49 protein-coding genes, 1 tRNA gene, 3 pseudogenes and 1 riboswitch (2 of these 54 running past the window's edge) are annotated in these 56,765 nt (G+C 73.8%); of the genes and pseudogenes, 11 read left to right on the forward strand and 42 right to left on the reverse strand.

From position 1 onward, the window contains the following. Both QQY24_RS04615 and cobF read left to right on the forward strand, forming a co-directional pair. A protein-coding gene (locus QQY24_RS04615) for a DUF309 domain-containing protein (RefSeq protein WP_301971371.1) crosses the window boundary here: on the forward strand, positions 1 to 356 show its 3' portion. Its footprint begins 166 nt before the window's first position; only the last 356 of its 522 coding nucleotides appear in the window; its start codon lies beyond the left edge, outside the window; its stop codon occupies positions 354 to 356. Positions 357 to 460: 104 nt separating this feature from the next. Next, positions 461 to 1,234, forward strand: a complete 774-nt coding sequence (gene cobF / locus QQY24_RS04620; RefSeq protein ID WP_301971372.1) for a precorrin-6A synthase (deacetylating) — start codon at positions 461 to 463, stop codon at positions 1,232 to 1,234. A 77-nt stretch (positions 1,235 to 1,311) separates the two neighbouring features. Here cobF and QQY24_RS04625 read toward each other — a convergent pair whose 3' ends face one another. Then, positions 1,312 to 2,067 carry a cobalt-precorrin-6A reductase gene (locus tag QQY24_RS04625; RefSeq protein WP_301971373.1) on the reverse strand — a complete coding sequence of 252 codons (756 nt, stop codon included), beginning with the start codon at positions 2,065 to 2,067 and terminating at the stop codon, positions 1,312 to 1,314. 160 nt (positions 2,068 to 2,227) lie between these two features. Continuing rightward, positions 2,228 to 3,415 (reverse strand): thiolase family protein, encoded by a 1,188-nt coding sequence (locus tag QQY24_RS04630; protein WP_301971374.1) that lies wholly within the window; start codon positions 3,413 to 3,415, stop codon positions 2,228 to 2,230. A 372-nt stretch (positions 3,416 to 3,787) separates the two neighbouring features. Here QQY24_RS04630 and QQY24_RS04635 point away from each other — a divergent pair, with 372 nt between their 5' ends. Continuing rightward, positions 3,788 to 4,273 (forward strand): Dps family protein, encoded by a 486-nt coding sequence (locus QQY24_RS04635; protein ID WP_301971375.1) that lies wholly within the window; start codon positions 3,788 to 3,790, stop codon positions 4,271 to 4,273. Positions 4,274 to 4,555: 282 nt separating this feature from the next. Here the strand turns inward: QQY24_RS04635 and QQY24_RS04640 are convergent, their stop codons facing one another. Continuing rightward, complete coding sequence (locus QQY24_RS04640; protein ID WP_301971376.1) at positions 4,556 to 5,422, reverse strand: Cof-type HAD-IIB family hydrolase; 867 nt, start codon at positions 5,420 to 5,422, stop codon at positions 4,556 to 4,558. Positions 5,423 to 5,615: 193 nt separating this feature from the next. On the opposite strand from QQY24_RS04640, the gene QQY24_RS04645 reads away from it, so the two are divergent. Both QQY24_RS04645 and QQY24_RS04650 read left to right on the forward strand, forming a co-directional pair. Next, a complete protein-coding gene (locus QQY24_RS04645; protein WP_301971377.1) occupies positions 5,616 to 6,425 on the forward strand; it encodes an SAM-dependent methyltransferase in 810 nt (269 codons plus the stop codon). A gap of 237 nt (positions 6,426 to 6,662) precedes the next feature. After that, a complete protein-coding gene (locus QQY24_RS04650; protein ID WP_301976149.1) occupies positions 6,663 to 7,190 on the forward strand; it encodes an NUDIX hydrolase family protein in 528 nt (175 codons plus the stop codon). Between the two features lie 88 nt (positions 7,191 to 7,278). On the opposite strand, the gene QQY24_RS04655 is transcribed toward QQY24_RS04650, so the two are convergent. From QQY24_RS04655 to QQY24_RS04670, 4 genes are all read right to left on the reverse strand, one after another. Further along, positions 7,279 to 9,066, reverse strand: a complete 1,788-nt coding sequence (locus tag QQY24_RS04655; protein ID WP_301971378.1) for a serine hydrolase domain-containing protein — start codon at positions 9,064 to 9,066, stop codon at positions 7,279 to 7,281. A 167-nt stretch (positions 9,067 to 9,233) separates the two neighbouring features. Then, complete coding sequence (locus QQY24_RS04660; protein WP_301971379.1) at positions 9,234 to 10,376, reverse strand: glycoside hydrolase family 3 N-terminal domain-containing protein; 1,143 nt, start codon at positions 10,374 to 10,376, stop codon at positions 9,234 to 9,236. A gap of 468 nt (positions 10,377 to 10,844) precedes the next feature. Continuing rightward, the gene (locus QQY24_RS04665) at positions 10,845 to 11,729 is read right to left on the reverse strand and encodes a GH25 family lysozyme (protein ID WP_301971380.1); all 885 of its coding nucleotides are present in this window, start codon (positions 11,727 to 11,729) and stop codon (positions 10,845 to 10,847) included. A 913-nt stretch (positions 11,730 to 12,642) separates the two neighbouring features. Further along, a tRNA-Pro gene (locus tag QQY24_RS04670) sits at positions 12,643 to 12,716 on the reverse strand. A 124-nt stretch (positions 12,717 to 12,840) separates the two neighbouring features. Here QQY24_RS04670 and QQY24_RS04675 point away from each other — a divergent pair. Together QQY24_RS04675 and QQY24_RS04680 are read left to right on the forward strand one after the other, a co-directional pair. Continuing rightward, positions 12,841 to 13,548, forward strand: a complete 708-nt coding sequence (locus tag QQY24_RS04675; RefSeq protein WP_301971381.1) for a transketolase — start codon at positions 12,841 to 12,843, stop codon at positions 13,546 to 13,548. 18 nt (positions 13,549 to 13,566) lie between these two features. Then, entirely contained in the window at positions 13,567 to 14,484 is a 918-nt protein-coding gene (locus QQY24_RS04680; RefSeq protein ID WP_301971382.1) for a transketolase family protein, read from the forward strand. A 190-nt stretch (positions 14,485 to 14,674) separates the two neighbouring features. Here the strand turns inward: QQY24_RS04680 and QQY24_RS04685 are convergent, their stop codons facing one another. From QQY24_RS04685 to QQY24_RS04745, 13 genes and pseudogenes are all read right to left on the reverse strand, one after another. Further along, on the reverse strand, positions 14,675 to 15,031 hold the full coding sequence (locus tag QQY24_RS04685) for an MmcQ/YjbR family DNA-binding protein (RefSeq protein ID WP_301971383.1): 357 nt from the start codon (positions 15,029 to 15,031) through the stop codon (positions 14,675 to 14,677). A gap of 354 nt (positions 15,032 to 15,385) precedes the next feature. After that, positions 15,386 to 16,288, reverse strand: coding sequence for a LysR family transcriptional regulator (locus QQY24_RS04690; protein ID WP_301971384.1), 903 nt, complete (start codon positions 16,286 to 16,288; stop codon positions 15,386 to 15,388). A gap of 31 nt (positions 16,289 to 16,319) precedes the next feature. Continuing rightward, positions 16,320 to 17,513 carry a glycine C-acetyltransferase gene (locus tag QQY24_RS04695; RefSeq protein WP_301971385.1) on the reverse strand — a complete coding sequence of 398 codons (1,194 nt, stop codon included), beginning with the start codon at positions 17,511 to 17,513 and terminating at the stop codon, positions 16,320 to 16,322. Positions 17,514 to 17,548: 35 nt separating this feature from the next. After that, positions 17,549 to 18,577 carry an L-threonine 3-dehydrogenase gene (gene tdh / locus QQY24_RS04700; protein ID WP_301971386.1) on the reverse strand — a complete coding sequence of 343 codons (1,029 nt, stop codon included), beginning with the start codon at positions 18,575 to 18,577 and terminating at the stop codon, positions 17,549 to 17,551. Between the two features lie 177 nt (positions 18,578 to 18,754). Then, positions 18,755 to 19,366, reverse strand: coding sequence for a GAF domain-containing protein (locus QQY24_RS04705; protein ID WP_301971387.1), 612 nt, complete (start codon positions 19,364 to 19,366; stop codon positions 18,755 to 18,757). A gap of 88 nt (positions 19,367 to 19,454) precedes the next feature. Then, positions 19,455 to 20,054 carry an ATP/GTP-binding protein gene (locus QQY24_RS04710; protein ID WP_301971388.1) on the reverse strand — a complete coding sequence of 200 codons (600 nt, stop codon included), beginning with the start codon at positions 20,052 to 20,054 and terminating at the stop codon, positions 19,455 to 19,457. Next, on the reverse strand, positions 20,032 to 20,409 hold the full coding sequence (locus tag QQY24_RS04715) for a DUF742 domain-containing protein (protein ID WP_301971389.1): 378 nt from the start codon (positions 20,407 to 20,409) through the stop codon (positions 20,032 to 20,034). Before QQY24_RS04715 ends, QQY24_RS04710 begins: the two co-directional genes overlap by 23 nt. Continuing rightward, positions 20,406 to 20,840, reverse strand: a complete 435-nt coding sequence (locus QQY24_RS04720) for a roadblock/LC7 domain-containing protein (RefSeq protein ID WP_301971390.1) — start codon at positions 20,838 to 20,840, stop codon at positions 20,406 to 20,408. The genes QQY24_RS04715 and QQY24_RS04720 overlap by 4 nt, the downstream gene beginning before the upstream one ends. Positions 20,841 to 20,926: 86 nt before the next feature. Then, a complete protein-coding gene (locus QQY24_RS04725; protein WP_301971391.1) occupies positions 20,927 to 23,254 on the reverse strand; it encodes an ATP-binding protein in 2,328 nt (775 codons plus the stop codon). 396 nt (positions 23,255 to 23,650) lie between these two features. Continuing rightward, positions 23,651 to 26,083, reverse strand: coding sequence for a glycoside hydrolase family 3 N-terminal domain-containing protein (locus QQY24_RS04730; protein ID WP_301971392.1), 2,433 nt, complete (start codon positions 26,081 to 26,083; stop codon positions 23,651 to 23,653). Continuing rightward, positions 26,080 to 26,898 (reverse strand): carbohydrate ABC transporter permease, encoded by an 819-nt coding sequence (locus tag QQY24_RS04735; protein WP_301971393.1) that lies wholly within the window; start codon positions 26,896 to 26,898, stop codon positions 26,080 to 26,082. Before QQY24_RS04735 ends, QQY24_RS04730 begins: the two co-directional genes overlap by 4 nt. Next, positions 26,895 to 27,851, reverse strand: a complete 957-nt coding sequence (locus QQY24_RS04740; protein ID WP_301971394.1) for a carbohydrate ABC transporter permease — start codon at positions 27,849 to 27,851, stop codon at positions 26,895 to 26,897. The genes QQY24_RS04735 and QQY24_RS04740 overlap by 4 nt, the downstream gene beginning before the upstream one ends. A gap of 7 nt (positions 27,852 to 27,858) precedes the next feature. Continuing rightward, positions 27,859 to 29,162 (reverse strand): annotated as a pseudogene (locus QQY24_RS04745) (ABC transporter substrate-binding protein). A gap of 137 nt (positions 29,163 to 29,299) precedes the next feature. Here QQY24_RS04745 and QQY24_RS04750 point away from each other — a divergent pair. Next, positions 29,300 to 30,322, forward strand: coding sequence for a LacI family DNA-binding transcriptional regulator (locus tag QQY24_RS04750; protein ID WP_301971395.1), 1,023 nt, complete (start codon positions 29,300 to 29,302; stop codon positions 30,320 to 30,322). A gap of 221 nt (positions 30,323 to 30,543) precedes the next feature. On the opposite strand, the pseudogene QQY24_RS04755 reads toward QQY24_RS04750, so the two are convergent. The 4 genes and pseudogenes from QQY24_RS04755 to QQY24_RS04770 form a co-directional block, all read right to left on the reverse strand. Next, positions 30,544 to 30,764, reverse strand: a pseudogene (locus QQY24_RS04755) (long-chain fatty acid--CoA ligase); the annotation flags it as partial. 781 nt (positions 30,765 to 31,545) lie between these two features. Further along, positions 31,546 to 32,739, reverse strand: a complete 1,194-nt coding sequence (locus QQY24_RS04760; protein WP_301971396.1) for an MBL fold metallo-hydrolase — start codon at positions 32,737 to 32,739, stop codon at positions 31,546 to 31,548. 143 nt (positions 32,740 to 32,882) lie between these two features. Continuing rightward, on the reverse strand, positions 32,883 to 33,668 hold the full coding sequence (locus QQY24_RS04765; protein ID WP_301976150.1) for an SGNH/GDSL hydrolase family protein: 786 nt from the start codon (positions 33,666 to 33,668) through the stop codon (positions 32,883 to 32,885). Positions 33,669 to 33,985: 317 nt separating this feature from the next. Continuing rightward, positions 33,986 to 34,942, reverse strand: a complete 957-nt coding sequence (locus QQY24_RS04770) for a LysM peptidoglycan-binding domain-containing M23 family metallopeptidase (protein WP_301971397.1) — start codon at positions 34,940 to 34,942, stop codon at positions 33,986 to 33,988. Positions 34,943 to 34,946: 4 nt separating this feature from the next. Then, a riboswitch (cyclic di-AMP (ydaO/yuaA leader) is annotated at positions 34,947 to 35,107 on the reverse strand. A gap of 460 nt (positions 35,108 to 35,567) precedes the next feature. On the opposite strand from QQY24_RS04770, the gene QQY24_RS04775 reads away from it, so the two are divergent. Then, positions 35,568 to 36,365, forward strand: a complete 798-nt coding sequence (locus tag QQY24_RS04775; RefSeq protein ID WP_301971398.1) for a tyrosine-protein phosphatase — start codon at positions 35,568 to 35,570, stop codon at positions 36,363 to 36,365. 6 nt (positions 36,366 to 36,371) lie between these two features. On the opposite strand, the gene QQY24_RS04780 is transcribed toward QQY24_RS04775, so the two are convergent. The 18 genes and pseudogenes from QQY24_RS04780 to QQY24_RS04865 form a co-directional block, all read right to left on the reverse strand. Beyond that, positions 36,372 to 36,494 (reverse strand): DUF6126 family protein, encoded by a 123-nt coding sequence (locus tag QQY24_RS04780; RefSeq protein ID WP_301971399.1) that lies wholly within the window; start codon positions 36,492 to 36,494, stop codon positions 36,372 to 36,374. After that, complete coding sequence (locus QQY24_RS04785) at positions 36,491 to 37,114, reverse strand: helix-turn-helix domain-containing protein (RefSeq protein ID WP_301971400.1); 624 nt, start codon at positions 37,112 to 37,114, stop codon at positions 36,491 to 36,493. Before QQY24_RS04785 ends, QQY24_RS04780 begins: the two co-directional genes overlap by 4 nt. 90 nt (positions 37,115 to 37,204) lie before the next feature. After that, positions 37,205 to 38,590: an aspartate aminotransferase family protein gene (locus QQY24_RS04790; protein ID WP_301971401.1), complete on the reverse strand. Its 1,386-nt coding sequence runs from the start codon at positions 38,588 to 38,590 to the stop codon at positions 37,205 to 37,207. After that, positions 38,587 to 39,075 (reverse strand): annotated as a pseudogene (locus QQY24_RS04795) (transketolase C-terminal domain-containing protein); the annotation flags it as partial. The pseudogene QQY24_RS04795 and the gene QQY24_RS04790, both read right to left, overlap by 4 nt. A 284-nt stretch (positions 39,076 to 39,359) precedes the next feature. Beyond that, the gene (gene hpnH / locus QQY24_RS04800) at positions 39,360 to 40,382 is read right to left on the reverse strand and encodes an adenosyl-hopene transferase HpnH (RefSeq protein ID WP_301971402.1); all 1,023 of its coding nucleotides are present in this window, start codon (positions 40,380 to 40,382) and stop codon (positions 39,360 to 39,362) included. A gap of 5 nt (positions 40,383 to 40,387) precedes the next feature. Next, positions 40,388 to 41,029 carry a 1-hydroxy-2-methyl-2-butenyl 4-diphosphate reductase gene (locus tag QQY24_RS04805; protein ID WP_301971403.1) on the reverse strand — a complete coding sequence of 214 codons (642 nt, stop codon included), beginning with the start codon at positions 41,027 to 41,029 and terminating at the stop codon, positions 40,388 to 40,390. 4 nt (positions 41,030 to 41,033) lie between these two features. Next, the gene (gene shc, locus QQY24_RS04810) at positions 41,034 to 43,109 is read right to left on the reverse strand and encodes a squalene--hopene cyclase (protein ID WP_301971404.1); all 2,076 of its coding nucleotides are present in this window, start codon (positions 43,107 to 43,109) and stop codon (positions 41,034 to 41,036) included. A 116-nt stretch (positions 43,110 to 43,225) separates the two neighbouring features. Then, a complete protein-coding gene (locus tag QQY24_RS04815) occupies positions 43,226 to 44,359 on the reverse strand; it encodes a polyprenyl synthetase family protein (RefSeq protein WP_301971405.1) in 1,134 nt (377 codons plus the stop codon). Next, on the reverse strand, positions 44,359 to 45,792 hold the full coding sequence (gene hpnE, locus QQY24_RS04820; RefSeq protein ID WP_301971406.1) for a hydroxysqualene dehydroxylase HpnE: 1,434 nt from the start codon (positions 45,790 to 45,792) through the stop codon (positions 44,359 to 44,361). The genes QQY24_RS04815 and hpnE overlap by 1 nt, the downstream gene beginning before the upstream one ends. Before the next feature lie 175 nt (positions 45,793 to 45,967). Next, positions 45,968 to 46,930, reverse strand: coding sequence for a presqualene diphosphate synthase HpnD (hpnD, locus tag QQY24_RS04825; RefSeq protein ID WP_301971407.1), 963 nt, complete (start codon positions 46,928 to 46,930; stop codon positions 45,968 to 45,970). Then, the gene (gene hpnC / locus QQY24_RS04830; RefSeq protein ID WP_301971408.1) at positions 46,927 to 47,838 is read right to left on the reverse strand and encodes a squalene synthase HpnC; all 912 of its coding nucleotides are present in this window, start codon (positions 47,836 to 47,838) and stop codon (positions 46,927 to 46,929) included. The genes hpnD and hpnC overlap by 4 nt, the downstream gene beginning before the upstream one ends. Positions 47,839 to 48,198: 360 nt before the next feature. Continuing rightward, complete coding sequence (locus QQY24_RS04835; RefSeq protein ID WP_301971409.1) at positions 48,199 to 49,005, reverse strand: ABC transporter ATP-binding protein; 807 nt, start codon at positions 49,003 to 49,005, stop codon at positions 48,199 to 48,201. Beyond that, on the reverse strand, positions 48,998 to 49,927 hold the full coding sequence (locus QQY24_RS04840) for an ABC transporter permease (RefSeq protein WP_301971410.1): 930 nt from the start codon (positions 49,925 to 49,927) through the stop codon (positions 48,998 to 49,000). Before QQY24_RS04840 ends, QQY24_RS04835 begins: the two co-directional genes overlap by 8 nt. 57 nt (positions 49,928 to 49,984) lie before the next feature. Beyond that, positions 49,985 to 50,857 (reverse strand): glycosyltransferase family 2 protein, encoded by an 873-nt coding sequence (locus QQY24_RS04845; RefSeq protein WP_301971411.1) that lies wholly within the window; start codon positions 50,855 to 50,857, stop codon positions 49,985 to 49,987. Between the two features lie 5 nt (positions 50,858 to 50,862). Beyond that, positions 50,863 to 51,642, reverse strand: a complete 780-nt coding sequence (locus QQY24_RS04850; protein WP_301971412.1) for a CDP-alcohol phosphatidyltransferase family protein — start codon at positions 51,640 to 51,642, stop codon at positions 50,863 to 50,865. Continuing rightward, complete coding sequence (locus tag QQY24_RS04855; RefSeq protein ID WP_301971413.1) at positions 51,620 to 52,681, reverse strand: iron-containing alcohol dehydrogenase family protein; 1,062 nt, start codon at positions 52,679 to 52,681, stop codon at positions 51,620 to 51,622. Before QQY24_RS04855 ends, QQY24_RS04850 begins: the two co-directional genes overlap by 23 nt. Continuing rightward, positions 52,669 to 53,421, reverse strand: coding sequence for a phosphocholine cytidylyltransferase family protein (locus tag QQY24_RS04860; RefSeq protein WP_301971414.1), 753 nt, complete (start codon positions 53,419 to 53,421; stop codon positions 52,669 to 52,671). Before QQY24_RS04860 ends, QQY24_RS04855 begins: the two co-directional genes overlap by 13 nt. Next, a complete protein-coding gene (locus tag QQY24_RS04865; protein WP_301971415.1) occupies positions 53,418 to 55,223 on the reverse strand; it encodes a DUF5941 domain-containing protein in 1,806 nt (601 codons plus the stop codon). Before QQY24_RS04865 ends, QQY24_RS04860 begins: the two co-directional genes overlap by 4 nt. 278 nt (positions 55,224 to 55,501) lie before the next feature. Between QQY24_RS04865 and galE the strand changes: the two genes are divergently transcribed. Both galE and QQY24_RS04875 read left to right on the forward strand, forming a co-directional pair. Then, entirely contained in the window at positions 55,502 to 56,473 is a 972-nt protein-coding gene (gene galE / locus QQY24_RS04870; protein ID WP_301971416.1) for a UDP-glucose 4-epimerase GalE, read from the forward strand. 141 nt (positions 56,474 to 56,614) lie between these two features. After that, a protein-coding gene (locus QQY24_RS04875) for a cation diffusion facilitator family transporter (protein ID WP_301971417.1) crosses the window boundary here: on the forward strand, positions 56,615 to 56,765 show its beginning. It continues 791 nt past the right edge of the window; the window shows 151 of its 942 coding nt (coding positions 1-151); the start codon lies at positions 56,615 to 56,617; its stop codon lies beyond the right edge, outside the window.

Raw genomic sequence — 56,765 nt, forward strand, 5'->3', positions numbered from 1 at the left:
AGACCGTGGCCGAGGCGCAGGCCCTGCTGGCGGCGGGCAAGCCGTTCCACGCGCACGAGGTGTTCGAGGACGCCTGGAAGTCGGGTCCCGAGGGGGAACGCGCGCTGTGGCGGGGGCTCGCCCAGCTGGCGGTGGGCCTCACGCACGCGGCCCGCGGCAACGCCACCGGCGGGGCGCGGCTGCTGCGGCGCGGCGCGGACGCCGCCGAGCAGTGGGCGGCCGGGCGGGGCGAGGACCGGCCGTACGGCATGGACCTGACCGGGCTCGCCCGGTGGGCCCGCGAACTGGCCGGGCGGGTGGAGGCGGCGCCGGGGCCCGTCGACGCGGCGGCCGAGGCACCGCGGCTCACCTCCTGAGGCCGCCGCCGCGGGCGGCCCCGCGCCCCGTCCGCAGGGCCGCCGTCGCCGGCGGTGGTGCGGGCGGTGGCCGCGCCGCCGGTGGCATGCGGCAGACTCGGGGCGTGCGAAAGATTCATGTCATCGGTATCGGTGCGGGCGACCCCGACCAGCTGACCCTGCAGGCGGTCAAGGCGCTGCGGGACACGGACGTGTTCTTCCTGCTCGACAAGGGCGAGGTGAAGAGCGACCTGACGCGGCTCCGCCGGGACGTGCTCGACGCGCACCTGCCCGAGGGGGCGTACCGGCTGGTGGAGGCCCGCGACCCGGAGCGGGACCGGACGGCGGGCGGCGCCTCGTACTCGCCGGCCGTCGGGGACTGGCGCAGCGCCCGCGCCGGCATCTACGAGCGGCTGATCGCGAGTGAGCTCGACGAGGACGGCACCGGGGCGTTCCTGGTGTGGGGCGACCCGTCGCTGTACGACAGCACGCTGGGCGTCCTGCAGGAGGTGCTGGAGCGGGGCGCGGTGGCGTTCGAGTACGACGTGGTGCCCGGCATCAGCAGCGTCTCCTCGCTGGTCGCCCGGCACCGCACGGGCCTGAACCGGGTGGCCCGTCCGGTGCAGATCACCACCGGACGGCGGCTCGCCGAGGGCTTCCCGGACGGGGTGGACGACGTGGTGGTGATGCTGGACGCGCACCAGGCCTTCCGGCACTACGCCGACCAGGACATCGACATCTACTGGGGCGCCTACATAGGCACGCCGGACGAGATCCTGGTCGCCGGCCCGCTCGCCGAGGCCGGCCCGCGCATCGAGCGGCTGCGGGCCGAGGCCCGCGAGCGCAAAGGCTGGATCATGGACACGTACCTGCTGCGGCGGCGTCCCGGGCAGGCCTGACCGGCGCGCGTCCGGGGCCCGGACGGGCCGACGAGCCGACGAGCCGGAGCGTACGGGCCGCCGCCGCGCAGCCGCCGTCACCGCGCGCGCGGGGCGCCGAGTCCGAGCCGGTCCAGTACGGCCGGCACGTCCGGCACCGCCTGCACGCCGTCCGGCAGCGGCGGTCGCCGGACGACGACCACGGGCAGGCCGAGGTCCCGCGCGGCCGTCAGTTTCGCGGCCGTGGCCCCGCCTCCGCTGTCCTTGGTGACCAGGACGTCGATGCGGTGGGCGCGCAGCAGTTCGGTCTCGTCGGCGACGGTGAACGGCCCGCGGGCCAGGAGCACCTCGCTGCCGGGCGGCAGGGGCGGTTCGGGCGGCTCCACCGACCGTATGACGAAGTGCAGGCCGGCCGGGCGGGCGAAGGCCGCGAGGCCGAGGCGGCCGGTGGTGAGGAACACCCGGCGGCCGAGCCGGGGCAGGACGTCCGCCGCCGCCTCCAGGGAGGGGACCGGGTGCCAGGTGTCGCCGGGGCCCGGACGCCAGCCGGGGCGGCGCAGGACGACCGCGGGCACCCCGGTGGCCGCCGCCGCGCGTGCCGCGTTGGCCGTGATCGACGCGGCGAACGGGTGGGTGGCGTCGACCAGGGCGTCCACCTCGTGCGCGCGCAGCCAGTCCGCGAGCCCCGCGGCCCCGCCGAAGCCGCCGGTCCGCACCTCGCCCTCCAGCGCGCCCGGGCGCGTGACCCGGCCGGCCAGGGAGGTGGTGACGCGGACGCCCGGATGTGCGGTGAGGGCGGCGGCGAGGCGGCGGGCCTCGGTGGTGCCGCCGAGGACGAGGACGTGCGGGGACACGGGGTGAGCGTACGGCAGCGGGCTACCGCAGCAGCAGCTGCACCCCGCCCACGACCGTCGCGGCGATCACCAGGCGTTCGAAGGTGTCGGTACGGCCGTCCCGGGGCCCCCCGTCCGGCCCGCGGCCCCGTCCGGGATCACCGCAGGGGGCCGCCTTCGCTCAGTTCCTCTCCACCAGCACCGCGCTGCCCTGTCCCACGCCCACGCACATGGTCGCCAGCCCCCGGCCGGCGCCCGTGCGCCGCATGCGGTGCAGCAGGGTGGTGAGGATGCGGGCGCCGGAGCAGCCGAGGGGGTGGCCGAGGGCGATGGCGCCGCCGGTGGGGTTCACCAGCTCGGGGTCGATGCCCAGCTGGTCGACGCACGCGAGTGCCTGGGCGGCGAACGCCTCGTTGAACTCGGCCTCCTGGAGGTCGCCGACCTGCCAGCCGGCCCGGGCCAGCGCCTTGCGGGTGGCGGGGACCGGACCGATGCCCATCACGTCGGGGTGGACGCCCGCCGAGGCGCCGGCGACGTAACGGCCCAGGGACTCCAGGCCCAGCCCCTCCAGGGCGTCCTCACTGACCAGCAGGAGCCCCGCGGCGCCGTCGTTCATCGGCGAGGCGTTGCCCGCCGTGACGGTGCCCCCGGTGCGGAAGACCGGCTTGAGGCGGGACAGCTTCTCCAGGGAGGTGTCCTCGCGGACGCACTCGTCCTGCTCGACCACGATGCCGTCCGGGCGCTCGACGGGCAGGAGCTCGTCGGCGAAGTGGCCGTCCCTGCGGGCGGCGGCGGCCCGCTGGTGGCTGCGCAGGGCGAACGCGTCCTGGCGCTCGCGGGAGACGCCGTGCCGTTCGGCGACCTCCTCGGCGGTCTCGCCCATGGCCAGCAGGCCGTGCAGCTCCTTCATCGCCGGGTTGACCAGCCGCCAGCCCAGGCGGGTGTCGTACGTCTCCATGCGCTGCGGCAGGGCCTCGTCGGGGCGGGGCAGGACGAAGGGGGCGCGGCTCATGGACTCCGAGCCGCCCGCGAGCACGATGTCGGCCTCGCCCGCGGCGATGGTGCGGGCGGCGGCGGTGACCGCTTCGAGGCCGGAGGCGCACAGCCGGTTGACGGTGGCGCCGGGCACGCTCTCGGGCAGGCCGGCCAGCAGCGCGGCCATGCGGGCCACGTTGCGGTTGTCCTCGCCGGCCTGGTTGGCGGCGCCCCAGTAGACGTCGTCGATCCGGGCGGGGTCGAGTGCGGGCACGTCGGCGACCAGGCGGCGGATCACGGTGGCCGCCAGGTCGTCGGGCCGGACGGACGACAGGGCTCCGCGCAGCTTGCCGATGGGGGTGCGGCGGGCGGCCGCGAAGTGGACGGGACGCACGGCTGGGACTCCTGACCGACGACGCTGGGGATCCGCACGGACCGGGTGGACCGCGGCGATTAATTAGCACTGCTAGTTTTGAATATAGACCTCCGCCCGGCTCCCTGGGAAGGTCCCCCCGGCCCTCCGCCGCCACCGGGCGGCCCCGCCCAGGAGAGCGGCCCGCAGCGCCCGCGAGGCGGGCGGTACGGGCGTCCCCGGGAGGGCGGACGGCTTCCCGGATCGGTTGCCGCCCCGCTGGTCAAGCACGTTTGCGCCCCCTCACGCCGGGCATCCGCGCCCCATGACCCACGGGGCCGCGGTCGCCGCCCGTGCGGGCCCGGCCGACCGCGCGTGTCCCCGGCAGAACACGACGAAGGGAAGAACCACGCCATGACCGTGGTGAAGAGCACCCTGTCCGAGGAGGCGCTCCGCGTCACCGGGACCGCCCTGCAGGAGACCCTGGTGGACCTGCTCGGGCTGTCACTGGTCGGCAAGCAGGCGCACTGGAACGTCGTGGGTCCGCGCTTCCGGTCGGTCCACCTCCAGCTGGACGAGGTGGTCGCCACCGTCCGCGCCCACTCCGACACCGTCGCCGAACGCGCCGCCGCGCTGGGGGTCTCCCCCGACGGCCGGCCCGAGACCATCGCCGCGACGTTCGCGCTGCCCGGCGCCAAGGAGGGCTGGCTGCGCGACACCGAGGCGGTGGAGCTGCTGGTGTCGGCCCTGGAGACGGCCATCGGGCGGCTGCGCGAGCGCATCGCCCAGACCGAGGAGGCCGACCCGGTCACCCAGGACCTGCTGATCGCCGTCACCGCCGACCTGGAGAAGCAGCGCTGGATGTTCGAGGCGGAGAACTGGCCCCGCGACGAGAAGTGACCCGCCCGCGACCGGCCGCACGCCCCCGTACGGCGACACGAGGGGCGGCACCACGGCCGACGCGCCCGAACCCGCCGCGCCGCGGGAGGACTTCCGCGGCGCGGCGGGACGACGCGGGCCTCGGCGCACAGCGGCGGGCACGGGTGCGCGGCGCGTGGTGAACCGCCGCGGCCCGGCAACCGGGACTCCGGGCCGCCCCCGGAACCGGCTGCGCCCCGCCCGGACCGGCTACGACGGCTACGACGGCTACGACGGCTACGACGGCTACGACGGCTACGACGGCTACGACGCCAGGGATATGTCCATCACCCGGGCGATCGTCCGCAGCACCCCGTTGTCGTTGTTGGACGGGGCGAGGTGGCGCGCGCGCCGGACGACGTCCGGGTGGGCGTTGGCCATGGCGAAGGACCAGTCGGCCGCGTCCAGCATCTCCAGGTCGTTGAGGTAGTCGCCGAAGACCATGGTCTGCGCGGACGTGATGCCCAGTTCACGCTGCAGGGCGCGCAGGGCCGCGCCCTTGTTGGCGGTGCGGTTCATGACGTCGACCCAGTGCTCCCCGGAGACCACGACCCGGTGCGTGGCGGCGAAGTCCCGCAGCGCCGCGGCGGTGCGGCGCTCGGCGGACCCGAAGTCGAACAGCGCCACCTTGATCACGTCGTCGTCCACGGCGGTGACGTCCTCCACGACCCGGTGCTCGACGTAGTACCGGCGCACCTCCGCCAGGAACGCCGCGTCCGTCCGCTCCACGTACGCCGACCGCTTGCCGCAGACCACGGCGCCCACGTCGACGCCGTCCGCGGCCAGCCGGCGCACCCTGCGGGCGACGTCCGCGGCGACGGAGGGGTCGAGCGGGTCGGAACTCAGCTCCACCCCGTCACGCACCACGTAGGTGCCGTTCTCCGCGATGAACACCATGCCCTCGGCGACGTCGGCGAACTGCCGGGCCAGCGTGGCGTACTGGCGGCCGCTCGCCGGGCTGAACAGCACTCCGCGGCGGCGCAGTTCGCCCAGCAGGGGCCACAGGCCGCCGGGGATCCGCTTGGCATCGTCCAGCAGTGTGCCGTCCATGTCGGTGACGACGAGCCGGATGCCGGCCGGGCCGGACCGCGGGGCGGGGACGTCGAGGAGGGGCGCGGGCGTGGCGGACATGGCCTGCTTCCGGTCGGGGGCGGGTTGCGGGTCCCAGTGTTCCTCATGTGTTCGGAGGCGCCGGCGCGGCGGGGCGGGGGCGTCCGGCCGGGTCCGCAGGGTGCCGGCGCGGTCACGCTGCGGTGTTCCCGGGACAACACGATCGACGGGCGGCACAATGACGGCGGACACCGCACGTGAGAAGGGCGACGACGTGAGCGAAAGCCGACCCCCGACGACCGGTCCGGCCGGGCCGAACACCTCGGTGGCGCACAACGCGCGGGTCTGGAACTACTGGATCGGCGGCAAGGACCACTACGAGGTCGACCAGCGGGTCGGCGAGCACGTCGCGGGCCTGTTCCCGGTGATCCGGCAGGTCGCCCGGGCGGACCGGGAGTTCCTGAGGCGTGCGGTCCGCTTCCTGACCGCCGAGCGCGGGATGCGCCAGTTCCTCGACGTCGGCACCGGGCTGCCGACGGTGGACAACACGCACGAGATCGCCCAGCGGATCGCGCCCGAGTCCCGGATCGTGTACGTCGACAACGACCCGATCGTGCTGGTGCACGCCCGTTCCCTGCTCACCAGTTCCCCCGAGGGGGTCACGGACTACATCGACGCCGATGTGCGCGACCCGGAGTCGATCGTCCAGCGCGCCGCACGGACCCTCGACCTGGACCGGCCGGTGGCGGTGATGATGCTGGGCATCCTGAACTTCGTCCTGGACACCGACGAGGCCCGGGACGTCGTGCGGCGGCTCATGGCGGCGGTGCCCTCCGGCAGCCACCTGGTGCTCACCCACCCGACGTTCGACGCCGAGGTGGGGGGCGAGGGCAACGTCGCCGCGATGGAGTTCTGGAACGCCAACGCCACTCCGCCGATCACCGCCCGCGGCCACGCCGAGATCGCCGCCTTCCTCGACGGCCTGGACCTGGTCGAGCCGGGCCTGGTGCCGTGCTCGCAGTGGCGTGCGGAGGACTCCCCCGCGGCGGTGCCGCAGTTCGGCGCGGTGGCCGTGAAGCCCTGACCCCGGCCGCGCGGCGCCGGGCCCGCCGAGGAGGACGTGCGACCACCGCGTCCGGCGGAGCGCGGCCCGCCCCCGCACTCCCGGGTGCGCGCCGCCGGCTCGGGCCCACCCGACGCCCCGCGCACCGCGCCCCCGCGGCGGCCTCGGCTCCCGCCGCCCTTACGCACCACCCGCCCCCGATCCGGCCCGCTCCCAACGGGCGCCCCACCCGGAAAGTATGATCTAGCAATGTCTGACATGACCGACACCACGCCCGGCTGGCTGACCACGGACGAGCTGGAAATGGCCAGGGCCCGTATGCCGATCCTGTACGTCGAGGCCGTGCCGGTGCGCGTGGACGACAGCGGCGAAGTCACCAGCATCGGACTGCTGCTGCGCATCGGCCCGGACGGAACGGTCAGCCGGACCCTGGTGTCCGGCCGTGTCCTGCACCACGAGCGGGTCCGGGACGCGCTGCTGCGGCACCTGGAGAAGGACCTCGGCCCGGTCGCCCTCCCCCGCGTCCCCGCCTCGCTGCAGCCGTTCACGGTCGCCGAGTACTTCCCGACGGTGGGCGTCACCCCGTACCACGACCCGCGCCAGCACGCCGTGTCCCTGGCCTACGTCGTCCCGGTCACCGGTGACTGCCGCCCCCGCCAGGACGCGCTGGACCTGGTGTGGTTCAGCCCCCGGGAGGCCGCCTCCGCGGCCGTGCAGAGTGAGATGCCGGGCGGCCACGGGGCCCTGCTGAAGCAGGCGCTGGCGCACGTGGGGCTCGTGTCCTGAGACCGCGGCGGGATCCCCGGAGTCCCCGGACACCACGGGGGCTCCGGGCCGACGGGCCGACGGGCCGACGGGCCGACGGGCCGACGGCTCAGGGACGGCCGTGCGCGGGCAGTCGCCGCCAGCCGTCGGACGTGAGGGCGGCGTGCGGGCGGTCGCCGTCCAGCAGGATCCGCGAGCCGTCGGTGACCTCGATCCCGGCGAGGTTCACGCCGCGCCCCTCGTAGACGTGGTCGGTGGTGTACCGCCAGCGCAGCCGCACGCCGCCGCCCGCCTGCGGCACCTCGGCGTGCACCTTCCACCAGGCCCGCACCGCCTGGCCGGAGAGGGCGGGGACCTCGCCGGAGGGCGCGCCCGTGCCGGTCGCCCGCAGGGGCACCGCACTCCAGGTGCCGCCGTCGCCGGTGCTCGCCTCCAGGACGAGGCGGTCGGTGGGCTCGGTGTTGACGAACGTGGTGAAGTCCACGCCCACCGGGCCGGAGGCGGTCAGCCCTCCGGTGGTCAGGGTGCTGGTGGTGTCCCCCGCCTGGCCCGAGTACCAGGAGCGGCCGTGACCGGGCGCCTCGACCGGCAGCGCCTTGGCGAGGGCCTGCGCGATCTCCCGCCGGGCCGCGTTGGTGGACGGGGTGCTGCGGGTCGGGTGGACGCGGTTGGTCAGCAGGATCACGAACGACCGGGAGGCCGGGTCGATCACCAGCGACGTTCCGGTGAAGCCGGTGTGGCCGAGCGTCCCCGGCCCGGACAGGCCGCCCATGTACCAGATCTGGTCCAGCTCGAAGCCCAGGCCGTGCGAGTCGTCCGGGAAGGCCTGGTTGAAGTTCCGCTCCATCAGCTCCACGCCGCGTTCGCCGAGGATGCGGTGTCCGCGGTACACGCCGCCGTTCAGGATGGCCTGCGCCAGCACCGCGAGGTCGTCGACGGTGGAGAAGACCCCGGCGTGGCCCGCGACCCCGCCCAGCGACCAGGCGTTCTCGTCGTGCACGGAGCCGCGCACCATGCCGCGCGCCGGGTCCGCCTCGTACTCGGTGGCGGCGATCCTGGGCAGCTCGGACGCCGGCGGGTTGTAGCCGGTGTCGGTCATGTGCAGCGGCCCGGTGATCCGCTCGCGCACCAGGGCGTCCAGCGGTTCGCCGGTCACCTTCTCCAGGACCAGCTGCATGCCGAGCATGTTCAGGTCGGAGTAGAGGTAGGTGGTGCCGGGCCGGTTGACCGGCTTCGCGTCGAGGATCGCCTGCCGGCGCGACGGGACGTCGGGATAGCCCTTCCACAGCGACGGCACGGGGTCGGCGCCGAAGCCCGAGGTGTGGGTGAGCAGTTGCCCGACGGTGATTCCGTCCTTGCCGTTGCGCTCGAACCCGGGCAGGTAGTGGGCCACCGGCGTGTCGAGGTCGAGCCGGCCCGCCTCCAGTTGCTGCACGGCCAGGAGCGAGGTGAACAGCTTCGACAGCGACGCCAGGTCGTAGATGGTGTCGGTGCGGGCCGGCACCCACTGGTCCGCGGGGAGTTCGGTGGTGGCGTCCGCGTACTTCACCGCGTAGCCCGAGGCGCTGCGGTGCACCACGGTGCCGTCGTGCACCATCAGGCTGGTGGCACCGGGGAACAGGTGGTTCGCCCCGCTCGCCGGGTCCTCCCAGGTGGTGAGGGCGCGCTGGAACGCCTCGATGGGCGCGGGGTCGAGGCCCGCCCGGCCGGGCGAACCGGGGTGCAGCACGGTGTCCGCCGGGGCGAACCCGGTGTGGGGCCGGTCGAACCGGCTGTCGTGGTGCGCCACCCGGGCGGCGGTGCTCCCCGGGGAGGCGACGGTGCCGGCGGTGGCGCTCGCGGGGTTCGCGAGCGCGGCCAGCAGCGCCGTCGCCGTGAAGTACGCAGGAATCCGCATAGAGACCTTCATCGGTGGGAGGGGGTGCGGGGCACGGGCACGCCCCGCCACCGGTGGCGGGGCGTGCCCGTGCCGCGGCCGGCGCCGGCCGCGGCACGGGTGGGCCGGATCCGCGGCGTTCGCGGTGGCACCGGCGCCGCGGGCCCGGCGCCACCGTGCGGTGACCGTCAGGCCAGGCTGTTGCGGAGGGCGTTGACACGCAGCGCCCCCGCGTCGAAGGCGGCCCCGTCGAGGGTGCCGGCCGCCAGGGCGTCACGCAGCGCGGCCACGGCGTCGTGCCCCTGGTCGGAGTCGCGGGCCGAGCACAGGATCAGGTCCATGCCCGCCGCGGCGGCCGCCACCGCGCGCTCCGCCACGCCGCCGTAGTTCGCGAGTGCCCCGGCCTCCAGGGCGTCGGTGATCGTCACACCCCTGAAGCCGAGCCGGTTGCGCAGTTCACCGACCACGGTCGGGGACAGGCCGGCGGGCCGGGCGGCGTCCAGTGCGGGGTAGATCGCCCAGGAGAGCATGACCAGCTTCACCCCGGCGGAAATCGCCGCCTGGTACGGCACCTCGTCGACGCTGCGCAGCGTGGACGCGGACGTGGTGAGGGTGACGGCCCTCAGGTCGGTGTTCTGGCTCGCCGAAGCGGGACCGAGACCGGGGAAGTGCTTGGCGGTGGCCGCCACCCCGGCGTTCTGCTGCGCGGTGACGAACGCCGAGCCGCAGGTGCCGACCACGCTCGGGACCGTGCTGTACGACCGCTCGTACTGGTCCTCGAAGTCACCGGCCGTGCGGTACACGTCGAGCACCGGCGCCAGGTTGACGTTCATGCCGACGCCCGCGAGGTTCTCGCCCGCGCCCGTGCCGGTGTACGCCGCCTCCCCCCTCGGGTCGGACGAGGAGCCGACGTCCTTGGCGGACAGCACCGGCTCACCGGGCAGACGGCGCACCATGCCGCCCTCCTGATCGGTCATCAGGAGCAGCGGGGCCTTGACGGGGGCGGACGCGTTCGCCTGGTTCATCTTCTGGATGACGCCCTTGATCTGGCTCAGGCTCTGGATGTTCTCCCCGAAGAAGATCACCCCGGCCGCGCGGCCCCCGCTGATGGCGTCCATCAGCTGGGTCGGGGGCGTGAGCCCGGGGTAGGAGTAGATGACGCGCTGCCCGGCGCGCTGGGCCGGGGTCAGGCCGGTCAGCGGCGACCGCGTCGCCCAGGGAGGGCGCACGGCCGCGTCCGCCCGGCCGGCCAGACCGAGGCCGCCGGCCAGCGCCGCCGTCCCGGCGAGCAGGGCGCCGCGTCTACTGAGGGGCCGTTTTGCCGTGCTCATGACATTATCTCCTTCGCGAACTGCCGTATGCCCGGCCGGTTCCGGTGCGGGGAGCGTCCTCGCCGATCCGCGACGTCCACGGTGAAGGAAACTTCCCCCTTCCCACAAGGGCCGAGAAAGTAATTTTCAGGTCCGCCGCCGCGGGGCCACGGAAATCCGTTCGCTCCGCATCGGGGAGTCCGGGCAGCCGCGCCCGGGGTGCGACCGCGCTTGCACGACGCACGGGAGGCCCGCTCCGGGCAGCCGCCGAACCGCGCCCTCCCGGGGAGCCGGACGCGCGCGTGCGGCCCGAACCCATCGCCGGATCCGCCCCCCTCGGCGGCCGGGCCGTTCCCCGTGCGCCTGCGGATCGTCGGGCCGCGCCCCGCGACCGCTCCCCCGGCGAGCGGACGACGACCGGCTGCCTCCCCTTCCGGCCGCGCCGCGACCGGACGCCCCGGGTGCGGCCGCCGGGCGCTCAGGCCGCCGTCACGGGGTGTTGTTGGCCAGGGCGAGCAGGCGCGAGCGGTCGCCGCTGAAGCGGTCGCGGTCCACGTTCCCGGAGACGCCGCTCACCGAGCCCGTGGAGGAGTACTGCCAGACGGTCCAGTACGGGAATCCGCTGGGGATGTTCGGGCTGCTCGCGGTGGTCCAGTGGGCGACCCACAGCGGGCTCCTGGAGGACATGCCGCTCCAGCCGCCGGTGCAGGAGTTCCACCAGCTCGGGCTGGTGTAGATCACCACGTCGCGGCCGGTGCGGGCCTTGTACGTGTTGTAGAAGTCCAGGATCCACGACTGCATCGACGCGGCCGACTTGCCGTAGCAACTGCCCTCGATGTCCAGCACGCCGGGCAGGGTCAGGTTGTCGCGGGACCAGGCACCGCCGTTGCCGGCGAAGAAGGCCGCCTGTGTCGCGCCGCTGGAGAGGTCCGGTCGCGCGAAGTGGTACGCACCCCGGATCACGCCGGCGTTGTAGGCGTTCAGGTAGTTGGCGCTGAAGTTCGGGTCCTTGTACGAGGTGCCCTCGGTCGCCTTCACCCAGGCGAACTCGATGCCCGCGCCGCGGACCGCGCTCCAGTTGATCGCGCCCTGGTAGTGGGAGACGTCGATGCCCGCGGGGTTCGCCATCAGGTCCGCGCCCGGCGCGTCCTCCAGGTGCAGCTGCCGGCTGTCCGGTGTGAAGCCCTTGCTGTCCTGGACGTAGCCGACGCCCATGTAACCCTGGCCCAGCGGCACGGCGCCGCCGGACGGCAGCGGCTTCGCGGAGGCGGTGCCCACCGCCGTGCCCAGGGACAGCGCCACGCTCGCGCCGACGACGCCGGCCGCAGTGAGTCTTCGCTGCACGGACTTCGCGGGAAGGAATCGGGAGAACAAGGTTTCCTCCTGGTACTCGGGGCGGATGCGGATGTGCCGGTCGGTGCTTCGGTGCGGTGGTTCCCCTCGCGTCCGCCCCGGAGCGGACGCGGCCCGAGGGCGCGGGGACCCCCGCGGCGCGTTCACGCCCAAGTGGGCGGAACGCGCCGGCGAGCGGAGGAGATCCGGTGGAGCGGACAGAACCGGTGGAGCGGCTGGAACCGGTGGAGCGGCTGGCGCATCCCGGCGAGGGGGGACCCGCGTGTCGGCCTCCACCGAGACGTCTACGCGCGTCTACTTGATGCGTACGCGTCACATTGGGCCACGAGGGCGCAGGCGCAGTAAAGAGGTTTCCGGCTTTCTTTATGGTCTAGACAACACTGCACCGCGACTAGCTGCGGAAACGGCAGGGCCCCGGTGGACATTTTCACGATGGCCAAAAGAAGCCGCCTCATTCCCGTCAAAGAACGTGAACGGCGCACGGCGTCCACCGGGGCCCGCACCACGGGCGGACACGCCGACTGCGCCTGGCCGCGTGGCCCGAAACCGGTGCACGGGACACCACCGGGCACGCGTCCACCGGTGCCCCCCTCCGCCGGACACCGCCCGGGAAGGCCGGTCAAGGGACCGCACGGGTCGGCCCGACCCCTTTCCCCGCCGTCGCGAGGCGTGCCGGATCCGGCGCAGCGCGCACCGGACCCGCTCCGCGCGGGCCACCGTCGGAAACGCGCCATCCCCGCCCCGGGAGGGCGGCCGCGTGCGCCCGCCCGTGCCGCCGACCGCCGACGGTCCCGCCGGCCGGTCGGGGCGCATCCCGCTCGCGGCCACCCGTCGGCCCCGGCCGGGGGCGCCGGTCCCCGGCCGGCCCCGGAAACGGCGGAGGGGTCGTTCCGGATCACTCCGAAACGACCCCTCGGCCTACGACTCGTTCGAGTCGGGACGACAGGATTTGAACCTGCGACCCCTTGACCCCCAGTCAAGTGCGCTACCAAGCTGCGCCACGTCCCGATGCCGCTTGACCTGGGGTTTCCCCGGTCGAAACGCGCAGGGAAACAATACCGCACTCGAGTCGGTGGTCGCGCCCCCGCTCCGGGTTGACCTCAAGTTTGGTTGAGGTTGCACGATCGTCCGCATGACGATCGCAGCGGACGACAGCCGTACGTACGGCCATGACGATCTGTACGGACTGATGGGACTCATGACGGGGGACGAGAAGCACGACCCCGCGGCCACCTCCACCCTCGACGTGCTGTGGGTGCTGTACGACCGGGTGCTGCGGGTCACGGCGGAGCGGAGGGACGACCCCGCCCGGGACCGGTTCCTGCTGAGCAAGGGGCACGGGCCGATGGCCTACTACGCGGTGCTGGCGGCGAAGGGCTTCGTGCCCGTCGCGTGGCTGCCCGGCTTCGGCTCGTACGACTCCCCGCTCGGGCACCACCCCGACCGGGTGCTGGTGCCGGGGGCCGAGATCGGCAGCGGGTCGCTCGGGCACGGGCTGCCGATCGCCGTGGGCACCGCGCTCGGGCTGCGGGTCCAGGGGCTGCCCGGGCCGGCCGTGTGGGTGCTGATCGGGGACGGCGAACTGGACGAGGGCAGCAACCACGAGGCGATCGCCTTCGCCGGACCGGCCGGGCTGGACCGGCTGCACACCGTCGTCGTCGACAACTCCTCCGCCAGCCACGCCCGGCCCGGCGGGATCGCCGCCCGGTTCGGGGCCGCGGGCTGGTCGGTGATGACCGTCGACGGGCGTGATCACGACGCGCTGTACGCCGCGTTCACCGCTCCCCATCCGCGGCGCCCGCACGTGGTCGTGGCCCGCGTCGAGCCCAAGAACGCCTGACCCGGAAAGGGGTCCTCCATGGAGACCATGCGCGACCGTTTCGCCCCCGTCGTCTCCCGGCTGCTGGACGAGGACCCGCGGGTCGTGGTCCTCCTCGCCGAGATCGGCAGGGACGCCCTCACCGGGGCCGCGCGCCGTCACCCCGACCGGGTGATCAACGTCGGCATCCGCGAGCAACTGCTGGTCGGCGCCGCGGCCGGGCTGGCGCTCACCGGGCTGCGGCCCGTCGTCCACACCTTCGCCAGTTTCCTCGTGGAACGGCCCTTCGAACAGGTCAAACTGGACCTGGGGCACCAGGACACGGGGGCGGTGCTGGTGAGCGCGGCGGCCTCCTTCGACTGGCCGGCCGGCGGCCACACCCACATGGCCCCCGGTGACGTGGCGCTCCTGGACACCCTGGACGGCTGGACCGTACACGTCCCCGGGCATCCCGACGAGGCCGAGACGCTGCTGCGGCACGCCGTCGCCGCCGGTGACGACAAGGTGTACGTCCGGCTCTCGCTCCAGTCCAACCGGACCGGGCGGGCGGTCGACGGCGCGCGCCTGCGCACGCTCCGCGAGGGCCGGGCCGCGGTGGTCGTCGCGGTCGGGCCGGTCCTGGACGCCGTGCTCGCGGCCACGGAGGGCCTGGACACGACCGTGCTGTACGCGACGACCGTACGGCCCCTCGACGCGGCCGGGCTGCGCCGGGCCACCCGGGCGGCGGCCGCGGACGTCGTGCTGGTCGAGCCGTACCTGGCGGGGACGTCGACGGCCGCCGTGAGCGAGGCGCTCACCGACGTTCCGCACCGGGTGCTGGGACTCGGCGTCGGCCGCCGCGAGCTGCGCCGCTACGGCACCGTCGAGGAGCACGTGGCCGCGCACGGGCTGGACGCCGGAAGCCTGCGGGAGCGGATCACCGGATTCCTCGGTGGGCGGGCGGCGGCACGGGGCTGATCCGGTGCCCGGGAGGGACGCGCGCACGGGTGTGCCGCGCGCCGGGGCGGCGCCGGGCCGGGTGGCCGCGGTGCGCGCGGGTGCCACCGCCGACGGGCGGGCGCCTGCCCGCGGGGCGCCGGTGCGGGGCCCCGCGGCGCTTGTGCCGGGCGGGACCGTGCCACCCGCACCGCCGCCCGCCGGGGGCTTTTCAGCGGCCGGACAGCCCCAGCCCGGGGTGGGCCTCCAGCAGCCGGGGCGGGGCCGCCTGGCGCCAGGAGTCGGCGAGGATGTCACGCAGTTCGTCCTCGTCCTCCAGTGCGGCGAGCCGGGCCCTCACCCAGGCGAACTGGGCCTCGTGGGCGGCGATCCAGAACTTGTCCGGCTCGGCCAGCACCAGTTCGTCACGCTCCTCCCTGGGGCAGCGCACGGCGAGGGACGTCTCGTTCTCCGGGAGCGTGGCGAACATCTTCCCGGCCACCCGGAAGGTGGGCATGCTCCAGGCGGTCTTCTCCGTGGTGTCCGGCAGGGACAGGGCGATACGGCGTGCGTCTTCGGCGTACGGCATGCCGGGCACGGTAGCCCGTGCCACTGACAGTCACCCGGCGGCCGGTTCGAGGCGCTGGTAGTACAGCGTCGTGGGGCGCAGGGCGCCGGCGGCACGTGGCGGGCCTCCCCGGAGCCGGTACCGCGGAACCGGGCCGGTCCGGGCAGGCGCGTCCGCGGGCGGTCGCCGGCCCCGGCACGGTGCTCCGCCCGGCCGTCGGTCACGGTGGGCGTGCCGGACGGCACCCGCGGGCGCTGTTCCGGACCGGGCGCGGGAGGCCCGGCGCCGGTCCGGGCGTCGACGGGGCCGGGCCCCTGGTCCTCGCGCCCCGTCCCGGCAGGTGTCCTGGAACGGGGCGGGGAGGTCACGGCCGCCTCACTCCTGCGCCACCTCGCCCAGCGCCCGCAGCACCGGCCGGATCAGCGGGTGCCCCTCGGCTCCCCGCCGCACGGCCGCGAAGACCCGGCGGGTGGGGACGACGCCGTCGACCGGGCGGACGACGACGGCGGTGAGGTCCATGCCGCGCAGGGCGGAGCGGGGGACGAGGGCGACGCCGGCGCCGGCCGAGGCGAGGGCGACGACAGCGCGGAAGTCGTCGGAGGAGTGCTCGAAGCGCGGCTGGTACCCCGCGCTCTCACAGGCCAGGACGGCCACGTCGTGGCACGGGTTGCCCGGGAAGGGGCCGATCCACGGGTCCTTGGCCAGCTCGGCGAGGGGCACCTCGCCGGCGTCCGCGAGGCGGTGGCCGACCGGGACCACCACGTCGAACGGCTCGGCGTACAGCGGGACGTGGGTGAGGCGGGGGTCGTCGGCGGGCGGCGCTCCCCGGTACTCCACCGCGACGGCCACGTCCACCTGCCGGTCCAGGACCATGGGCAGGCTTTCGTCCCCCTCGGCGTCCTGCACGCGCATGCGGATGCCGGGCGCGGATCCGGCGAGACGGGCCACGGCGGGCGCCACGACCTGGGCGATGCCGGTCGCGAACGCCGCCACGGTGACCGTGCCGGCCTCCCCCGAACCGTAGGCCGCCAGTTCCGCCTCGGCCCGCTCCAGCTGGGCGAGGACCGCGTTGGTGTGGCTGAGCAGGATCTCGCCCGCCGGGGTGAGCCGTACGCCCCGGGCGCCGCGCTCGACCAGCCGGTGGCCGGTCTCCTGCTCCAGGGCCGTCAGCTGCTGCGAGACGGCCGACGGGGTGAGGTACAGCGCGGCGGCCGCCGCCGTGACCGTGCGGTGGTCGGCCACCGCACGGAGGATGTGGAGCCGCCGCGCCTCGATCATGCTCCCCAGTATCCCAGGGTGTCCGCGCTGGTCAGGTCGCCAGTTCCGCGCGGGCCGCGACGAAGGCGGCCACGGCACGGTCGACGTCGTCCGCGGAGTGCGCGGCGGACAGCTGGACGCGGATGCGGGCCCGGCCCTGCGGGACGACCGGGTAGGAGAAGCCGATCACGTACACGCCCCGCTCCAGCAGCAGCTCCGCCATCCGGGCCGCCTCGGCGGCGTCGCCGATCATGACGGGGGCGATGGCGTGGTCGCCGGGGAGGATGTCGAAGCCCTCCTCGGTCATCCGGCGGCGGAACAGGGCGGTGTTCTCGGCGAGCCGGACGCGCAGGTCGTCGGCCGACTCCAGCAGGTCCAGGACCTTCAGGGAGGCGGCGGCGATCACCGGGGCGAGGGTGTTGGAGAACAGGTACGGGCGGGAGCGCTGGCGCAGCAGGGCGACGATCTCCGCGCGGGCGGCGACATAGCCGCCGGACGCGCCGCCGAGGGCCTTGCCGAGGGTGCCGGTGACGATGTCGACGCGGTCCATGACGCCGTGCAGCTCGGGGGTGCCGCGGCCGGTCGGGCCGACGAAGCCGACGGCGTGGGAGTCGTCCACCATGACCATCGCGTCGTAGCGGTCGGCCAGGTCGCAGATCTCGCGCAGGGGCGCCACGTAGCCGTCCATGGAGAAGACGCCGTCGGTGACGATCAGCCGGCGGCGCGCGTCCCCGGCCTCCTTCAGCCTGGCCTCCAGGTCCGCGAGGTCGCGGTTGGCGTAGCGGAGGCGGCGGGCCTTGGACAGGCGGATGCCGTCGATGATGGAGGCGTGGTTGAGGGCGTCGGAGATCACCGCGTCCTGTTCACCGAGCAGGGTCTCGAAGACGCCGCCGTTGGCGTCGAAGCAGGAGGAGTACAGGATCGTGTCCTCCTGGCCGAGGAAGGCCGACAGCCGCGCCTCCAGCTCCTTGTGCACCTCCTGGGTGCCGCAGATGAAGCGCACGGAGGCCATGCCGTAGCCCCAGCGGTCCAGGGCCTGGTGGGCGGCGGCGATCACCTCGGGGTGGTCGGCGAGGCCGAGGTAGTTGTTGGCGCAGAAGTTGAGGACCTCGCCGGGGCGGCCGCCGGCGGTGACGCCGACGGTCGCGGACTGCGGGGTGCCGATGACCCGCTCGGGCTTGTGCAGGCCGGCGGCGCGGATCTCGTCGAGGGTGGCGCGCAGGTCGTCGCGTACGGTGTCGAACACGGAAGGGCTCCTGAAGGTGCTGGCGGAGGGGCGGGTCACACGGTCCAGTCGAGGATGATCTTGCCGCCGGTGCCGCTCGCGGCGTCGGCGAAGGCCGCCTCGAAGTCCTGGTAGCCGTACCGCCCGGTGATCACGGGGGCGAGGTCCAGGCCGCCCTCCAGCAGTACGGACATCGCGTACCAGGTCTCGAACATCTCCCGGCCGTAGATCCCCTTGAGGGTGATCATCGAGGTGACGATCCGGGCCCAGTCGACCGGGAACTCCTGGGAGGGCAGCCCGAGCACGGCGATCCGGCCGCCGTGCGTCATGTTGGTGATCATGTCGCGCAGGGCCTCGGGACGGCCGGACATCTCCAGGCCGATGTCGAAGCCCTCGCGCAGCCCCAGCGCCTGCTGGCCGTCGGCGATGGCGGAGCGGGAGACGTTCAGGGCGAGGCTCACGCCGATCTTGCGGGCCAGCTCCAGGCGCTCCTCGCTGACGTCGGTGATGACGACGTTGCGGGCGCCGGCGTGGCGGGCCACGGCGGCGGCCATCAGCCCGATCGGACCGGCGCCGGTGATCAGCACGTCCTCGCCGACCAGCGGGAAGGACAGTGCGGTGTGCACGGCGTTGCCGAACGGGTCGAAGATCGCCGCGACGTCGAGGTCGACGGGCACGCGGTGCACCCAGACGTTGGACGCGGGCAGCGCGACGTACTCGGCGAACGCGCCGTCCCGGCCCACGCCGAGGCCGACGGTGGCCCGGCACAGGTGGCGCCGCCCGGCCAGGCAGTTGCGGCACTTGCCGCACACCAGGTGCCCCTCGCCGCTGACCCGGTCGCCGACCCGGATGTCGGCGACGTCGGGCCCGACCTCCACGACCTGCCCGACGAACTCGTGCCCGAGCACGAGCGGCGTGCGGATCGCCTGCTGGGCCCAGCCGTCCCAGGCCCGGATGTGCAGGTCGGTGCCGCAGATGCCGGTCCGCATGACCTTGATCAGTACGTCTGCGGGCCCGACGGCGGGCTCCGGGACGTCCGCGAGCCGGAGGCCGGGCTCCGCCTTCTCCTTGACCAGCGCCTTCAACGCTACGGCTCCTGTGGGTGAGGTCCCGGCCGCGGGCATGCCGAAGGCGCCCGCGGCCGGGTCGGAGGGGTGGAATCACCCTGCAATCTGCCGTATCCGCGGATCCGTGGTCCATCGAGCTTTTCTTAACCGCCGCCTCAGTTGCGCTTCACGCCCGCGGCCCACCCGGTCCCGTCCTCAGATCGGCAGCCCGTCGGTCGCGGACCGCTCCAGGCGCACGGCGAGGTCGGCGGCCAGCGCCTTGATGGTCTCCAGACCCGTCCTCCCCCAGGCCCGCGGAGCGGTGTCGGCCGCGCACACGGTGCCGAGCGCCATGCCGAAGCTGTCGATGAGCGGGGCGCCGAGGTAGGCGTGGATGCCGTACTCGTCGACGACCGGGTTGCCGGCGAAGCGCGGATAGTCCCGGACGTCCTCCAGCACCAGTGCCTTGCGGCGCACCACCACGTGCGGGCAGAAGCCGTGGCCGCGCGGCAGGACGCGGCAGGCCTCGGGTCCGCCGTCGTCCGCCCGCGTCCACGGCGCGCTCACGGGGGTGTCCACGGGAGCACTTACGGGAGTGCTCACGGGGGTGCTCAGGCCGGCGAGGAACTGACGGTCCTCGCCGATGAAGTTGACCGTGGCGTACGGCGCGCCGGTGAGCCGGGCGAGGTGGCCGGCGAAGGCGTCGAGGGCGGGTTCGGGCCGCTGTCCCAGGCCGAGCCGGCGCAGCCGGGAGGTGCGGGCGGGGGCCTCCCTGTCCTCGGGGGTGAGCAGCAGCCCCCGGACGGGCCGGGGCGGCTTGTAACTCATGGCCGGGCTCCGTCGCCGGGGACGTACCTCGTGTCTCCGCGGCTGTAGGCGTACCTCATATACGGACTCCGTGGGCGATAGGGCGGTATTACATGTGGGCGCCATGGCTCGGCGCAGGCGCCGGGGCGTGGGCGAGGAGGTGGCGCACGAGGGTGAGCAGGGTCTGCACCCCGGAGCTGGAGATCCGGGCGTCGCAGCGGACGACCGGGGTCTCGGTGCCGAGGTCGAGGGCCGCGCGGATCTCCTCCGGGTCGTAGCGGTGGGCGCCGTCGAACTCGTTGACGGCGATGACGAAGCCGAGTCCGCGCTCCTCGAAGAAGTCGACGGCGGCGAAGCACTCCTGCAGACGGCGGGTGTCGGCGAGGACGACCGCTCCGAGGGCGCCCGCGGACAGCTCGTCCCACATGAACCAGAACCGCTCCTGTCCCGGCGTGCCGAACAGGTACAGGACGTGCTCCGGGTCGAGGGTGATGCGGCCGAAGTCCATGGCCACCGTCGTCTCGACCTTGTCCTCGATGCCGTCGAGGTTGTCCGTGGCGGCGCCGGCCGTGGTGAGCAGTTCCTCGGTGCTCAGCGGGGCGATCTCGCTGACCGCTCCCACGAACGTCGTCTTGCCGACCCCGAACCCGCCGGCCACCAGGATCTTGAACGCGGTGGGGAACGGGTCAGAGCTGTCGTCGTAGTCCATCGAGCACTGCCTCCAGCAGAGACCGGTCAGTGGGTGTGTGGTGGAAGGCGGGGGGCCTGGTGGTCAGCACCCCGCAGTCGACGAGGTCGGAGAGCAGCACCTTGGTGACGACGGCGGGCAGTGCGAGGTGCGCGGCGACCTCGGCGACCGGGACCGGCCCGCGGCACAGGTCGAGTGCCCGGGCGTGCTCGGGGCCGAGGTGGCCGAGCGGGGTGGCCCCGGTGGCCATCACCTGGGACATCAGGTCCAGGGCGACGCTGGGCCTGGTGCGGCCGTTGCTGACGGTGAACGGGCGCACCAGGCGGCCGGCCGCGCCGTCCAGCCAGGGGCCGTCGCCGGCTGTGGCCGCGCTCAAGGCCTCATCGCCGCGGGGTCGGCGGCGTGCTGCCGGGGTGCGGTCACCAGGTAGGGGCGGACGCTCTTGACCAGCATGGCCATCTCGTAGCCGAGGACGGCGGCGTCGGCCTCGCGGCCGGCGAGGACGGCGAGGCAGGTGCCGGAGCCGGCGGTGGTGACGAACAGCAGCGTCGAGTCGAGTTCCACGACGACCTGGCGGACGTCCCCGCCGTCGCCGAAGCGGGCGCCCGCGCTGCGGCCGAGCGAGTACAGGCCGGAGGCCAGGGCCGCCATGTGGTCGGCGCTGTCGGGATCGAGTCCGTGCACGGACTTCACCAGTCCGTCGCAGGACAGGAGGACCGCGCTGGAGGTGTGTGGTACGCGCTGCACGAGGCCGCTCAGCAGCCAGTCGAGGTCGGATGCGTGGGCGGTCGGCGCATCGCTCGCCATGGTGGATCGACTCCTTGGGGTACGAAGGTCTGCGGGAGCACCGGGTGCGGGGGCGCTGGGTGCGGGGGCGGGCGCGGGGCGGGGGGTCATCCGGCCGGTGCGCTCCCGTCGGGTCGGCCGGTGCCTCCGGCGGCGGGCGTGCGCGTGTGTGCCCGGGGCGGGGGCACGGGGCTCACGGATGCCTGGTCCGGATGGGCCGCGGACTCCGTGGGGACGGACTCCGTGGGGGGTGGTGCGTCCATGGGGGCGGGGTCCGTGCGTTCCCTGTGGGGGGCATCCGTGTGTGCGGCGACCATGTGCGCCGCATCCAGACGTGCGGGCTCCAAGTGTGCGGATTCCACGCAGCCGCGCATCTCGTGCGGGGGCTGCGCCCAGGTGGGCGGCATCCGCGTGGGCAGCGTCCGCGGGGTCTCCCCCCTCCAGGGGAACTCCTCGCCGGACGGGTCCTCGCACCCCGCCTCGATGTGTCGGCGGACCCCGGCGAGTTCGATGCCGCGCTGGAAGGCCGCCATCAGGCCTGGATCGTGCCCCGGGGCGGTGTCGCTGTCCTGGCGGGGGGCGGGGCCGCCGCGCAACTGGGGGACGAGGTGCTCCTGGGCGCGGCGGCGGGGCAGCCGGGGCTTGTCCATGGTGCCGCGCACGGCTGTGCCGCCGCGCGGGAGGGACAGGGCGCCCGCGTGTGCCTCGACCGCCGGCCGGTCCCCGGGGCTGACGCCGGGCACCGCCTCGGCGGGGTTGGACCGGAGCTCGTGGGCGCCGCGCACGGGAAGCGGGGGCTGGGCGCCGGGTGTCTGCGCGCTCCTGCCGTGCTCGCCCCCGTTCCCGGCGGCTGCACCGCGTCCGCCGCGCTGGGCGTGCCGCCGCCGGCCGGCGGCCCGTGCCTGCCGGGTGCCGCTCCGCTCGCCGCCCCGCTCATCGGCCCGTTGAGCGGCCGGTGCCCGGTCCGTACGCACCCGCGCGGGTTCGGGGGGCCGCTCCCCCGCGGAGTCGGCGCCGTCGCCGGTGGGAGCGGGACCCGACTGCGCCCGTCCGGCAGCGGCGGGGGCCCCGCCCGCTCCGTCCGGCCTCTCCTGTCCCCTCCCGGCACCGACCAGGAGCTCGCCCGTGCCGTGCGGCAGCTGGGGCCGCGGCACCGGCGGCCGGCCGGTGACCGGGAGCTGCGACTGCGACTGCGACAGGCCGCAGTCCTCCGCACCGGGGGCGGCCGGGGGCGGCCCCAGCAGTTCCCGGGGGACGACGAGCACCGCCTGCACACCGCCGTAGATGTTGGTCTGCAGGCACACGGAGATGTTGTGCCGCCGGGCGAGCTGGGAGACGACGTAGAGGCCGATGCGGCCGTCGGCCAGCAGGCTGGCCACGTTGACCTGGTTCGGGTCGGCGAGCAGGGCGTTCATCCTGTGCTGTTCGCCGACGGACATGCCGAGCCCGCGGTCCTCGACCTCCACGGCGAGCCCGGAGGTGACCAGACTGGCGCGGAGCAGCACCTGGGTGTGCGGGGCGGAGAACACCGTGGCGTTCTCCACGAGTTCGGCCAGGAGGTGGATGACGTCGGCCACGGCGTGGCCACGCAGTTCGCCGTCGACGGGCGGGACGAGTTTGACCCGGGAGTACTGCTCGACCTCGGCGATGGCCGAGCGCAGCACCTCGGTCATGTCGACCGGGTTGCTCCACTGCCGCCGGGAGACGGCGCCGCCGAGCACGGCGAGGTTCTCCGCGTGCCGCCGGATGCGGGTGGCGAGGTGGTCGACGTGGAACAGGCCCTTGAGCAGGTCGGGGTCCTCGATCTCGTTCTCGAGGTCGTCGAGGAGGGAGATCTCCCGGTGCACCAGTGACTGCAGCCGCCGGGCGAGGTTGACGAAGACCTCCAGCTTCCGCTCGCTGCCCGCCTGGCTGGAGAGCTGGGCGGCCTGCAGGACGGCGGTGACGGCGCCGTCGTGCGCGCGGGCCAGGTCGGCGGCCAGGAGACCGAAGCCGTCGGTGCCCTCGGGCGGCCGGCGGCGCGGTCCGCGCTGCTCCGGTGCCTCTCCGCGCTGCAGTGCCCCGACGAGGGCGCGCAGTTCGGCCTCGCCGCGTGCGGTGCCGCGACGCAGGGCGGTGAGGCGGTCGGCGACCGACCGGGCCTCGCGGTCGGCGGCCACGACGGCGATCAGGATGCCGGTGGCGGCCACGACGACCGCTCCGGTGAGCACGGCCCACAGGCCGGGGCCGGGGCGCGCGCCGGTGGAGCGGATGACGAACAGCACGGCCGCGGTGGCGCCGAGGGCGACGGCGACGGACGGGAACACGGCGAGCCTCACGAGCCGGGGCCGTATGTGCGTCTCGGGCAGCGCGGGAGCGGGTCGGGCGGCCGGCCGCCCGTGCCGGCCGCCCTCGCGGCGGTCGGCACGGGCGGCCGGTGCACGGAGATGAGACATCTGCGTCCTCGTACTGGTCCGTCGGGCTGCCATTCGGACACTCACAGTAGGCGCCGGGACACCGTGCGCGGTGGGCAGTTGGCGAACTCCCCCACGAACGGCCCCACCCTGGTATGAGGTCTCGCACAGCAGAGCGGCGGCCACGCCGATCACGCGACAGGAAGTCGAAGAAGAGCGATCATCACTGATCAGACCCAGTCGAGAGGGAAGGAGCGGTCCGTGGGGCGGCCGCTCACCGCCGCCCCACGGACCGTTCCGTCCCGGGCCGGTGTCCGCCGGCGCTCGCCCGCGTGTGCCGTGCGCCCGGCTCTCGTCCCCTCCGCTCCCCCCGGCCTCTGTTACGGAGAGTGGTGGTCGTGGCCCTGGTTCAGCCGACGTCCGTGCCGACCGGTACGGTCACCCCTCCCCGCCCTCCCCGCCCTTCCCGCCCTCCTGGACCTCCCGGCCCCCCTGGCCCTCCAGTGCTTCCCCGGTGAACGCCGCGTGGAAGCGCCGGGTGTGGTCCACGGGGCGTTCGGCACCGGTCAGGGTGACCCTCGCGGTCAGACGCGGGTCGGTGCTGGAGGCCGCCAGACGCAGTTCCAGCTCGCCCGGCTCGACCACGCGCCGCCCGTCCCGGCCGGTGAACGAGGCGAGGTCGGCCGGCACCGTCACGCGCAGCCGGCGCGCCTCCCCGGGGGCCAGCGGTACCCGGGTGAAGCCGATGAGGCGCTGCACCGGCTGCACGACGGAGGCGACCGGATCGTGCAGGTACAGCTGCACGACCTCGGTGCCGGCGCGCTGCCCGGTGTTGCGGACGGTGAAGGCCAGCGAGAACGCTCCGTCCGTGTCCGCCGTCCCCTGCCCGACCACGAGGTCGGACCAGGTGAAGGCCGTGTAGGACAGCCCGTGCCCGAAGCCGAAGGCGGGTGTCGGGTCGATGTTGGAGACCTCGCTCGCGTGGGCGAGCCGCGCGCCGAGGTAGGTGGCGGGCTGGGCGCCGGGCCCCCTGGGCACGCTGACGGGCAGCCGTCCGGAGGGGTTGATCCGACCGCTGAGCACGCCCGCGACGGCCGTCGTCCCCTCGACGCCCGGGAAGAAGGACTCCACGATCGCGGCGGCCCCGTCCACGGCGCGCCCGAGCGCGTAGGGGCGTCCGGCGAGCAGCACCGCCACCACCGGCGTGCCCGAGTCCAGGAGCGCGTCGAGCAGGTGCTGCTGGGCGCCCGGCAGGGCCAGCGACTCGGCGTCGCACCCCTCGCCGCTGGTGCCCCGGCCGAAGAGTCCCGCCCGGTCGCCGAGGACCGCGAGCACGACGTCGGCGTCCCGTGCCGCCCGTACGGCCTCGGCGATGCCGGACAGGTCACCGTCGTCGATCCCGGTGCCCCGCACCACCGTCACCTCCGCGCCGGGGAACTCCCGGGCCACGGCTTCGCCCAGGGTCGGCAGGCCGATACCGGCCGGGGTCCGCGGGTGGTGGACGCCGACGTGCAGGGGGAAGGAGTAGCACCCCAGCACAGCCGTGGGTTCGGCCGCGTTGGGGCCGACCAGCGCGATGCGGCGCGGCCGGCCGAGCGGCAGTGTGCCGTCGTTGGTGAGCAGCACCACCGCTTCCCCGGCGACCTCGCGGGCCAGCTCCCGGTTCGCGGGCGTGTCCAGGTCGACCGTGCCGCGCAGCGCCTCCGCGTCGTCCAGGTCGGCTCCGGCGAGCGCGGGCGGCACCGGGTCCCAGCCGGGGTCCAGCAGTCCGAGCTGGGCCTTCTGGGTGAGGACCCGGCGCAGGGCACGGTCGATGAGGGACTCGGGCACCCGTCCGGCGGTGACGGCCTCGGCCAGGGGGGCGCCGAAGGTCTTGACGGTGGGCAGTTCGACGTCGACGCCGGCCCGCAGGGCGCTGTGCGCGGCGCCGGCCCAGTCGCCGGCGATGCCGTGCAGGGTGCGCAGGAAGGCGATGCCGAAGTAGTCCGCGACGACCGTGCCGTCGAAGCCCCAGGTGTCGCGCAGCAGCCCGGTCAGCAGGTCCTCGTCGGCGGCGGCCGGCATGCCGTCGGTGTCGGTGTAGGCGTGCATGACGGACCGGGCCCCGCCCTCGCGCACGGCCATCTCGAAGGGCGGGAGCAGGATGTCGGCGCGCTCGCGCGGGCCCGCGCCCACGGGCGCGAGGTTGCGGCCGGCCCGTGAGGCCGAGTAGCCGGCGAAGTGCTTGAGCGTGGCGACGACGCCCGCGGACTGCAGTCCCCGGACGTAGGCCGTGCCGATGGTGCCGACGAGGTACGGGTCCTCGCCGATGGTCTCCTCCACGCGGCCCCAGCGGGCGTCGCGCACCACGTCGAGGACGGGGGCGAGGCCCTGGTGGACGCCGACGGAGCGCATGTCCCGGCCGATGGCGGCGGCCATGCGGCGGACCAGGTCCGGGTCGAAGGTGGCGCCCCAGGACAGCGGGACGGGGTACGCGGTGGCGCCCCAGGTCGCGAAGCCGGCCAGGCACTCCTCGTGGGCGACGGCGGGGATGCCGAAGCGGTTCGCCGAGGCGATGCGCGCCTGGGTGCGCACCAGGGACAGCGCGCCGAGGGCGGGGTCGACGGGTGCGGTGCCGAAGGGCCGGGTCAGCTGGCCTAGGCCGACCGGCAGGAGGGCTTCGAGGTCGACGGCCTCCTCCATGTCGTGCTGGTGGGGCGCCACCTCGCCGCCCTCGTCGGAGGCGCCCACCCACACGCCGTAGAGCTGGGCGATCTTCTCGTCGAGGGTCATGGCCTCGATCAGGGCGGACACCCGGGTGCCGAGGTCGCGGCCGGGGTCGTTCCAGACGGGGGTTTCGGGGGTCGTTTCAACTGCCACGTTGGCGGTCACTTTCCTCCGACGCCCATGAGGCCCTGGACCAGGGCCCGGCGGGCGAACAGATAGACGAGCAGGACGGGCAGCATGGACAGCACCACGGCTCCGAGCAGCCCGGGGATGTCGATGCCGTGTTCCGTTTGGAAGTTGTACAGGCCCAGCGTGATCACCTTGGTGGAGTCCGACTGGGTCAGCACGAGGGGGAACAGGAAGCCGTTCCACGCCTGGAGGGCGGAGAACACCACGATCGTGGACAGTCCGCCCCTGGACAGCGGCAGGACGAGCCGGAAGAACATCCGCCGCGGTGTCGCGCCGTCCATCACCATGGCCTCGAACAGCTCCCGGGAGATGTCACGCATGGCGCCGCTGAGGATCAGCGCGGACATCGGCAGGCAGAAGGCGGTCGTCGGCAGGATGACGCCGAGGAGGTTGTCGTACAGGCCGGCCTTGCTGATCAGGTAGAACATCGGGACGATGACGGCCTGCGCGGGGATGGCGAGCCCCAGCAGGAACAGCCGGAAGATCTGCGAGGTGATCCGGCTGGTGCTGCGGACGATCGCGAAGGCGAGCGGCGGCACGAGCAGCAGGACCAGGCCGACGACGCACACGGTGACGAGGGCCGTGTTGAGGAAGTACCGGCCGAAGCCGGAGTCGAACGCCCCGGTGTAGTGGTCGAGGGTGAAGCTGCGCGGGAGGGCCAGCGGACCGTTGCCGGCGTAGTCCGCCCGGGAGCGGACCGTCGCCGCGAGCATCACGAGCAGCGGCAGTCCGACCAGGACGAGCCAGAGCAGCGAGCCCGCGCCGGCCGCGTAGTTGGGGCGCCGCCTCATGACAGACCCTCCATGGAGCTGCGCATCTTGTCGTAGCCGGAGACCCGTACGACGATCAGCGAGACGATCGTGGCCGCGACGACCAGCAGCAGGGCGATGGCCGCCCCGGCGCCGAAGTCGAAGCTCTTGAAGGCCTCCTGGTACATGTAGTAGGCGCTGATCGTGGTGTCGGTGCCCGGGCCGCCCTGGGTCAGGATGAGCACCGTCTCGAACGTGGTGAGCCCGCCGACGATCATCAGGATCACCGAGGTGATCATGGAGTTGCGCAGTTGCGGCAGCGTGATGTGGAAGAACCGGCGGTAGCGTCCCGCTCCGTCGATCTCGGCCGCCTGGTACAGCACCGCGGGGACCGCGCGGGCGGCGCCCTGGTAGATCAGCGTGTGGAACGGGGTGAACTGCCAGGTGCTCACGAACGCCAGCACCCCGATGGCCGTGGACTGCCTGCCGAACAGGTTGCCGTCGCCGAACAGCCAGGCGGCCCGGGAGGGGATGCCGAAGTTCGGGTCGAGCAGCCCCCGCCACAGCACCGACACGGCGGTGGAGGACAGCAGCAGCGGGACGAAGTAGACGGCCGACAGCACCGCGCGGTTGCGCTGGTGGCCGGCGGCCCAGACGCCGAGCACGATGCTCAGCGGGGTCTGGACGGCCACGCCGAGCGCGGTGAGCAGCAGGGTCAGCCAGATGCTGTTGATCATCACCGGGTCGTCGAGGATGCGTGACCAGTTGTCCGTGCCGACGAACCGGGGGGAGCCCAGGCCGTTCCAGCTCATGAAGGACAGCGCCGCGACCATGACCAGCGGGACGAGGGCGAAGAGGGTGAAGAAGACGGTGGCGGGCAGCGCCCAGACGAAGCCGGGGCGCCCGACTCCGGCGGCGTGAAAGGCCCCGGGCCGCCGCCGGGCCCGCTGCGGGGTCCCGGCGGCGGGCGGAGCGCTCGTGGTCTGTGTGGTCATGAGCGGTTCATTCGGTCGGCAGGGCCTGCATGGCCTTGATGAAACCGCCGGTGTCCAGCCGGCCGTTGAAGAACTGCTGCACGGCCTGGCGGATGGGCGTGATGGCGGACGGCGGGTAGGCCTGGTCCCACGACAGCTGGAACGACGGGGCGTTGGCGACCAGGTCGTACTGGAAGCGGGAGTACGCCGGGCTCGCCGAGGTGTCGAGGAACTTGGCGGTGTTGGTGGTGGTCGGCAGGTTGCCGATGGCCATCTGCGCCTTGACGAACTCGTCGGAGTACATGAGTTTCAGGAACTCGGCCACGGCCCCGGGGTGCTTGGTCTTCTTCAGCACCGAGTAGAAGTTGTTGGTGTTGCCGACGATGTCCTTGGCGTCGCCCTTGCCCGCCGGGACGGCCGGGAAGGTGGTGTAGCCGAGGCCCTTGCGCGCGAAGTCCTCCGCGTCCTGCTGCTGTTGGGCGTAGTACCAGGAGCCCATCAGCTCGAAGCCGGCCTTGCCCCGGGCGACCAGCGCGGGTGAGGCGCCGTTGGTGTACTTCACGGAGTCGTAGCTGCGGCCGAAGGCGCCGGCGTCGACCAGGTCCTTGAGCATGCCGAGCGCCTTCTTGCTGTCCGCGCTCGCCCAGGCGCTCCCGTCACCGCTGAGGGCCTTCTGGAACAGTCCCGGGCCGGCGACACGGTCGTACACGTACTCGAACCACATCAGGGTCGGCCACTGGTCACCGCCGCCCAGGGCGATGGGGGTCACCCCCCGGGCCTTGAGCCTGCCGACCGCGTCCAGCAGGTCGTCCCAGGTCTTGGGCGGCTTCACGCCCGCCTGGTCGAGGACGGTCCTGTTGTGGAACAGCAGCACCGGCTGCGTGCCGCGCATCGGGACGCCGTAGGGCTTGCCGTCGATGACCGCGCTGTTGAACACCGCGGGCAGGAACTTGTCCTCCAGGTCCGGGTCCTCCTTGATGAAGCCGTCCAGCGGCATCAGCAGGCCGGCCTTCACGAACGGCTGGATGCTGCCCCCGCCCCAGTTGAAGAACACGTCCGGCGCCTGCGGCGTGTTGATGATCGTCTGCAGCTTCTGCTGGTAGTCGGCGCCGGGGATGGTGTCGAGGACCGCCTTGACGCCGGAGGTCCTGTTGAAGGCCGCCACGATCCGCTTCTCGACCTTGTTGCTGGCGTCCCCGTACACGAGGACGTGGATCCTGCCGTCGTCCGACGCCCCCCGCCCTCCCCGCCGCCGCAGGCCGAAAGGCTCAGCGTCAGGGCGAGGGCCGCCCCGCAGGCGAGCATCCGGGGCAACTGCGCACGTGTCTTCATCGTCCGCCTCTCGAAAGTTTCGGTATCATTCCCGAAATCCTTGTCGCCGGACAGTAGGATCGGCTCCGCCTTCGGGTCAACGGTCGTGCAGGCATGCATCCAAACCGTTACCGACGGCCGTGGCCTATCCTTCGGCCATGCATGACAAAGACGAGGTGGAGGGCAGGGTGACCCTGGGCGTCGTAGCCAGGCAGGCCGGAGTATCGCCTTCGACAGTTTCGAAGGTCCTCAACGGACATTCGGACGTCTCCTCCGAAACCAGGGTCCGGGTGGAGCGGTTGCTCGACGCCCACGGCTACCGTCGGCGGACCCGGCGCGCCCCCCGGGCGCCGCTGGTCGAACTCGTCTTCCACGAACTGGACAGCGTCTGGGCGGTGGAACTCATCCGGGGGGTGGAGAACGTCGCCCGGCAGAACGGGGCGACCGTGGCGCTCACCGGGAGCGGCACGCGGCACGCGCCCGCGAGCGACTGGATCGAGGGCGTCCTGCGGCGCCGGCCGCTCGGCGTCGTCCTCGTCCTCTCCGCACTGCCCGAGGAGGCCAAGAGCCGGCTGCGGCTGCGGGACATCCCGTTCGCGATCGTGGATCCGGCCGGCGACCCCGACCCGGACGTGCCCTCCGTCGGCTCCGCCAACTGGGCCGGCGGCCTGGCGGCCACCCGCCACCTGATCGAGCGCGGGCACCGGCGCGTCGCGATCATCACCGGGCCCGAGGACATGATGTGCTCGCTCGCCCGCCTCGACGGCTACCGTTCGGCCATGACCATGGCGGGCCTGGTCCCCGATCCGCGCCTGATCCGCTTCGGCGACTTCCACGTGCGGGGCGGTTTCGAGCACGCGAGGGAGTTGCTGGCGGGCCCGGACCGGCCGACCGCCATCTTCGCGGGCAGCGACCTGCAGGCGCTGGGCGTCCTGGAGGCGGCCCGCACGCGGGGCCTGAGCGTACCGGAGGACCTGTCGGTCGTCGGGTACGACGACGTCCCCCTGGCCCAGTGGTCGAGCCCGGCCCTGACCACGGTGCACCAGCCGCTGCGGCACATGGCCGAGGAGGCGGCACGGATGCTGTTCCGCCCCGCCGGGCCCGGCGGGGCCGCCCAGCGCATCGAACTGGCGACCCACCTGGTGGTGCGGCGGAGCACGGCGCCGGTGGGCGGGGGGTGAACGGGGCACGGCGCCACCCGGGCCCGGCCACCGGTCCCGCTGGATCGCCGGGCGGCGGTCGCCTCGTGCAGGCCGACCGGTCCGCAGGGCGCCGGTCCGTCCCGGTCCTGCGGAAGGCGGCGCCTCCGGGGCGGATACGCCGGGTGCCGGCCGGGGCCGGGGAGACGCCCGGGCCGGTTGCGTCGCGGCCGTCCCCACATCCCCGCCGCGGCCCGGTCGCCTCAGCCGACGTCCGGCCCGGGCCGGACGATCTCGCGCTTGAGGACCTTGCCCGTGGGTCCCTTCGGCAGGTGGTCGGCGATCCACACGACGCGTGGGTACTTGAAGGGCGCGACCCGCTCACGGAGAAGCCGCGCAGCTCGTCCGGCGCGGCGGACATCCCGGCGCGCAGCACCACGGCGGCGGCGACCTCCTGACCGTGGACTTCGTGCGGTACGCCGACCTGGACGTGGCGGTGCTGAGCGCTGCCGGGCGCGTCCCACTCGTTGTTCATCACCACGATGCACGGATCACCCGGCACGATGCCGAAGAACCGGGCCTTGCGGCGCAGGAAACGCCGCCTCGCGTGACGCTGTCACAGCCGTACCGATCCCCCGCTGAGCATGCCGGTGACAAGCCCGACGACAACGTTCGGGAACGTACCCGTCGTTCGCGCCCCTGCCCGGTCCGGCCCTTCATGGTGGCAGGAGGCGGGATGCGCAGAAAGATCGCAGTCGGCGGGAGGCATGTGCTCCACCCGGTCGGTCGTGTGGGGCCTTCAGCCGACGGATCTCCTTGGGATCCCCGGCTTCGGGGAGAGTCGTACTGGACGACCCCGGGCGCCTCAGTCCCGGCCGGTCCGGCGACCGGACCGGCCGCAGAGGGTGATCGACTCCGCTGGCGCGTTGAAGGGGTGCACCGGTGACAGGGGCGCCGCGGCGTTGGGCCAGGGCGATGAGACAGACGTGTGCCGCGCCCCGGACGCCGCCACCGGTACCGGCCGGGCAGCGCAGTCGAGCGCCGGCCGGCCGGGCCCCCGCTGCGAACTCAGCGCCGCACGATGCGGGTGCGGACGACAACCCGGGACGGGCCTTCCGGGGACGGCCAGGGCCCGGATCGCCGGGCAGGGGCCCCGTGCCCCGCCCGGGGCACCCCGCCCGGGGCCCGGACCACCCGGTCGTGCCCCTCGGCCGGGAGACGCTCCGGCACCCGGACCATCTCCCCCGGCTCGTCCCCGGCCGACGTCACCGCTCACCGGCGAGGTCGAGATCCTTCTTGCTCGTCCCGGCCGCACCCCCGACGCTCCGTGGACGCCGCCACGGACGCGCCACCGGACCGGACACCGCCCGCCACCACGCCTCCACCGGCGGCTTCCCCGCCGGCTCGAACGGCTCGCCCGGCCGGGGGAACGCCACCGCCTGCCCCGCCTCCTCGGCCGCGTCCTTCATCCACTCCCCCGGCTCGGCCCAGGCGTGCGGGGCGAGGTTGAAGGTGCCCCAGTGGATCGGGAGCAGCACCCCGCCCGGACCGCCGCCCTGGAGGTCGAGGTGGGCGCGCAGGCCCTCCTCGGGGGTCATGTGGATGTCCGGCCAGAACTCGCTGTACGCGCCGACCTGGATCATCGTGGCGTCGAACGGGCCGTGCGCGGCGCCGATGTCCTCGAAGCCCTCGAAGTAACCGGTGTCGCCGCTGTGGTAGATCCGGTGCTCCTGCCCCGTGACGGCCCAGGACGCCCACAGCGTGTGCTGGGTGTTGCGCAGGCCCCGGCCGCAGAAGTGGCGGGCCGGGGTCGCGGTGAGCGTGAGTCCGCCGACCTCGGCGGACTCGTGCCAGTCGAGTTCGCGCAGCCGGTCCGGAAAGACGCCCCAGTGCTCGAGGTGGGCGCCGACCCCCAGGGGCACGGCGAACACGGTGCCGGTCCCGGCCAACGCCTTGATCGTGGGCATGTCCAGGTGGTCGTAGTGGTCGTGCGAGATGACCACCACGTCGACCGGGCCGAGCGCCGCCAGCGGCAGCGGCACCGGGTGCAGGCGCCTGGGCCCGGCGAAGGGGAACGGGGAGCAGCGCTCGCTCCAGACGGGGTCGAACAGCACCCGGTGTCCGTCGATCTCCGCGAGCACGCCGGAGTGGCCCGTCCAGGTCAGCCGGAGCCCGGTGGCGGGCGGCCTGGCGAGGTCGGCGTAGGTCGTGGCGTGGACCGGCACGGTGCCCCGGGGCGAGCGCAGGAGCCGCTGCTCCTTGTCCAGGAAGAGCTTCGCGAAGTCCCACCGGGAACCGGGGGGCACGGTGCGGGTGGTGCCCCCGGGGTTCTGGAAGACACCGTCCTGGAAGTGCGGGGAGCGGCGGATGCGGGCCATGCGCTCACCGTCCGGGTCTGCGCCGAAGGCCGCGGGCCGCGGCAGGCTGAGCCCGGGGCTCTGGGAACGCACACCGGTCACGGTACCTCCAGGGAAGTCACTGAGGCCCTCCATTATGGTCGGTGCCTGCGGTACTGCGGGCGGGGAGGGCCGAACGCCCCTGCGCCTCCCGGCGGGGCCGTGCTCCGCGCCGGCCGGGGCGGCGCGGAGCACGGCCCCGGTGGTCAGGCCACGGGGGCGATGCGCATCCTGATGTCGTGCGGCGACAGGGGGCCCTTGGCCGTCACGTGGTCCCCGGAGGACTGGCCGCGCAGCCTGCGGCCGATCCACGGCACCAGGTACTCGCGGGCCCACTGCACGTCGTCGCGGCGGATCTCCAGCGTGCCCCGGGGCGGCAGCGGCGGCCAGGGCTGCTCCGGGTCGGCCGGGATCTCCAGCCCGAGGACCTGGCCCGCGCGCAGCGCGACCCGCGTGTGGCCCTCGGGCGAGAGGTGGAGCCGGTCGTTGTCCCAGGCCCGGCGGTCCTGCACGGACCTCAGGGACCACAGGTCGAGCACGGGGCAGCCGTACCGGTCGGCGATGGCGCGGACGTGCCCGTTGTAGGTGGCGATCTTGCCGCGCAGGTGCTTGAGCACGGGGACGCCGCGGGTGTCGAAGCCGGTGGTCACCATCACCGTGCCGGCGGCCGCGGCCAGCCGGGCCACCGCCCGTTCGAAGCGCTCGGCCACCTCGTCCGGGTCGGTGCCGGGCCGGATGATGTCGTTGCCGCCCGCGCAGAAGGAGACGAGGTCCGGGGCGAGTTCGACGGCCTGGGGGACCTGGTCCGCCACGATCTGGTCGAGCAGCTTCCCGCGGACCGCGAGATTGGCGTACTCGAAGTCGCCCTCCGGCCGCCGGTCCGCCAACAGGACCGCGAACCGGTCGGCCCACCCCACGAACGCCCCGTCCGGGCCGGGATCGCCCACGCCCTCGGTGAAGCTGTCCCCCACCGCCACGTACGACCCGATCACTGATCTGTTGTCATTCTTCGAATCGTCTGCCACGTCGGGTCATGATTCACCTTCGGATGTGACCTACGCGACCGTAAGCGGGGATTGACGAACGGTGAGATGAGCCACTGCCAAAGACTTCACCAACTGCGGAATAGCCGTGTCCCCGCAGGTGTTGACTGTGCGACCGCCGCCCGGAGCACCGTGGGGCGGCACCGCGCGACGCCACCGCGCGACGCAGTCGCACAGATACGCCGAAGGCCGGCCCGCGGGAGCGCGGGCCGGCCTTCGGCGGCGTGTCGGGCAAGGTGGTGCGGGCAGGGCGGCGGACCGGCGCCTCAGCCCACGGTGACCCCGTGCAGGCGGAGGTAGCCGACGGGGTCGACGTCCGAACCGTAGTCCGGCGTCGTGCGGATCTCGAAGTGCAGGTGCGGGCCGGTCACGTTGCCGGTCGCCCCGGACAGGCCGAGCTGCGCGCCCTCGGCCACGGTCTGTCCGGCCGAGACGGAGAGCTGGGACAGGTGGGCGTACTGGGCGTAGTGGCCGTCGTTCAGCTTGATGACGACCTGGTTGCCGTAGGCGCCGCCCCAGCCGGCGGACACGACCGTGCCGGCGGCGACGGCCTTGACGGGGGTGCCGGTCGGGACGACGAAGTCGACGCCGGTGTGGTAACCGCTGGACCACATGCTGCCGGCCACGTGGTAGCCGGTGCCGAGGACGGCTCCGGTGACCGGGAGGGTGTAGCCGGTGGACGTGGCGGGGGCGGACGCGGCCGGGGCGGACGCGGCCGGGGCGGACGCGGGGGTCTTCGCCGCCGGGGCCGCCCGGGTCGTCCCCTCCTCCTCCGCCCGGTCGTCCGCCGGCGACGGGGTGCCCTGCGCGGCCGGGGCCCCGGTGCGCGCCGCCGCGGCCTTCCCGCCGAGCGTGAGCTTCAGGCCGGGGTGGATCAGCGACGGGTCGCCGCCGACGGCCTGCCGGTTGTCGTCGTAGAGCCGGTGCCAGCCGCCGCCCACGTGCTGCTCGTCGGCGATCCCCGCCAGGCAGTCGCCGGCCCTCACCGTGTAGGTGCGCACTTCGGAGGCGGTCCGCGCGGCGGTCCGCTGCTGGGACAGCGCCTGCTTCCCGGCGGCGGGGGACCCGGCGGCCTTGCCGGGCGCGGACGGCGGGGTGGCGGCGTGGGCTCCGGTGGTCCCGAGGAGCGGCAGGGCCAGAGCGGCGCCGCCGGTGCCGGCGACGGCGATGGAGCGGGTGAGACGCTGGGTCTTGGGGCGTCGGTGCTTACCCTTCGCGGGCATGGTGCATTCCTCTCCGGCGCCTGCGGGGTGAGCTGTCGGGTTCGGGCTGGAGCTGCCCGGCCGCGCGGTGCGCGGCTGCACCCCTAGCCTGTCGCGGAGACCGGACAGGCAGTGGTACCTGGTGGGTCCCCCGCTCCTGCCGTGGACGGGTGACGTGTGGGGAGTCCGGGCGGCGGCAGGATTCGGCGTTCCGTCCGGACGGGTGGCGAACGTAAGCGAACGGGACGCGCGGAAACAAGCGGCCTTTCCCGGGATTCTCCGTTCCGGGTGATCGACATCCCGGGGACGCGCTCACCCTCCGTGCGGTCCCGTCCTTTCCCGATCGGCAATCCCCCGGCGGGAAAAGGGATTTGCCCGAGCGGCGTGCGCAACGCACGGTCACGACTATGACGCTCCTCACGCGGCACCCTCCCCCCGCCTCCCATTACGGACCGAGTCGTTGCGAAAGTGTCGTTTCGGGCAGGGTGCCGGGTGTGCGGCGGGCGGGGAGCCCCGGGCCCGGGCCGTCGTACGGGGCGCGGCGGAACGGGTGCGACGGCTCGTGGCACGGGGAAGGCGATGTCGTATCGTCGGCTGAACGCCCGCCGGCGAGCCGCACCGGCGGGGCCTACCGGGAGGAGCCCCCGTGACGCAGCAGGTCCCGTCGACCGAGCCCGAGCTGGCCGGAGTGCGCAACTTCCGTGACGTGGGCGGACTGCCGACCGTGGACGGACGGCGGGTGCGCCACGGAGTGCTGTTCCGCAGCGGTCACCTCGCGCACGCGACGGAGGAGGACGCGGCCTTCCTCGCCTCCCTGGGCCTGCACACGATCTTCGACTTCCGCAACGCGGCCGACCAGAGGCTGGAGGGTCCGGACGTCGTGCTGCCCGGCGTGCGCAACGTGAACCTGCCGCTGAGCGACCCCGCGGACGGCGCCGAGTTCTGGAAGATGGTCCGCGACGGCGACCTCGACCAGCTGCGCGGCATCCTCGCGGACGGCAAGGGGGCGGCCCGGATGGTCGCCTCGTACCGCACGATCGTCAAGGAGCGCACCGCCGAGCACTCCCGGGTGCTGCACGCCCTCGCCGAGGACAGCGTGCCGGCGCTGATGCACTGCGCGGCCGGCAAGGACCGCGCGGGCATCTCCATAGCCGTGACGCTCCTCGCCGTGGGCGTGGAGCGGGAGGCGGTCGTCGCCGACTACCTGGAGTCCAACGCCAGGCACCGGCGCTACCGGGTCCGGCGCAGCGGCAGCGCGGAGACCGCGTACACGCCCGAGGTGATGGACCTGCTCAGCCCGCTCTTCGACGCACGCGCCGAGTACCTGTCGGCGGCCTTCGAGAGCATCGAGGAGACGTGGGGCGGAATCGACGCCTACTTCGAGCAGGGTCTCGGGCTCGACCCGCGGACCCGGGAGCGGCTGCGCGAGCGCCTGCTGGACTGAGCGCGCTCAGCCCTTGGCCCCCAGGGCGAACAGCAGGTAGAGGAACGCGGCCAGCACGTGCCCGAGGGCGATGTAGACGATCAGCCGGATCCAGAGCGAGCGGGGGAACTTCTCCTCCATGTTGCTCATGGGTGTTCCCCCGTCAACGGGCCCAGGCACAGGGTGGCCGTGGGACTCTGCAGCAAGGTGTGGACGAACAACAGTTCGACACCGTCGTGGCCCTCGGCGGCGAGGCGGTGCGGGGTGAGCGAGTCGAAGTGCGCGCCGTCACCGGGCGCGAGCAGGTGCGCGCCGTCCCCGAGGCGCAGCCTGAGCCGCCCCTGGAGGACGTGGAGCCACTCCTCGCCGGGGTGGACCCGCACGATGTCGCCCTGGGCGCCGTACGGCACCCGGACGCGCAACGCCTGCATGCCGCGTCCGGGTGCCCCGGCCTGGAAGTACGTCCAGCCGCCGGCGCGCGTCGGTTCCATGTCGGCGGCGCGCACGACGGCGTCGCGGTCGGCGGTGCTCTCGCCGAGCAGTTCCGAGACGGTCGTACCGTAGGTGCGGGCGAGCGCGAGCAGCGTCGGCAGCGAGGGCTGGCGCCGCCCGGTCTCCAGCCGGGACAGGTGGGCCGGGGACAGCCCGGCGGAGCGTGCCGCGGCCTCCAGGGTCAGGCCGGCCCGCCGGCGCAGGGCGCGCAGCTGCGGCGCGACGGCGGGCAGCTCGTCCCCCCGGCCCGCCGGCGGTTCGGCGTGTGAGGCGTTCATGCCCCCATTCAGCCGCAGCCTTGCCCGTGCGGCAAATTACTTGCCTCTCAGGCAAAAACCGCGGCCGGGAGCGGCGGGGCCGCCGCGCCGTCAGCGGTTGGCCACCGCCTGCTTGATCAGGGTCCTGCCGAAGTCCCACATCAGGCCGCCGCCACTGTGGGCGTCGTCCATCACGGCGGTGAAGGCACCGAGGAACCGGTCCACGTCGGCCTCGTCGAGGACCAGCGGCGGGATCAGCTTGATCACCTCCAGGTGGTCGCCGGAGACCTGGGTGAGGATCCGGTGCCGCTGCAGCAGCGGGACGACGACCATCTGCGCGAACAGGCCCTTGCGGGCGGCCTGGAGCATCGTCCAGCGGCTGCGCAGTTTCAGCGAGGAGGGCCGGCCGAACTCGATGCCGATCATCAGGCCCCGGCCGCGGACGTCGGCGAGCAGCTCGTACTCGTCGATCAGCGCGGTCAGCCGGGACTTCAGCAGCTCGCCGGTGGCGCGCACCCCGGCGACGATCTGCTCGTTCTCCATGACCGACAGCACGGCGAGCCCCGCGGCCATCGCCTGCGCGTTGGCCCCGAAGCTCGCCGAGTGGACGAGGACGCGGTCCATGGACGAGTAGACCTTCTTGAAGATCCAGTCCCTGCCGAGGGTGGCGCCGACCGGGACGTAGCCGCCGGACAGCGCCTTGGCCACGCACACCAGGTCCGGTTCGACCCCGTCCTCGCGCTGGTAGGCGTAGAAGTCGCCGGTGCGGCCGAGGCCGGTCTGCACCTCGTCGGCGATGAGCAGCGCCTTGTGCCGGTGCAGCAGTTCCTGGGCGGCGCGCAGGTAGCCGGGCGGGGCCTCGTGCACGCCCTTGCCCTGGATCGGTTCGACGATCAGGGCGGCCACGTCGCCCTTCCCCAGCTCCCGCGCGAGGGCGTCGAGATCGCCGAGGGGGACGGCGGTGTCGGGCAGCAGCGGGGCGAAGCCGTCGCGGAAGCCGGTCTCGCCGTTGACCGACAGCGCGCCGGTGGTCAGGCCGTGGAAGGCGTGCTCGCAGTACAGGATCCTGGGCCGCCCGGTGGCGTACCGGGCGAACTTCAGGGCCGTCTCGACGGCCTCCGTGCCGCTGTTGCCGAAGAACACCCGGTCCAGGTGCGGGCTGTGGGTGAGCAGGCGTTCCGCGAGCAGACCGGGCAGCGGCTGGCAGTCGAAGCGGGTCAGGTCGGCGAGGTCCGCGTCCAGGACGTCGTGCAGTGCCCTGCGGACGACCGGGTGGTGGCGGCCCAGGCCCATGACGCCGAACCCGGCGAGCATGTCGAGGTAGTCGTTGCCGTCGGCGTCGAAGAAGTGGGCGCCCTCGGCCCGTTCGTACACCTTGTCGAAGCCGATGGTGTGCAGCATGCGCGGGAGCTGCGGGTTGAGGTACTTCGTGTGCAGCTCGTAGCGCTCGGCTCCGCGCTCGGCGAGGAGTGCGCCGAGGTCGAACTCCGTGGTCATCCAGTGGTCTCCTGTTTCTCCCCGCCCGGTCCGCCGCTGTCCCCGGCGGCCGGGCTCGCGCTGATCCGCCCGGCGGTCCCGACGGGCGTGAGGCCTGTGTCGGCGGGCACCTCGCTGCACTCGGCGGGCGCCAGGAACTGCCCGGGGACGCCGAACCGCCGCACCGGCACGTCCACGTCGGCGCCCGCGGGGGCCAGCGCCACCGCCGGACCCACGCCCGCGGCACTGCTGTCGTCCTCCACGACGGCCACCGGACGGTGTCCGGCGGCCGGCGCCGGCAGCACGGGGCCGACGGGCTCGACCCGGCGGGGGTCCACCGTGCAGCCGGTGCCCCGCGCCCGCAGCAGCCCGGCGGCGCGCAGGCACACCGGCGCCGTCACGCCGACCGCGACCGGCAGCGCCTCGGGGCGCCCGGCACGGCGCAGGACGTCCGTGCCGCCGATCCGGCCGACGGCCGGGATGCCCGGGCCCACCGGCTCCTCCGGGTGGAGCGCGGCGGCCGGTTCCGGCACGCCCGGGCCGGGCCCGGGGCGACCACCGGCCCCCGACACCTCGTGCACCAGGAAGTCACCCGTTCCGTCGAACAGCTCGCCGAGTCCCGCCCCGGGCAGCTCCTTCGGGTCGCGCGGTCGCCGGCCGGGCCGGCACCGGACCCCCGCCCCCGCACCCGGCCGCCGCCGGCCCGGTGCGGACCGGCCGCGGCGCGCGCCGCGCGGCGACCGGCCGGGCCGGCGCCCCGGACCGGACCGGGCGGACGGCCGGCACGGGGTCACCCGCGGTTTCCGGACACGGTCTCGCGCATGGCCCGCAGCGACTCCTTCAGGGAACCCATGGTGGCGAGGACGGCGGTGGGCTCGTAGCCGCAGTGCGCCATGCAGTTGGCGCAGCGCGGGTCCTTGCCGCGGCCGTAGCTGTCCCAGTCGGTCTTCTCGATGAGCTCGCGGTAGGTCGGCACGTACCCGTCGCTCATCAGGTAGCAGGGGCGCTGCCAGCCGAACAGCGAGTAGTTCGGGATCGCCCACGCCGTGCACGGGAAGTCGACCCTGCCCTCCAGGAAGTCCAGGAAGAGCGGGGAGTGGTTGAGCCGCCACTTCCTGCGGTTGCCGCCCGAGAAGGCCTTCCTGAACAGTTCGCGGGTCTGCTCCACGCCCAGGAAGTGCTCCTGGTCGGGCGCCTTCTCGTAGGCGTAGGCGGGCGAGATCATCATCTCGTCGACCCCGAGGTCGTCGTTGAGGAAGTTGAGCACCTCGATGATGGTCTGCGGGGTGTCGGTGTTGAAGAAGGTGGAGTTGGTGGTCACCCGGAAGCCGCGCCGCTTGGCCTCCTTGATGGCCTCCACCGCCTCGTCGAACACCCCCTCCTTCGCCACGGACGCGTCGTGGCGCTCGCGCAGTCCGTCGATGTGCACCGCGAAGGCGAAGTAGGGCGAAGGGGTGAACTTGTCCATCTTCTTGCGCAGCAGCACGGCGTTGGTGCACAGGAAGACGTACTTCCGCTTCGCCACCAACTGGCGCACGATCTCGTCGATCTGGGGGTGCATCAACGGTTCGCCGCCGGCGATGGACACCATCGGCGCACCGGACTCCAGCACCGCGCCCACGGCCTGGGCGACCGGCATGCGCTGCTTGAGCACACCGGCCGGGTGCTGGATCTTGCCGCACCCCTCGCACTTGAGGTTGCAGGCGAAGAGCGGTTCCAGCTCGACGATGAGCGGAAACTTGTCCCGCTTGCGGAACTTCTGTTCAGCCAGGTATGTAGCGACCTTGATGGACTGGCGCAGCGGCATGGCCATCTGGCTCACCTCCGGGGGAGCAGCACATTACGGTGCCATTCGAAAAAAGCGGGCAGGACGGAACGGAGAACACGGAAAGCTGATATTCCACCGCGCACTGTGCCGATCCGGACGAGCTCGTGTTCGGGAGCGTCCACGACCACCCGTACGGCCGCGACCGGACGCTCGCCCGCGCGGACCGCGGCGAGGAGCGTGGCGGCCGACTCCATGTCGACCGCGATCGCGCCGGTCGCGCGCAGGGCGGACCGTTCGTGGCCCCGGACGACGTGTTCGGAGCCGGTGAGCGGGCCGGTGTGGACCGTGCGCCCGGGCAGGGTGCGCACGAGTTCCCCGACCAGCAGGTCGGTGTCCGCGCACGGGACGGTTCCGCGCGGGTCCCGGGTCTCCTCGGCGACGACCAGGTCGCCGGGGTGCATGCCGGGGGCGAGTCCGGCGCAGAAGCCGGTGGCCAGCACGGCCGCGCCGGCCCACGCCGGATCGGCCAGCCGGCCGGTGACGGAGCGCTCCGCCGCCCGGGGGCCCATGCCCGTGCGGACGACGGTGACCGGCCCGCCGGCACCACCGCGGTCGCCGGTGCGCAGGGCGAGGTGCTCGATGCCGAGCGCGCAGGCGATCAGCAGCGGGGCCGGAGCGGGCCGGGTGCTCATCGCGTCAGCTCCCCTTGGCCTCGGACAGCGGCTTGCCGCCGGCCTCGTGGAGCGGCTTCTTGGCTTCCGGGATGGGCTTCCTGGCCTTCGCGAGCGGCGGCCGCTCGAAGGGGTCGCCGTGCAAGTACCTGCCGAGCGCGGTGAGCGGGAAGACCTGCCGGTACAGGTGGTAGTTGATGGAGAAGTCCCAGGGGAAGCCGGTCCCGGTGAAGTAGGGCTCGTCCCAGGAGCCGTCCTCCCGCTGGGTCGAAGCCAGCCACTGGACGCCGCGCTCGACGGCCCTGGAGCCCCGCTCCCCCGCCGCGAGCAGCGCCATCAGCGCCCAGGCGGTCTGCGAGGCGGTGGAGGCGCCCCGGCCGCTCCACTCCTTGGTGTACCGGTAGGAGCGCAGGTCCTCGCCCCAGCCGCCGTCGTCGTTCTGGACGCTCTCCAGCCAGGTCACGGCCCGGCGGATCGCCGGGTGCGAACCGGGCAGGCCCGCCGCGGTGAGCGCGGGCACCACCGAGCCGGTGCCGTAGACGTAGTTGACGCCCCAGCGGCCGAACCACGAGCCGTCGGCCTCCTGTTCGGCCAGCAGCCACTCGACGCCGCGCCGGGTGCGCGGGTCGTGGGCGAGGCCCTCGGCGGCGAGCATCTCCACGACGTGCGCGGTGACGTCCGCGGAGGGCGGGTCGATGACCTCGCCGAAGTCGCAGAACGGCAGCCGGTTCGGGAACGGGCTGGTGTTGTCGGCGTCGAAGGCCCCCCACGCGCCGTTCCTCGACTGCATCCCCAGGTTCCAGCGGACCGCGCGCCCGATCGCCCGGTCCACCCGCTCGGGGTCGTGGTGCCTGACCCGGCGCAGTGCGAGGGCGACCTCGGCGGTGTCGTCGATGTCGGGGTAGTTGTCGTTGTGGAACTCGAACGCCCAGCCCCCCGGAGGAAGCTGGGGCCGCTTCACCGCCCAGTCACCGGGGCGGACGATCTCCTCGCCGAGCATCCAGTCGGCCGCCTTGACCAGTTGCGGGTGGTCGGCGGGCAGACCGGCGTCGGCCAGCGCGATGGTGGCGAGGCAGGTGTCCCACACCGGGGACTGGCAGGCCTCGATCATCCGGGCGCCGTCCTCGCGCCAGACCGCGAAGCGGTCCAGCGACTCCAGCCCCGCGCGCATCACGGGGTGCTGGAGGTCGTAGCCGAGCAGGTGCAGGGCGATGACGGAGTACACGGCCGGGGGCTGGATGCCGCCCCAGCAGCCGTCGTTCTCCTGCCGCTCGATGATCCAGCGGGCGGCGGAGTTCACCGCGGCCCCGCGCAGCCGGCGCGGGACGACCTTCCGCAGCCGGTGCAGCGCCTTGTCGATGCGCTGGAAGGCGCCGTCCCAGCTGGCCGCGGGGGCGAGCGGCTTGGGCGGGTTGGGGTCGGCCGGGTCGGTGTGCAGCTCGTCCAGCGCGAAGGGCGCCGGGCGCACCGGGCGCTTGGCGGACACGATGGTGAGCGGCACGATGGTCTGCCGGGCCCAGCACCCGAAGTCGTAGATGTTGAGCGGCATCCAGGTGGGGAAGTAGATCAGCTCCGGCGGCAGCTCGGGCAGGTCCTCCCACTTCCACCAGCCGAACAGGGCGAGCCAGATCCGGGTGAAGACCCGGGAGGCGGCGATGCCGCCCTGTTCCCGGACCCACGCCGAGGCCTTCGCCATGTGCGGGGCGTCGGGCGCGTCGCCGGCCAGGCGGAGGGCGACGTACGCCTCGATGGTGGTGGACAGCTCGCCGGGGCCGCCGTAGAAGGTGGCCCAGGTGCCGTCCTCGCGCTGTTCGCCGCGGACGAACTTGGCGGCGGCCCGGGTGGTCGCCTCGTCGAGGATGCCCAGGAACTGGCGGAGCAGCAGGTCCTCGGCGTCCATGGTGACGTTCGTCTCGAGGTCCCCCTTCCACCAGCCCTCGGCGTCCTGCCGGGCGAGCAGGAAGTCGGTGGCGCGCCGCGCGGCGCGTTCGGCGGCTTCGTGCACCCCGGCCGCCGCGGGGGTGGTGATGCGGGTGTCGCTGGCCGCGGCAGCGCGGGGCGGCAGGGCGGCCCCGGTGCTTCCGTCGGTCGTCGCTGTCATGGCTTCCCCTTCGTGCAGTCGTGCGAGTCGTGCTGCTGTGGGTCAGCCGTCGGCCGGTGTCCGTCATCCCCCGGCACCGGCCGGCGACTATGCGAGGGTCATTCGGCCGATAGTGATCATCTCTTCCGTACGACGACGAAGTCGGCGAGCGCCGTGAACGAGGTCCGCACCCGGTCGGGCATGTCGACGGCGTCGAGGGCTTCGATGGCGATGGTGTGCTGACGGCGCGCTTCGCCGGCCGTCCAGTCGCGTCCGCCGGCCTCCTCGACGAGGGCGGCGCGGGCCGCGAACTCCTCCTCGGAGAAGTTCTCGAAGTCGCTGCTCCCGGCGTCGGCGGCGAGGATCTCGCCGAGCCGGTCGGAGGCGGGGCCGCCCGCCGCGAGCGCCGCCACCACCGGCAGGGACTTCTTGCGCTGGCGCAGGTCGCTCCAGGTCTGCTTGCCGGTGGCCTCCGGGTCGCCCCAGATGCCGAGGAGGTCGTCGACGGCCTGGAAGGCGAGGCCGAGGTGGTAGCCGTACCTTTCCAGCGCGTCGGCGGTGGCCCCGTCCGCGCCGCCGAGGACGGCGCCGATGGAGGAGGCGCAGGCGAGCAGGGCGCCCGTCTTGTTGCCCTCCATCTCCAGGCACTCCTCGACGCTGACGCGGTCGCGGTGCTCGTAGGAGATGTCCTGCGCCTGGCCGTCGATCAGGGCGCGGGTGGCGGTGGTCAGCCGGCGGGCGGCGCGGCCGGCCTCGACCGAACCGAGTTCCAGCAGCACCTCGTTGGCGAGGGCGAACAGCGCATCGCCGACCAGGATCGCCTGGGCGGGGCCGTGCACCTTCCAGACGGTGTCGCGGTGCCGGCGCTGCTCGTCGCCGTCCATCAGGTCGTCGTGCAGCAGCGAGAAGTTGTGCACGAGTTCGACGGCGACGGCTCCCGGGACGCCCGTCTCGGGCGCGGCGCCGGTGACCTCGGCGGACAGGACGGCGAGGGCGGGGCGCACGGCCTTGCCGCCGTCGCCGTCGGCGGGGTTGCCGACCGCGTCGATCCAGCCGAAGTGGTAGGCGGCGACGGTGTCCATGGGAGGCGCCAGGCGGTCGACGGCCGCACGCAGGACCGGTGTGGCCAGGGTACGGCCGCGCTCCAGCAGCGCGGTCACGTCCACCGCGGCCCTTGCGGCGGGTGTCGGGGCCGGGGGCACAGCGGGCACAGTCTCTCCTCTTGTTGCGGTACCGGGGGTGCGGGGGCCTGCCGCCGGCTGATGGCGCATCAGGCGGCCTCCTCCAGGGCGAAGAGGCGGCGGGGGCGGGGCCGGCCCAGGGCGGTCAGCGCGGCGTCGGCCGCGCTCACCCCGCTGCGGACCGCACTCTCCATGGTCGCGGGCCACCCGGTGGCGGTCCACGCTCCGGCCAGGTACAGGCCGGGGGCCTTGGTGCGGGCGCCGGGCCGCAGCCGCCCGACGCCGGGGGCGGGGGCGAACGTGGCGGTGCGCTCCCGGGTCACGAAGAAGTCCCGCACCCGGGCCGCGCGGGTCCCGGGGATCAACCGTTCCAGTTCGGGCAGGTAGCGCTCGCGCAGCGCGGCGACCGGCGCGTCGATGTCGTCCCACGCGGCGGACTGGGACAGCGCCAGGTACTGGCCGTCGCGCAGCCCGGACGCGTCGGTGCGGTCGAAGACCCACTGCACCGGGGTGCCCAGGGCCGCGAGGAAGGGCCGGGCGAGCACCTTGCGGTCGTAGACGACGTGCACGTTCAGGATCGGCGCGGTGCCGATCTCCAGCAGCCGCCCGGGGGCGTCGAGGGCGCCGGGCGGGAGCAGGCCGTGGGTCTCGCGCTGGGGCACGGCGAGGACGACCGCGTCCGCGTGCAGCGTCCCGCCGGGCACCCGGACGCTCCAGCCTCCGTCCTCGCCGGGGGACACGGAGGTGACGCGCGTACGGGTCTCGGTGCGCACGCCCGCGGAGCCGAGCGCCTCGCGGGCCAGCCGGTCGTGCAGTTCGCCCAGCGGGACCCGGGCCCAGCCGATGTCGGCCGCGCCCGGTCCGGACAGCAGACCGGTCCTGAACACCATCGCGGCCAGGCCCAGCGAGGCGTCGCCCGCGACCGCGTTGAGGGTGGCGACCCCGATCAGGTCCCACAGGGCCTCGACGGCGCGCGCCGACTGGCCGTGGGCGGCCAGCCAGCCGCCGAAGTCCCGGTCGTCCAGGGCGGGGTTGGCGGGGTCGAGCCCCCCGAGCGCGAGCGCGGCCCGGCCGACCGCGGCACGCTCGGCGAGCGAGAGGTGCGGATAGGCGGCCAGGCTGCGCCCCAGGTGGAGGGGGACGGGCAGCGGGTCGCGCCGCAGCCGTCCGAGCCGCCGCCCCTCGGGCTTGGCGACGTCGACGACGGGCACGTCCAGGCGGTCCTGCAGCGGTGCCAGCGCCGTGCCCCCGATCCGGTCGAGGAACCAGCGGTAGGCGGTGCAGCAGCGCAGGTACACGTGCTGGCCGTTGTCGACGGTCAGCTCGCCGCGCCGGAAGGAGAAGGCGAGGCCGCCCAGCCTCGGTCTGCCTTCGAGGAGGGTGACGCGGACGCCCGCGTCGGCGAGCGCGAGCGCGGCGGTGGTCCCGGCGAGGCCGCCTCCGACCACGACGGCGCTGCGGCCCGCCGTGCCCGCCGCCGGGGCGCCGGTGTGCGCCCCCGTGGGGTGTGGGTCGTCGCTCATCGTGCGTCCTTCCGTGCGGGCCGTGCGTGCTGCCTGCACGGTGCACGTCCGGCCGTCGCGGTCAGGGACGCCACGCCGGGGCGCGGGGTCGCCCGCCGCGCCGGGCGGCCGCGGCCGGCGGCGTTCGCGGAACCCGCCGGGCGCGACGGGCGACGGGCTCCGTGCGCACGGCGCATCAGGCGCGCCTCCTGACGGTCCGGCGGGCGGCGGTGCGGGCCACGTGCCGGGTGTCGAGGCCGGACAGGCCGCGCACGGCGACGTAGGCCTTCTCGTGCCCGGGCAGCGAGACCCGGCCGCGCAGCACGGCCTCCGGCTCGCGCTCGATGCGGTCCAGCAGCCGGCGGTAGATGCCCGCCATGGCGGCCACGCACGCGCCGCTGCGCCGGTCGAGCATGGGCAGCAGCCGGTAGCCCTCGGCGAAGAGGGCGCGGGCCCGCCGCACCTCGAAGTGCACGAGGCCCGCGAAGTCGGAGCCCTCCGGGGGCACCGGTGCGCCGAACCCGGCCGAGCAGCCGAACTTGGCCAGGTCGTCGGCGGGCAGGTAGGTGCGCCCGCCCTCGGCGTCCTCGCGGACGTCCCTGAGGATGTTGGTGAGCTGCAGCGCGAGGCCGAGGGTGTCGGCGTACTCCGGTGCGCGCTCGGTGCCGCGCGCCCCCGGCTCGGTGCCGAACACGCCGAGCGAGAGGCGGCCGATGGCGCCGGCCACGCAGCGGCAGTAGACCTTCAGGTCGTCCCAGGTCTCGTAGGCGTGCCCGCGCACGTCCATCTGGACGCCGTCGATCAGCTCGTCCAGGCCGTCCAGCGGGATCGGGAAGGCGCGGGCGGCGTGGGCGAGGGCGACGGCCACCGGGTCGGTGTCGTCCTCCTCGACCCCGCCCCCGCGGACCCGGGTGAGCAGTGCCCGGGTCTCCTCCAGCCGCGCGGCCTTGACCTCGTGGGGCAGGTCGCCGTCGCCGATGTCGTCGACGCGCCGGGAGAAGGCGTACAGCGCGGACATGGCACGGCGCTTGGGTGCCGGCAGCAGTCTGATGCCGTAGGCGAAGTTGCGGGCCTGCTGCCCGGTGACGGTCTCGCAGTAGCCGTAGGCGGCGAGTACCGGTGCCGACACGTGCGGCGGCGCGTCCACGCTCCGGATCACCTCTCTCCTCGCAGGGTCACGCCCGCCTCACGCAGCAACCGGACCTTGCCGGGGCGGGGCGGACCGGGCAGTACGTCGTACTCGGCGGCGGCGATCGCCCGGATCGCCGCCCTTCCTCCCGCCACGAACCCCGCGAGCAGCAGCTTCAGCCTGCCGTGGACGCTACCCACCAGGGGGGCGCCCTCATCCAGCAGCCCGTGGGCGCGTTGGGCTTCGTATGCAACCAGGGCGCGCACCGATGCGCCCGCGGTTTTCGCGGCGAGGTCGGTTTCCCGGACGTGGAAGCGCCTCATGTCCTCGGCGGGGAGGTAGATGCGGTCGCGGCCGAGGTCCTCGGCGACGTCCTGGAGGTGCTCGACGATCTGCAGCGCGGTGCACACCGCGTCGGACCGGCGGATCCGCTCGGGGGTGGAGGTGCCGGTGACGGCGAGGACGAGGCGGCCGACGGGGTTGGCGGACAGTTCGCAGTACGCCAGGAGGTCGTCGTAGGTCTCGTACCGCTTCACCAGCTGGTCCTGGCGGTTGGCGGCGATCAGGCCGAGGAAGGGCTCCGGGGTCAGGGAGCGCCGGTGGACCGTGGGCTGCAGCCGGCGCAGCAGGGGGTGGCGCGGGGTGCCGCCGAAGACGCGGCGCAGGTCGGTCTCGAAGGCGTCGAGGAGGACGAGGCGGTCCCCGGCCTCGGCGGCCGGCACGCCGAGGGCGCGGGCGTCGGCTCCGCCGGGGGCCAGGTCGCCGTCGCCGATGTCGTCGACCAGGCGGGCGAAGCCGTACACGGCCACGAGGTCGTCGCGCCAGGCGCGGGGCAGGAAGAAGGGCGCCACGGGGAAGTTCTCCCGTGCGGCCTTGTCCAGGGTGGCGCGTTCCAGCGCGGCGCGTTCCGGTGCGGGCGCCGGGGTGGTTCCCGTCATCGCACGCTGTCCGGGACGGGGACGGCGCATGCTGTGTCGAGCCGGGGAGTCTCCGTAGCCATTGCCGTCACATCTCCCGTTCTACACTGCCGACCCAATACACACTATTTCGGACACGCCGCCCGGCCCTCCACAGGACCGCCCGGCGGAGGGTGTCGCGCATTATCGGCCCACTTGCCGCTTTCCGGGGCCGCTACAGCTTACGTTGTACAACGCGGCGGGGTCCGGCAGGGTGTCCCGCGCATCACAACAACACACCGATCGGCTTCAAAATTCCTTGGAACGCGCGGAGTTGACGTTTCCTTTGCACGTGCGAGGCCCCGCCGGAGAGCTTCCGGCGGGGCCCTGGCCGAATTCGGGCTACTTGCCCGTGAATTTCTCGTACTCCTTGAGCACCTCGTCCGTGGGGCCGTCCATGCGCAGTTCACCGCGTTCCAGCCACAGGACGCGATTGCAGGTGTCGCGGATGGACTTGTTGTTGTGACTGACCAGAAACACCGTGCCGGCCTCCTTGCGCAGTTCACGGATGCGTTCCTCGGAACGCTTCTGGAACTTGCGGTCACCGGTGGCGAGCGCCTCGTCGATCATGAGGACGTCGTGGTCCTTGGCGGCGGCGATGGAGAAGCGCAGCCGGGCCGCCATGCCGGAGGAGTAGGTGCGCATCGGCAGGGTGATGAAGTCACCCTTCTCGTTGATGCCGGAGAAGTCGACGATGTCCTGGTAACGCTCCTTGACCTCCTCGCGCGACATGCCCATGGCCAAGCCGCCGAGGATGACGTTGCGCTCGCCCGTCAGGTCGTTCATCAAGGCGGCGTTCACACCGAGCAGGGAGGGCTGGCCGTCGGTGTAGACCTTGCCGCTCTCGGCGGGCAGCAGCCCGGCGATGGCGCGCAGCAGGGTGGACTTGCCGGAGCCGTTGGAGCCGATCAGGCCGATGGCCTCGCCCCGGTGGGCGACGAAGGAGACACCGCGCACGGCGTGCACCCTGCGCACCCCCCGCGCCGCGTCGTCGGAGCCGCGCCGCAGGATGCGGCTGAGCGCGGCGGTCGCGCTGCCCCTGCCGGCCCTGGTGCCGTTGACCCGGTAGACGATGTGCAGGTCGTCCGCGATGACCGTCGGGCGGGGGTCCGCGCCGGCGGTGCCCTCCCGGGAGGTGTGCTCAGCCACGGCCGTACCGCTCCTCCGCCTTCCAGAAGTACACGAAACCGCCGGCGAAGACGGCCACGGCCCAGAACAGGGCGATGACCCACACGTGCGGCGGCAGGTTCCGGGCGCCGTACCCGTCGATCAGCGCGAAGCGCATCAGGTCCATGTAGACCGCGGCCGGGTTCACCTGGAGCACCCGGACGATCCACTCGGGCCGGCCCTCCAGCATCTTGTGGATGGAGAACATGACGCCGGAGGTGTACATCCAGGTCCGCAGGATGAACGGCATCAGCTGGGCGAGGTCCGGGGTCTTGGCACCCATGCGGGCCACGATCAGCGTCAGGCCGGTGTTGAACAGGAACTGCAGGGCCAGCACGGGCACGATCAGCAGCCAGGACGGGCCCGGGTAGCTGCCGAAGCCGATCGCCACGACGAACAGCACGATCATCGAGAACAGCAGCTGCTGGAGCTGCTGGAGCGAGAAGGAGACGGGCAGCGAGGCGCGCGGGAAGTGCAGGGCGCGCACCAGACCGAGGTTGCCGGAGATCGCCCGCACGCCCGACATCACCGAACTCTGCGTGAAGGTGAAGACGAACACGCCGGTGACCAGGAACGGGATGTACACGTCGTGGGACATGCCCCTGCTGGCCTTCAGGATCAGGCCGAAGATGAAGTAGTACACGGCCGCGTTCAGCAGCGGTGTGGCCACCTGCCACAGCTGCCCGAGCTTGGCCTGGCTGTACTGCGCCGTCAGCTTCGCCTGGGAGAAGGCGAGGATGAAGTGGCGCCGTCCCCACAGCTGACGGACGTACTCCACGAGCGAGGGCCGGGCGCCGCTCACGGTGAGCCCGTACTTGGCGGCGAGCTGCGCCGCCGTCAGTCCCTCGTCGGGCGACGGGGCCGCGCTCACCGCGACACCGCCGTCATGCGCTGTCTCACTCACGGGGTCTCACTCACGGGTGGGGGCTTTCGTCTTCGCGTTCGTCTCGGGTCGAGCTTGTCAGATGACGGGGGGCCGGCCCAGCCGGGTCAGCCGCCACACCGTACGCCAGCGCATGGGCCGCCGGGGACCGCACGGGGTGGACCAGCCCTCCTTGAAGCCGCCGAACCAGGCCCTCAGGGCCGGACCGGAGGGGCGGCGCAGCAGGGTCAGCAGCAGCCAGACCCCCAGGTAGACGGGGACCAGGAGGGCGGGGAGGTTGCGGCGGGCCAGCCAGACCCGGTTGCGGGCGACCATGCGGTGGTAGACCGCGTGCCGCGAGGGGGCGGTCGTCGGGTGGTACAGCACCATGTCGGACCGGTAGTCGATCATCCAGCCCGCGTCGAGGGCCCGCCACGCCAGGTCGGTTTCCTCGTGGGCGTAGAAGAATTCCTCCGGGAGCGCGCCGACCTCCGCGAAGACCCGGGTGCGGACGGCGTTGGCGCCGCCGAGGAAGGTGGTGACCCGGGAGGAGCGCAGCGGGTCGGAGGCGCGCAGCCGCGGCACGTGCCGGCGCTGGGTCTCACCGGTGACGGGGTCGGCGATGCGGAAGCTGATGATGCCGAGACGGGGGTCGGCGGCGAAGGCCTCGCGGCACAGTTCGGCGGTGTCGTTGCGGGCGAGCAGGCCGTCGTCGTCGAGGAAGAGCAGTACGTCGACGTCGCGGCCGCCGGGTCCGAAGGCCTCGACGCCGACGTTGCGGCCGCCGGGGATGCCGAGGTTCTCCGGCAGTTCCACGGTGCGCACGCCCTCGGGGACGTCCGGGACGGGCGAGCCGTTGCCGACGACGACCACCTGGACGGGGTCGCCGTCCTGCTTGGCGACGGAGTCGAGCAGGGCGCGCAGCTCGTCGGGGCGGTTGCCCATGGTGATGATGACGGCGCCGACCTTCACGGCACTCACCTCAGCCTGCTGGACGCGAGGATGGACACCAGGTGCAGCAGGGTCTGCAGCACCGCGATGCCGGCGAGGACGGCGGTGCCGAGCCGGGTGAAGAACAGGTCGCCGCGGGCCTGGTCCACGATCGCGAGGACCAGGATCAGCAGCGCGGCCTCGATGCCGAGGATCAGCCGGTGGAACTTCAGCGCGGCGGCGGCCCGGCGGGCCAGGGCCATGCCGGAGGAGCGCGGCTCGGCGGCGGACTCCTGCACGGGCGCCATCCCGGCCTGGTGCCGGGCGACGCCGACCAGGTCGGTCTCCGCCTTGATCAGGATGGCGCCGAGGGCGGCGAGGGTGCCGAGGAAGGCCCACAGCCAGTCGATGCGGCCGCTGCCCCACAGGTCGGCGGCGCGCAGCCCGAGGCCGACCAGGACGGCGGCGTCGGTCAGGTAGGCGCCGACCCGGTCCAGGTAGACCCCGCCGAGCGAGTACTGCTTCTTCCAGCGGGCGACCTCGCCGTCGACGCAGTCCAGCAGCAGGTAGAGCTGGGTGGCGACCACGCCGAGCACGGCGCCCGCGATCCCCGGCACCAGCAGGGCCGGGGCCGCGAGCACGCCGCAGACGGTCATCAGGTACGTGAGCTGGTTGGGCGTGACCCTGGTGTTCACCAGGTAGCGGTCGACGCGCAGGGACACCTCACGCATGTAGAGGCGTCCCGCCCAGTGCTCACCGCTGCGCCGGTCCTTCACCCCGGCGGGGTGGACGACCGGCCTGAGTTCAGCTACCGATGGCCTTGACATAGTCGGCGTAGGTGTCCTTGATCTGGTTCGTCTTGAGGTCGAGGTGTTCGAGGATGGTGTAGCGCCCGGGCCTGGTCTCCGGGGCGAACTCCACGGCGCGGACGAACTCGTCCACGGTGAAGCCGATCTCCTCCGGCAGGACCGGGAGCCCGTGCCGGCGCAGTACCGCGGCCATGTACGCCGACTCCTCGTGCGCTCCGCGCAGGTACATCGCGAAGGCGGCGCCCAGGCCGCACTGCTCTCCGTGGGCGGCGGCCCGCCGGGGGAAGAGCAGGTCGAAGGCGTGGTTGATCTCGTGGCAGGCCCCGGAGGACGGGCGGGAGTCGCCCGACACGGACATGGCGATGCCGGTGAGCACCAGGGCCTCGGCGAGCACCTGCAGGAAGCCGTCGTCGCCCACTCCGCCGGGGTGGCGCAGCACCGCCTCGCCGGCCTGCCGGGCCATGGCGGCGGCGAGGCCGTCGATCTTCTCCCCGTTGACGCGGTGCGCCAGCTCCCAGTCCGCGACCGCGGAGATGTTGGAGATGGCGTCGCCGATGCCGGAGCGCACGAACCGGACGGGAGCCTCCCGGATCACGTTGAGGTCGATGACCACCGCGATCGGGTTCGGCACGCCGTAGGAGCCGCGGCCCGCGTCGTTGTCGAGGGTGGCGACCGGGGAGCACAGGCCGTCGTGCGCCAGGTTGGTGGCCACGGCGACCAGCGGCAGGCCGACGCGGGCCGCCGCGAACTTGGCGCAGTCGATGATCTTCCCGCCGCCCAGGCCGACGACCGCGTCGTAGTGGCCGGCCTTTATCTCGCCCGCCAGCCGGACCGCGTCGTCGATGGTGCCGCCGCCGACCTCGTACCAGGTGGCGCCGGGCAGGGAGGGGGCGATCCGCTCGCGCAGCCGGGCGCCCGAGCCGCCGCTGACGGCGATGGCGAGCCGGCCCGACTGCGAGATGCGTTCGTCGGCGAGGACGTACGCCAGGTCGTCCAGGGCACCCGGGCGGATGTCCACGACGACCGGCGAGGGGATGAGCCGGGTCAGTACTGGCACGCGATCTCCCGTCCGCGGGCGAGGTCGTCGTGGTTGTCGATCTCGACCCACTCGACGTCGCCGATCGGTGCCACGTCGATCCTGAAGCCCCGGTCGACCAGCTCCTGGTAGCCGTGCTCGTAGAACTGCTGCGGATCGCTCTGCCAGACCGTCTTCAGCGCGTCGGCCAGCTCGGGCGCGGCGTCGCCCTCGATGAGGGTGACGCCGATGTACTCGCCGGTGGCCTCGGCGGGGTCCATCAGCTTGGTGATCCTCGTCATGCCCCTGTCGGGGTCGGCGACGACCTTCATCTCCTCGTCCGCGAGGGACTTGACGGTGTCGAGGGCGAGGATGATCCTCCTGTCTCCGCCGCGGGCCGCCAGCAGCGTCTTCTCGACGGAGACCGGATGGACGGTGTCGCCGTTGGCGAGGATCACGCCGTCCCCGAGGGCGTCACGGCCGCACCACAGCGAGTAGGCGTTGTTCCACTCCTCGGCCCTGTCGTTGTCGATGAGGGTGAGCTTGAGGCCGTACTTCCGCTCCAGGGCCGCCTTGCGCTCGTAGACGGCCTCCTTGCGGTAGCCGACGACGACCGCGACCTCGGTCAGGCCGATCTCGGCGAAGTTGCCGAGCGTCAGGTCCAGGACCGTGGGTTCGCCCTCTATGCCCGCGGGGCCCACCGGCACCAGAGCCTTGGGGAGGCTGTCGGTGTAGGGACGCAGACGCCGTCCGGCGCCGGCCGCCAGCACGAGGCCGATCATGCGGGTTCTCCTTCATCGTGTACGGCGGGCGCGCCGTCCTGGTGGGCGCTCACCCAGAAGCGGATGCTCTCGACGAGCACCACCAGGGCGACAACCACGGCGAGGACCGCGAGCGCGACTTCGAACCGCGTGGCGGTGAGCACCGCGGCCAGGACGGTCACGAGCAGCGTGCGCCCCTCGTGCCCTGCGATGGCGCGCACCAGCCGGGCCGGGGGCGCCCCGGCGTTGCCGCGGATGCGGTACACCGTGTCGTAGTGATGGTAGGCGACCGCGGCCACCAGCCCGAAAGCCGCGGGAAGGGCTCCGCTCGCGTCCGCCCTGGCCGCCAGCACCAGGACGGTGCCGTACTCGGCGGCGCGGAAGACCGGGGGGACCAGCCAGTCGAGGGCGCCCTTGAGGGGGCGGGCGACGGCGAGGGCCGAGGTGAGGACGTGGACGAGGGCGCCGGCGACCGGCAGGAGGCCGCCGAAGCCGGTCAGGGCCGAGCAGGCCACCACGGCGGCGGCGCCGAGGAGGGCGGCGGCGGGGACGGCGAACCCGGGCAGGCCCCGCTCGGCCGGGCGCCCGAGCACCTCGGCGAGCGGGCCGGAGTCGGCGAGGTCGGCGAGCGCCTGCGCGGCCCGGTCGGTGCGCCGGGCCCTGCGGGTCACCGAGCGCAGCACGCGGCCGGCGGTGGTGTAGGCGGCGGCGAAGGCGCAGCCGGCGAGCAGCACCCAGAAGGTGATGCGGGGGGTGGTGGCCGCCGTGAGGACGGCGATCATGGCCCAGCGCTCCCCGATGGGCAGGACGATCATCCGGCGCACCCAGACCGTCCAGCCGACGCTGTCGAGCCTGCCGGACAGGGCCGCGGTGGGGCTGGTGTTGGCGGTGGCGTCGTGGTTGGCCTCGTTGAAGGAGAAGTCCACGACGTGCCGGCAGGTCTGCAGGACCATCGCGCCGAGGGCGAGGGCCCACACGTCGTCGCCGCCGCGGGCCGCGCCGAGGGCCAGACCGGCGTAGTAGGCGTACTCCTTGGCCCGGTCGAAGGTGGCGTCGAGCCAGGCGCCGAGCGTGGAGTACTTCAGCGCGTAGCGGGCGAGCTGGCCGTCGGTGCAGTCCAGCACGAAGGAGGCGATCAGCAGCACGCCGGCCGCGATGAAGCCGCCCCGGGTGCCCGTCGCCGCGCAGCCGGCCGCGATCAGGGCGGTGAGCAGGGAGGCGGTGGTGACCTGGTTGGGGGTCAGGCCGCGGCGGGCGCACCAGCGGGCGAGGTAGCGCGAGTAGGGGCTGATGAAGAAGGTGGTGAAGAAGCCGTCGCGGGCCTTCACGGCCGACTTCAGGCGGACGGCCTCGTCGTCGACGGCGGCGACGGCCTGGCGGGCCTCGTTGCGGGCCTGCGGGTCGGCGGGGACGGCGGCGACCAGCCTGCCCAGTTCGGGGCGGTACACCTCGCCGTCGGTGTCGAGGGCGGTGACGACCCGGTCGGCCAGGCTGTCGACGGCCACCGCCGTGCCGCCGCCGGCGGAGGTCTCGTGGACCAGCGCCCGGGCCAGCGCCCGCCGGGCGGCCGGCTGGGCGGTGACGGCGCCGGGGACCGCGGCGAGCGGGAAGCGCGGGTCGGTCAGGCCGAGGCGCAGCGCGTGCACGTGACCCACGAAGCGGGCGTCGACCAGGGCCACGCGCCGGCCGGCGGGGACGGCCGCGAGCAGGGCCTGGACCCCGGAGGCGTCGGCGGCCACCCGCACGTCGAAGCCGAGCGACCGCAGATCGTTCTCGAGTGACGATCCGGGGACCGGCTGACCGGTGACGATGGCGGTCGACAACCGAACTCACTCCCTGGGTGCCGGCGTGTCGACGCCGGTCTTTCGCGTGGTGGGGCGCCCCTGCCTGCGGCACCCGGGCGGCATGTCGGCAGAGGCTATCGGATGGCCCGCGGCCCTTGTTCACCGCCCGTTCACGGTCCGGTCCACGGGGGGCCGTGCCGGCCTTTTCCTCGATCATCATGGGCGATCCGGGGCCCGGCCCACAAACCACCGGTCGCAGAACCGGGCATCCCCCGGCATCACGGACACGGGCGGGCGTCGGCATAGGGTGGGCGACCATGACGTGGCTGATCACCGGCGGTGCCGGATACATCGGGGCGCACGTGGCACGGGCCATGGCCGGCGCCGGGGAGAGCGTCGTGGCGCTGGACGACCTGTCGGCCGCGGTGCCCGAGCGGCTTCCGGCCGAGGTCCCGCTGGTCGCGGGCTCGACGCTGGACGGGGACCTGCTCGAGCGGGTGTTCGCGCAGTACGGCGTGACCGGCGTCGTCCACCTCGCGGCGCGCAAGCAGGTCGCCGAGTCCGTGGCCCGGCCCACCCGCTACTACCGGGAGAACGTGGGCGGCCTGGCCACGCTCCTGGACGCGGTCGCCGGGGCGGGGATCCGGCGGCTGCTGTTCTCGTCGTCGGCGGCCGTGTACGGCAACCCGGACGTGGACCTGATCACCGAGGACACCCCGTGCGCCCCGGTGAACCCGTACGGCGAGACCAAGCTGGCCGGGGAGTGGCTGGTGCGGGCGGCGGGCCGGGCGCACGGGATCTCGACGGTGTGCCTGCGCTACTTCAACGTGGCCGGGGCCGCCGCGCCGGAGCTCGCGGACACCGGGGTGTTCAACATCGTGCCGATGGTCTTCGACCGGCTCACCCGCGACGAGGCACCGCGGATCTTCGGTGCCGACTACCCGACGCCGGACGGCACCTGCGTCCGGGACTACATCCACGTGGCCGACCTCGCCGAGGCGCACCTCGCGGCGGCGCGGCGGCTGTCCGGCGGGGACCTCGCGGAGGACCTGACGCTGAACATCGGCCGCGGCGAGGGCGTCTCCGTGCGCGAACTGATCACGGTCATCGGCGAGGTCACCGGCGACCGGCGGCCGCCCGTCGTCGAGGGGCGCCGGCCCGGGGACGCGCCGCGCGCGGTCGCCTCGGCCGAACGGGCCGCCGAGGTGCTGGGCTGGCGGGCCCGGCGCGGGGTGCGCGAGATGGTCGAGTCGGCGTGGCTCGGCTGGCGGACGCACCACCGCAAGTGAGCCGGCGCCGCCCTGACCTGCGATTCGTTTGCGCAGGTCAGGGCACATGACAACGGTGTTCAGTGCCGCGTTGCCCGATACCCCCCGCCCGTAGTTGACTGTGGGCCCGGAAACCCTCGGGACACGAAGGGCGGTCGCCTCATGGGGGCAGGGCACGACCACGGCCACGGGCACACCCACGCACCGCCCGCGGGCACGGCGGCGGCCGCCTACCGCGGCCGGCTGCGGATCGCGCTGGGCATCACGCTGCTGGTCATGGTGGTCGAGATCGCCGGCGGTCTCGTCGCCGACT

This window comes from Streptomyces sp. TG1A-8 (genome assembly GCF_030499535.1).
Classification (GTDB): Bacteria; Actinomycetota; Actinomycetes; order Streptomycetales; family Streptomycetaceae; genus Streptomyces.

Excerpts from the sequence above, each read along its gene's own strand:
- QQY24_RS04635 (WP_301971375.1), top strand. The coding sequence starts at position 3,788 with ATGACCGTGGTGAAGAGCACCCTGTCCGAGGAGGCGCTCCGCGTCACC.
- QQY24_RS04640 (WP_301971376.1), bottom strand. The coding sequence starts at position 5,422 with ATGTCCGCCACGCCCGCGCCCCTCCTCGACGTCCCCGCCCCGCGGTCC.
- QQY24_RS04650 (WP_301976149.1), top strand. The coding sequence starts at position 6,663 with ATGACCGACACCACGCCCGGCTGGCTGACCACGGACGAGCTGGAAATG.
- QQY24_RS04655 (WP_301971378.1), bottom strand. The coding sequence starts at position 9,066 with ATGCGGATTCCTGCGTACTTCACGGCGACGGCGCTGCTGGCCGCGCTC.
- QQY24_RS04660 (WP_301971379.1), bottom strand. The coding sequence starts at position 10,376 with ATGAGCACGGCAAAACGGCCCCTCAGTAGACGCGGCGCCCTGCTCGCC.
- QQY24_RS04675 (WP_301971381.1), top strand. The coding sequence starts at position 12,841 with ATGACGATCGCAGCGGACGACAGCCGTACGTACGGCCATGACGATCTG.
- QQY24_RS04680 (WP_301971382.1), top strand. The coding sequence starts at position 13,567 with ATGGAGACCATGCGCGACCGTTTCGCCCCCGTCGTCTCCCGGCTGCTG.
- QQY24_RS04685 (WP_301971383.1), bottom strand. The coding sequence starts at position 15,031 with ATGCCGTACGCCGAAGACGCACGCCGTATCGCCCTGTCCCTGCCGGAC.
- QQY24_RS04690 (WP_301971384.1), bottom strand. The coding sequence starts at position 16,288 with ATGATCGAGGCGCGGCGGCTCCACATCCTCCGTGCGGTGGCCGACCAC.
- QQY24_RS04705 (WP_301971387.1), bottom strand. The coding sequence starts at position 19,366 with ATGAGTTACAAGCCGCCCCGGCCCGTCCGGGGGCTGCTGCTCACCCCC.
- QQY24_RS04710 (WP_301971388.1), bottom strand. The coding sequence starts at position 20,054 with ATGGACTACGACGACAGCTCTGACCCGTTCCCCACCGCGTTCAAGATC.
- QQY24_RS04720 (WP_301971390.1), bottom strand. The coding sequence starts at position 20,840 with ATGGCGAGCGATGCGCCGACCGCCCACGCATCCGACCTCGACTGGCTG.
- QQY24_RS04725 (WP_301971391.1), bottom strand. The coding sequence starts at position 23,254 with ATGTCTCATCTCCGTGCACCGGCCGCCCGTGCCGACCGCCGCGAGGGC.
- QQY24_RS04735 (WP_301971393.1), bottom strand. The coding sequence starts at position 26,898 with ATGAGGCGGCGCCCCAACTACGCGGCCGGCGCGGGCTCGCTGCTCTGG.
- QQY24_RS04740 (WP_301971394.1), bottom strand. The coding sequence starts at position 27,851 with ATGACCACACAGACCACGAGCGCTCCGCCCGCCGCCGGGACCCCGCAG.
- QQY24_RS04750 (WP_301971395.1), top strand. The coding sequence starts at position 29,300 with ATGCATGACAAAGACGAGGTGGAGGGCAGGGTGACCCTGGGCGTCGTA.
- QQY24_RS04770 (WP_301971397.1), bottom strand. The coding sequence starts at position 34,942 with ATGCCCGCGAAGGGTAAGCACCGACGCCCCAAGACCCAGCGTCTCACC.
- QQY24_RS04780 (WP_301971399.1), bottom strand. The coding sequence starts at position 36,494 with ATGAGCAACATGGAGGAGAAGTTCCCCCGCTCGCTCTGGATCCGGCTG.
- QQY24_RS04785 (WP_301971400.1), bottom strand. The coding sequence starts at position 37,114 with ATGAACGCCTCACACGCCGAACCGCCGGCGGGCCGGGGGGACGAGCTG.
- QQY24_RS04790 (WP_301971401.1), bottom strand. The coding sequence starts at position 38,590 with ATGACCACGGAGTTCGACCTCGGCGCACTCCTCGCCGAGCGCGGAGCC.
- hpnH (WP_301971402.1), bottom strand. The coding sequence starts at position 40,382 with ATGGCCATGCCGCTGCGCCAGTCCATCAAGGTCGCTACATACCTGGCT.
- QQY24_RS04805 (WP_301971403.1), bottom strand. The coding sequence starts at position 41,029 with ATGAGCACCCGGCCCGCTCCGGCCCCGCTGCTGATCGCCTGCGCGCTC.
- shc (WP_301971404.1), bottom strand. The coding sequence starts at position 43,109 with ATGACAGCGACGACCGACGGAAGCACCGGGGCCGCCCTGCCGCCCCGC.
- QQY24_RS04815 (WP_301971405.1), bottom strand. The coding sequence starts at position 44,359 with ATGCGCCATCAGCCGGCGGCAGGCCCCCGCACCCCCGGTACCGCAACA.
- hpnE (WP_301971406.1), bottom strand. The coding sequence starts at position 45,792 with ATGAGCGACGACCCACACCCCACGGGGGCGCACACCGGCGCCCCGGCG.
- hpnC (WP_301971408.1), bottom strand. The coding sequence starts at position 47,838 with ATGACGGGAACCACCCCGGCGCCCGCACCGGAACGCGCCGCGCTGGAA.
- QQY24_RS04850 (WP_301971412.1), bottom strand. The coding sequence starts at position 51,642 with ATGTCAAGGCCATCGGTAGCTGAACTCAGGCCGGTCGTCCACCCCGCC.
- QQY24_RS04860 (WP_301971414.1), bottom strand. The coding sequence starts at position 53,421 with ATGATCGGCCTCGTGCTGGCGGCCGGCGCCGGACGGCGTCTGCGTCCC.
- galE (WP_301971416.1), top strand. The coding sequence starts at position 55,502 with ATGACGTGGCTGATCACCGGCGGTGCCGGATACATCGGGGCGCACGTG.